This is a genomic window from Pseudomonas sp. 10C3 (assembly GCF_036346185.1).
Taxonomy (GTDB): domain Bacteria; phylum Pseudomonadota; class Gammaproteobacteria; order Pseudomonadales; family Pseudomonadaceae; genus Aquipseudomonas.
Genome location: NZ_JASJVE010000005.1, coordinates 115,343 through 173,013 on the forward strand (window position 1 = coordinate 115,343; position 57,671 = coordinate 173,013).

At 57.4% G+C, this 57,671-nt stretch carries 48 protein-coding genes, 1 tRNA gene and 3 pseudogenes (2 of these 52 running past the window's edge); 33 read left to right on the forward strand and 19 right to left on the reverse strand.

The window, feature by feature from the left end:
- The 7 genes from QN399_RS06460 to QN399_RS06490 all read left to right on the forward strand — a co-directional run.
- A protein-coding gene (locus QN399_RS06460; protein WP_330200722.1) for an aconitase X crosses the window boundary here: on the forward strand, window positions 1–992 show its 3' portion. Its footprint begins 796 nt before the window's first position; only the last 992 of its 1,788 coding nucleotides appear in the window; the start codon falls outside the window, past its left edge; the stop codon is at window positions 990–992.
- A complete protein-coding gene (locus QN399_RS06465) occupies window positions 985–1,650 on the forward strand; it encodes an amino acid ABC transporter permease (RefSeq protein WP_322216079.1) in 666 nt (221 codons plus the stop codon). Before QN399_RS06460 ends, QN399_RS06465 begins: the two co-directional genes overlap by 8 nt.
- 10 nt (window positions 1,651–1,660) lie before the next feature.
- Window positions 1,661–2,311 carry an amino acid ABC transporter permease gene (locus QN399_RS06470; protein ID WP_323568955.1) on the forward strand — a complete coding sequence of 217 codons (651 nt, stop codon included), beginning with the start codon at window positions 1,661–1,663 and terminating at the stop codon, window positions 2,309–2,311.
- Complete coding sequence (locus QN399_RS06475) at window positions 2,304–3,026, forward strand: amino acid ABC transporter ATP-binding protein (RefSeq protein WP_322216076.1); 723 nt, start codon at window positions 2,304–2,306, stop codon at window positions 3,024–3,026. The genes QN399_RS06470 and QN399_RS06475 overlap by 8 nt, the downstream gene beginning before the upstream one ends.
- A gap of 9 nt (window positions 3,027–3,035) precedes the next feature.
- Window positions 3,036–4,064 (forward strand): proline racemase family protein, encoded by a 1,029-nt coding sequence (locus tag QN399_RS06480; protein WP_322216074.1) that lies wholly within the window; start codon window positions 3,036–3,038, stop codon window positions 4,062–4,064.
- 122 nt (window positions 4,065–4,186) lie between these two features.
- A complete protein-coding gene (locus QN399_RS06485; protein ID WP_322216072.1) occupies window positions 4,187–5,104 on the forward strand; it encodes a dihydrodipicolinate synthase family protein in 918 nt (305 codons plus the stop codon).
- A gap of 180 nt (window positions 5,105–5,284) precedes the next feature.
- On the forward strand, window positions 5,285–6,865 hold the full coding sequence (locus QN399_RS06490; RefSeq protein WP_330200723.1) for an aldehyde dehydrogenase (NADP(+)): 1,581 nt from the start codon (window positions 5,285–5,287) through the stop codon (window positions 6,863–6,865).
- A gap of 147 nt (window positions 6,866–7,012) precedes the next feature.
- Here QN399_RS06490 and QN399_RS06495 read toward each other — a convergent pair whose 3' ends face one another.
- From QN399_RS06495 to QN399_RS06525, 7 genes and pseudogenes are all read right to left on the reverse strand, one after another.
- Entirely contained in the window at window positions 7,013–8,071 is a 1,059-nt protein-coding gene (locus tag QN399_RS06495) for an AAA family ATPase (protein WP_330200724.1), read from the reverse strand.
- 3 nt (window positions 8,072–8,074) lie between these two features.
- Window positions 8,075–9,118 carry an aliphatic amidase gene (locus QN399_RS06500; protein WP_330200725.1) on the reverse strand — a complete coding sequence of 348 codons (1,044 nt, stop codon included), beginning with the start codon at window positions 9,116–9,118 and terminating at the stop codon, window positions 8,075–8,077.
- Window positions 9,119–9,132: 14 nt separating this feature from the next.
- A complete protein-coding gene (locus QN399_RS06505) occupies window positions 9,133–9,480 on the reverse strand; it encodes a zinc ribbon domain-containing protein (RefSeq protein WP_322179366.1) in 348 nt (115 codons plus the stop codon).
- A 37-nt stretch (window positions 9,481–9,517) separates the two neighbouring features.
- On the reverse strand, window positions 9,518–10,747 hold the full coding sequence (gene fmdA / locus QN399_RS06510; RefSeq protein ID WP_322179367.1) for a formamidase: 1,230 nt from the start codon (window positions 10,745–10,747) through the stop codon (window positions 9,518–9,520).
- Between the two features lie 185 nt (window positions 10,748–10,932).
- Window positions 10,933–11,622: pseudogene (urtE, locus tag QN399_RS06515) on the reverse strand (urea ABC transporter ATP-binding subunit UrtE).
- A gap of 10 nt (window positions 11,623–11,632) precedes the next feature.
- A complete protein-coding gene (urtD, locus tag QN399_RS06520) occupies window positions 11,633–12,391 on the reverse strand; it encodes an urea ABC transporter ATP-binding protein UrtD (protein ID WP_330200726.1) in 759 nt (252 codons plus the stop codon).
- Window positions 12,388–12,921, reverse strand: a pseudogene (locus QN399_RS06525) (urea ABC transporter permease subunit UrtC); the annotation flags it as partial. The gene urtD and the pseudogene QN399_RS06525, both read right to left, overlap by 4 nt.
- Between QN399_RS06525 and QN399_RS06530 the strand changes: the two are divergent.
- The 7 genes from QN399_RS06530 (at window position 12,893) to QN399_RS06560 (ending at window position 18,920) form a co-directional block, all read left to right on the forward strand.
- Window positions 12,893–13,522: an FAD-dependent oxidoreductase gene (locus QN399_RS06530; protein ID WP_330200727.1), complete on the forward strand. Its 630-nt coding sequence runs from the start codon at window positions 12,893–12,895 to the stop codon at window positions 13,520–13,522. The pseudogene QN399_RS06525 and the gene QN399_RS06530 sit on opposite strands and share 29 nt — an antisense overlap.
- Window positions 13,523–13,526: 4 nt before the next feature.
- Window positions 13,527–13,886 (forward strand): RidA family protein, encoded by a 360-nt coding sequence (locus QN399_RS06535; RefSeq protein ID WP_322216057.1) that lies wholly within the window; start codon window positions 13,527–13,529, stop codon window positions 13,884–13,886.
- A gap of 464 nt (window positions 13,887–14,350) precedes the next feature.
- Window positions 14,351–15,316, forward strand: coding sequence for an amino acid ABC transporter permease (locus QN399_RS06540; RefSeq protein WP_322179372.1), 966 nt, complete (start codon window positions 14,351–14,353; stop codon window positions 15,314–15,316).
- 15 nt (window positions 15,317–15,331) lie between these two features.
- Complete coding sequence (locus QN399_RS06545) at window positions 15,332–16,102, forward strand: amino acid ABC transporter ATP-binding protein (protein ID WP_322179373.1); 771 nt, start codon at window positions 15,332–15,334, stop codon at window positions 16,100–16,102.
- Between the two features lie 102 nt (window positions 16,103–16,204).
- On the forward strand, window positions 16,205–17,044 hold the full coding sequence (locus QN399_RS06550; protein ID WP_322179374.1) for a transporter substrate-binding domain-containing protein: 840 nt from the start codon (window positions 16,205–16,207) through the stop codon (window positions 17,042–17,044).
- Between the two features lie 74 nt (window positions 17,045–17,118).
- Complete coding sequence (locus QN399_RS06555; protein WP_322216054.1) at window positions 17,119–18,423, forward strand: FAD-binding oxidoreductase; 1,305 nt, start codon at window positions 17,119–17,121, stop codon at window positions 18,421–18,423.
- 26 nt (window positions 18,424–18,449) lie between these two features.
- On the forward strand, window positions 18,450–18,920 hold the full coding sequence (locus QN399_RS06560) for an Lrp/AsnC family transcriptional regulator (protein WP_322179376.1): 471 nt from the start codon (window positions 18,450–18,452) through the stop codon (window positions 18,918–18,920).
- A 1,044-nt stretch (window positions 18,921–19,964) separates the two neighbouring features.
- Here QN399_RS06560 and QN399_RS06565 read toward each other — a convergent pair.
- The 5 genes from QN399_RS06565 to QN399_RS06585 all read right to left on the reverse strand — a co-directional run bounded on the left by QN399_RS06565 (window position 19,965) and on the right by QN399_RS06585 (window position 23,712).
- A tRNA-Gly gene (locus QN399_RS06565) sits at window positions 19,965–20,040 on the reverse strand.
- A 63-nt stretch (window positions 20,041–20,103) separates the two neighbouring features.
- Window positions 20,104–20,664: a CDP-diacylglycerol--glycerol-3-phosphate 3-phosphatidyltransferase gene (gene pgsA / locus QN399_RS06570; protein WP_322179377.1), complete on the reverse strand. Its 561-nt coding sequence runs from the start codon at window positions 20,662–20,664 to the stop codon at window positions 20,104–20,106.
- 32 nt (window positions 20,665–20,696) lie between these two features.
- Complete coding sequence (gene uvrC, locus QN399_RS06575) at window positions 20,697–22,520, reverse strand: excinuclease ABC subunit UvrC (RefSeq protein WP_330200752.1); 1,824 nt, start codon at window positions 22,518–22,520, stop codon at window positions 20,697–20,699.
- A 1-nt stretch (window position 22,521) separates the two neighbouring features.
- Window positions 22,522–23,166, reverse strand: a complete 645-nt coding sequence (gene uvrY / locus QN399_RS06580; RefSeq protein ID WP_322179378.1) for a UvrY/SirA/GacA family response regulator transcription factor — start codon at window positions 23,164–23,166, stop codon at window positions 22,522–22,524.
- A 180-nt stretch (window positions 23,167–23,346) separates the two neighbouring features.
- The gene (locus QN399_RS06585) at window positions 23,347–23,712 is read right to left on the reverse strand and encodes a helix-turn-helix domain-containing protein (protein WP_322179379.1); all 366 of its coding nucleotides are present in this window, start codon (window positions 23,710–23,712) and stop codon (window positions 23,347–23,349) included.
- An 81-nt stretch (window positions 23,713–23,793) separates the two neighbouring features.
- Between QN399_RS06585 and QN399_RS06590 the strand changes: the two genes are divergently transcribed.
- Entirely contained in the window at window positions 23,794–24,027 is a 234-nt protein-coding gene (locus QN399_RS06590) for a DNA-binding protein (RefSeq protein ID WP_322179380.1), read from the forward strand.
- Between the two features lie 78 nt (window positions 24,028–24,105).
- On the opposite strand, the gene QN399_RS06595 is transcribed toward QN399_RS06590, so the two are convergent.
- Window positions 24,106–24,552 (reverse strand): GNAT family N-acetyltransferase, encoded by a 447-nt coding sequence (locus QN399_RS06595; RefSeq protein WP_322179381.1) that lies wholly within the window; start codon window positions 24,550–24,552, stop codon window positions 24,106–24,108.
- A gap of 699 nt (window positions 24,553–25,251) precedes the next feature.
- On the opposite strand from QN399_RS06595, the gene QN399_RS06600 reads away from it, so the two are divergent.
- The 11 genes from QN399_RS06600 (at window position 25,252) to QN399_RS06650 (ending at window position 39,612) form a co-directional block, all read left to right on the forward strand.
- Window positions 25,252–26,352, forward strand: a complete 1,101-nt coding sequence (locus QN399_RS06600) for a 3-deoxy-7-phosphoheptulonate synthase (RefSeq protein WP_330200728.1) — start codon at window positions 25,252–25,254, stop codon at window positions 26,350–26,352.
- Window positions 26,353–26,650: 298 nt separating this feature from the next.
- Complete coding sequence (locus QN399_RS06605; protein WP_322216050.1) at window positions 26,651–27,532, forward strand: triacylglycerol lipase; 882 nt, start codon at window positions 26,651–26,653, stop codon at window positions 27,530–27,532.
- A gap of 107 nt (window positions 27,533–27,639) precedes the next feature.
- Window positions 27,640–27,921 carry a peptidylprolyl isomerase gene (locus QN399_RS06610; protein WP_322179384.1) on the forward strand — a complete coding sequence of 94 codons (282 nt, stop codon included), beginning with the start codon at window positions 27,640–27,642 and terminating at the stop codon, window positions 27,919–27,921.
- Window positions 27,922–28,211: 290 nt separating this feature from the next.
- Complete coding sequence (locus tag QN399_RS06615) at window positions 28,212–30,080, forward strand: extracellular solute-binding protein (protein ID WP_330200729.1); 1,869 nt, start codon at window positions 28,212–28,214, stop codon at window positions 30,078–30,080.
- Window positions 30,081–31,154, forward strand: coding sequence for a microcin C ABC transporter permease YejB (locus QN399_RS06620; protein ID WP_330200730.1), 1,074 nt, complete (start codon window positions 30,081–30,083; stop codon window positions 31,152–31,154).
- Entirely contained in the window at window positions 31,154–32,176 is a 1,023-nt protein-coding gene (locus QN399_RS06625; RefSeq protein ID WP_322179387.1) for an ABC transporter permease, read from the forward strand. Before QN399_RS06620 ends, QN399_RS06625 begins: the two co-directional genes overlap by 1 nt.
- Complete coding sequence (locus QN399_RS06630; RefSeq protein ID WP_322179388.1) at window positions 32,154–33,782, forward strand: ABC transporter ATP-binding protein; 1,629 nt, start codon at window positions 32,154–32,156, stop codon at window positions 33,780–33,782. Before QN399_RS06625 ends, QN399_RS06630 begins: the two co-directional genes overlap by 23 nt.
- Before the next feature lie 2 nt (window positions 33,783–33,784).
- Window positions 33,785–35,200, forward strand: a complete 1,416-nt coding sequence (locus QN399_RS06635; protein ID WP_330200731.1) for a sigma 54-interacting transcriptional regulator — start codon at window positions 33,785–33,787, stop codon at window positions 35,198–35,200.
- Between the two features lie 271 nt (window positions 35,201–35,471).
- Window positions 35,472–36,863 carry a GntP family permease gene (locus tag QN399_RS06640; protein ID WP_322179390.1) on the forward strand — a complete coding sequence of 464 codons (1,392 nt, stop codon included), beginning with the start codon at window positions 35,472–35,474 and terminating at the stop codon, window positions 36,861–36,863.
- Window positions 36,864–36,873: 10 nt separating this feature from the next.
- Window positions 36,874–37,644: a 3-hydroxybutyrate dehydrogenase gene (locus QN399_RS06645; protein ID WP_322179391.1), complete on the forward strand. Its 771-nt coding sequence runs from the start codon at window positions 36,874–36,876 to the stop codon at window positions 37,642–37,644.
- Between the two features lie 12 nt (window positions 37,645–37,656).
- Window positions 37,657–39,612 carry an acetoacetate--CoA ligase gene (locus QN399_RS06650; RefSeq protein WP_330200732.1) on the forward strand — a complete coding sequence of 652 codons (1,956 nt, stop codon included), beginning with the start codon at window positions 37,657–37,659 and terminating at the stop codon, window positions 39,610–39,612.
- A 12-nt stretch (window positions 39,613–39,624) separates the two neighbouring features.
- Here QN399_RS06650 and QN399_RS06655 read toward each other — a convergent pair whose 3' ends face one another.
- On the reverse strand, window positions 39,625–40,803 hold the full coding sequence (locus QN399_RS06655) for a PilT/PilU family type 4a pilus ATPase (protein ID WP_322179393.1): 1,179 nt from the start codon (window positions 40,801–40,803) through the stop codon (window positions 39,625–39,627).
- Window positions 40,804–41,010: 207 nt separating this feature from the next.
- Between QN399_RS06655 and QN399_RS06660 the strand changes: the two genes are divergently transcribed.
- Together QN399_RS06660 and QN399_RS26795 are read left to right on the forward strand one after the other, a co-directional pair.
- Entirely contained in the window at window positions 41,011–41,286 is a 276-nt protein-coding gene (locus tag QN399_RS06660; RefSeq protein ID WP_322179394.1) for a peptidylprolyl isomerase, read from the forward strand.
- A gap of 137 nt (window positions 41,287–41,423) precedes the next feature.
- The gene (locus tag QN399_RS26795) at window positions 41,424–41,573 is read left to right on the forward strand and encodes a hypothetical protein (protein ID WP_369124882.1); all 150 of its coding nucleotides are present in this window, start codon (window positions 41,424–41,426) and stop codon (window positions 41,571–41,573) included.
- A gap of 79 nt (window positions 41,574–41,652) precedes the next feature.
- Here the strand turns inward: QN399_RS26795 and lpxO are convergent, their stop codons facing one another.
- Window positions 41,653–42,552: a lipid A hydroxylase LpxO gene (lpxO, locus tag QN399_RS06665; protein WP_322179395.1), complete on the reverse strand. Its 900-nt coding sequence runs from the start codon at window positions 42,550–42,552 to the stop codon at window positions 41,653–41,655.
- 544 nt (window positions 42,553–43,096) lie between these two features.
- Between lpxO and QN399_RS06670 the strand changes: the two are divergent.
- From QN399_RS06670 to QN399_RS06680, 3 genes and pseudogenes are all read left to right on the forward strand, one after another.
- Window positions 43,097–43,462 (forward strand): annotated as a pseudogene (locus QN399_RS06670) (site-specific integrase); the annotation flags it as partial.
- Window positions 43,463–43,482: 20 nt separating this feature from the next.
- On the forward strand, window positions 43,483–45,072 hold the full coding sequence (locus QN399_RS06675; RefSeq protein ID WP_322179396.1) for an ABC-F family ATPase: 1,590 nt from the start codon (window positions 43,483–43,485) through the stop codon (window positions 45,070–45,072).
- Between the two features lie 154 nt (window positions 45,073–45,226).
- Window positions 45,227–46,444, forward strand: a complete 1,218-nt coding sequence (locus QN399_RS06680) for an MFS transporter (protein WP_330200733.1) — start codon at window positions 45,227–45,229, stop codon at window positions 46,442–46,444.
- A gap of 42 nt (window positions 46,445–46,486) precedes the next feature.
- On the opposite strand, the gene glgB is transcribed toward QN399_RS06680, so the two are convergent.
- From glgB to QN399_RS06695, 3 genes are read right to left on the reverse strand one after another with little or no spacing between them, the layout of a single operon-like run.
- Window positions 46,487–48,715: a 1,4-alpha-glucan branching protein GlgB gene (glgB, locus tag QN399_RS06685; RefSeq protein WP_323565768.1), complete on the reverse strand. Its 2,229-nt coding sequence runs from the start codon at window positions 48,713–48,715 to the stop codon at window positions 46,487–46,489.
- The gene (gene treS, locus QN399_RS06690; RefSeq protein ID WP_330200734.1) at window positions 48,715–52,038 is read right to left on the reverse strand and encodes a maltose alpha-D-glucosyltransferase; all 3,324 of its coding nucleotides are present in this window, start codon (window positions 52,036–52,038) and stop codon (window positions 48,715–48,717) included. The genes glgB and treS overlap by 1 nt, the downstream gene beginning before the upstream one ends.
- Before the next feature lie 12 nt (window positions 52,039–52,050).
- The gene (locus QN399_RS06695) at window positions 52,051–54,081 is read right to left on the reverse strand and encodes an alpha-1,4-glucan--maltose-1-phosphate maltosyltransferase (RefSeq protein WP_322179400.1); all 2,031 of its coding nucleotides are present in this window, start codon (window positions 54,079–54,081) and stop codon (window positions 52,051–52,053) included.
- A gap of 484 nt (window positions 54,082–54,565) precedes the next feature.
- On the opposite strand from QN399_RS06695, the gene ccoG reads away from it, so the two are divergent.
- Both ccoG and mapR read left to right on the forward strand, forming a co-directional pair.
- Window positions 54,566–55,978, forward strand: a complete 1,413-nt coding sequence (gene ccoG / locus QN399_RS06700; RefSeq protein WP_322179401.1) for a cytochrome c oxidase accessory protein CcoG — start codon at window positions 54,566–54,568, stop codon at window positions 55,976–55,978.
- Between the two features lie 58 nt (window positions 55,979–56,036).
- Complete coding sequence (gene mapR, locus QN399_RS06705) at window positions 56,037–57,446, forward strand: GntR family transcriptional regulator MpaR (RefSeq protein ID WP_322179402.1); 1,410 nt, start codon at window positions 56,037–56,039, stop codon at window positions 57,444–57,446.
- 26 nt (window positions 57,447–57,472) lie between these two features.
- On the opposite strand, the gene QN399_RS06710 is transcribed toward mapR, so the two are convergent.
- Window positions 57,473–57,671 carry the 3' portion of an SDR family oxidoreductase gene (locus QN399_RS06710; protein ID WP_219060158.1) on the reverse strand. The gene runs 548 nt beyond the window's last position, so the window shows 199 of its 747 coding nt (coding positions 549–747); the start codon falls outside the window, past its right edge — the gene reads right to left on this strand; it ends in the stop codon at window positions 57,473–57,475.

Here is a 57,671-nt window from a genome sequence, read left to right on the forward strand (position 1 = left end):
CTTTGGGCGATGCCTACATGGCAATGGGCGCTCAAATGAGTTTCACCTGTGCCCCTTACCTGCTCGACAGCGCCCCCAAGGTCGGCGAGCAAATCGTCTGGGCAGAATCCAACGCGGTGGTCTACGCCAACAGCGTGCTCGGCGCACGCACCCTTAAATACCCGGACTACTTGGACATCTGCATTGCCCTAACCGGTCGTGCGCCCTTGATCGGCTGTCACCTGGACGCCCAACGCAAGGCGCAACTGCTCATCAAACTGCCCGACCTGGACGAGTTGGACGATGCTTTTTATCCCTTGCTCGGTTACCACATCGGCGCGCTGGCCGGCCGTCGGATCCCCCTGGTGTTGGGGTTGGCTCAGGCCAAGCCGACGCTGGATGATCTGAAAGCCTTCGGCGCGGCCTTTGCCACCACCTCTGCGGCGCCCCTGTTCCATATCGCAGGCGTCACACCAGAAGCCCTCGACCCAGCCCTGGTGCTGGAGCCGGGCAATCCGATACCGGGGATAAACATCAGGCTCAAAGACCTGTTGCTCAGTTGGCGCGAGCTCAACAGTGCCCGCGACAACCAGGTGGATGTGGTGTCGCTGGGTAACCCGCACTTCTCCCTCAGCGAGTTCGCTCATTTGGCACGTTTGTGTGCGGGCAGGCACAAGCACCCGGACGTGGTTGTGGCGATCACCTGCGGCCGCGCCGTACTGGAACAAGCGCGCAACGCCGGACACATCGCCGTTCTAGAAGCCTTTGGTGTGACTCTGGTCACCGACACTTGCTGGTGCATGCTCGGTGAACCGGTGATCCCGCCCGCAGCCCGGACATTGATGACCAACTCGGGCAAATACGCCCACTACGCGCCAGGTTTGGTCGGCCGGCCAGTGCATTTCGCAAGTCTTAGTGAGTGTGTCGAGTCCGCCTGTAGCGCTAAGGCCAGTGGTCGTTTACCCACATGGTTGCAACCCGCTGCCACTCTGGAGAGCCCCGCGCATGTTTGACTACACCTTCCAATGGCGCTCAGTACTGCGCGCCCTGCCGGACATGCTCGCAGGTGCCTGGGTAACCTTCGAAACCGCCGCGCTGTCGATGATTTTCGGAGTGCTGATCGCGCTGGCCCTGACCGTGATACGTGAAGCACGTTACCCGCTGTTGCGCGGCATCGGCAACGGCTGGGTTTCGATTGCGCGCAACACCCCGTCGCTGTTCCAGATATACGTCCTGTACTTCGGTCTGGGCTCCCTCGGACTGCATGTCAGCTCATGGTTCGCCTTGCTGGCCGGGATCACCTTTAACAACGCCGGTTACCTGGCGGAAAACTTCCGGGGAGGCCTCAAGGCTGTACCCAGCACGCAGATGCGCGCCGCGCGGTCCTTGGGCATGAGTGCGTTCCAGGCCTACCGGATGATCATCGTTCCGCAATTGCTGCGCATCGTGTTCTATCCGTTGAGCAACCAGATGGTCTGGGCTGTGCTGATGACGTCGCTGGGGGTGATCGTCGGGCTTAACAACGACCTCACTGGCGTGACTCAAGACTACAACGTCAAAACGTTCCGTACCTTTGAATACTTCGCCCTTGCCGCGGCGCTGTATTACCTGATTGCCAAGTTGATCGTAGCGGTAGCCCGGCTGATGGCCTGGCGGCTGTTCCGTTACTGAGGACGAGCCTATGTTTTCCACCAGTTTCTCCTGGAATGACCTGCTGTTTCTGCTCGACGGTGCATGGGTCACCCTGCAACTGACCTTCTGGGCAATCATGCTCGGCTCCTTCGCCGGACTACTGTTCGGCCTGCTGCGCGCCTTGCTGCCAAGGGCAAGCCTACCGCTGGCCTGGGTACTGGACGTGTTTCGCAGTGTGCCGTTGCTGATCCAGTTCGTGCTGTTCAACTCGCTCAAGAGCATCGTCGGCTTGAACATCAGCGCCTTCAGCGTCGGCTGCATCGTGCTGGGGGTTTACGCCGCGGCGTACTTCACCGAAATAGTGCGCAGTGGCGTGCTCGCCGTGCCGCTTTCCGTCCGGCGCGCCAGCCGGTCCCTGGGCCTGAGTTACCTGCAGGACCTGCGCTGGATCGTACTGCCGATAGCCTCGCGCGTGGCCTTCCCCGGCTGGCTGAATCTGGTGCTCAGCGTGATGAAAGACACCGCGCTGGTGATGTGGATCGGCATCGTCGAACTGCTGCGGGCCTCGCAAACTATCGTGACCCGCATCCAAGAGCCCCTGCTGGTGCTGTGCGTCGCAGGCCTCATCTATTACGTCATGAGCCTGGTGGTCGCACGCCTGGGCGCCCGTCTGGAAAGAAGGTGGCAAGAAAATGATTGAGATCGATAACGTGTACAAATCCTTCGGCGACCTTGACGTGGTCAAGGGTGTCAGCCTGACGGTGAACAAGGGTGAAGTGGTGTCGATCATAGGCGGCTCCGGCTCCGGAAAATCGACCCTGCTGATGTGCATCAACGGCCTGGAGCCAATCCAGAAAGGCAGCATTCGCGTCGACGGGATCGAGGTTCACAGCAAAGCCACCAACCTCAACCGCTTGCGCCAGAAGATCGGCATCGTGTTCCAACAGTGGAACGCCTTTCCCCATTTGACCGTACTGGAAAACGTGATGCTCGCGCCGCGCAAAGTGCTCGGAAAAAGCCGCGAAGAAGCCGAGGCCCTGGCGGTCCGGCAACTAACGCATGTGGGCTTGGGCGACAAGCTCAAGACCTTCCCCGGCAAGCTGTCCGGCGGTCAACAACAACGCATGGCCATCGCCCGCGCCCTGGCAATGTCACCGGACTACATGCTGTTCGACGAAGCCACCTCGGCGCTGGACCCGCAACTGGTGGGCGAAGTGCTGGACACCATGCGCATGCTCGCCGAAGACGGCATGACCATGGTGTTGGTGACCCACGAAATCCGGTTTGCGCGGGACGTGTCCGACCGCGTGGCGTTCTTTCGTAACGGCCTGGTGCACGAGATCGGCTCGCCCGACCAAGTCATCGGTAACCCTATACAGCCGGAAACGGCCGCCTTCCTCAAATCGGTCAAATAGGAGCAGGTAATGCGCTCATCAAAAATCATTCATGTGGTCAGCTGTCATGCCGAAGGGGAAGTCGGCGATGTGATCGTCGGCGGTGTTGCACCGCCACCCGGCGCCACGATCTGGGAACAGTCGCGCTGGATCGCCAAGGATGAAACCCTGCGCAACTTCGTACTCAACGAACCGCGCGGCGGTGTGTTCCGTCACGTTAATTTGCTGGTCCCGGCCAAAGACCCGCGAGCGCAAATGGCCTGGATCATCATGGAACCGGCAGATACCCCGCCAATGTCTGGCTCCAACTCGCTGTGCGTGGCCACGGTGCTGCTCGACAGCGGCATCCTGGCCATGACCGAACCGCAAACCCACTTGGTGCTCGAAGCCCCGGGAGGCTTGATCGAAGCCGTGGCCGATTGCCGCGACGGCAAAGTCGAACGGGTGGAAATCAAGAACGTACCCTCCTTCGCTGACCGTCTCGACGCCTGGATCGAAGTTGAAGGAATAGGCGCGCTGCAAGTCGACACGGCCTATGGCGGCGACAGTTTCGTGATCGCCGATGCACTGCGCCTCGGCTTCTCGATTTGCCCTGACGAGGCGGCAGAGCTAGTGGAGGTCGGACTGAAAATCACCCGCGCAGCCAACGAACAATTGGGCTTTGTCCATCCACTGAACCCTGAGTGGTCACACATTTCCTTCTGCCAGATCGCGGCCCCCATCGTTTATGAAAATGGGATTGCCACCGGCGCCAACGCGGTGGTGATTCGGCCCGGAAAGATCGACCGCTCCCCCACTGGCACCGGTTGCTCAGCGCGCATGGCGGTGATGCAGGCCAAAGGCTTGATGCGCGTGGGCGATCACTTTGTCGGTCGCTCGATCATAGGTTCGGAGTTCCACTGCCGCATCGATTCGCTGACGCAAGTGGCCGGAAGACCCGCTATTTACCCCTGCATTTCTGGCCGGGCGTGGATTACGGGCACCCACCAATTGCTGCTGGACCCGAGCGATCCATGGCCCCAAGGCTACAGACTGTCGGACACCTGGCCTGGCGCCTGATAGCTGACTCGCTGACTTTCAAACACAAATAACACCCGAAAAACAAACTAAAAAAGTATTGGTCTGATCCCAGACTCTAGAATATCGTATACGAAATACAATATAAATAACCGGAGGCAATTATGAGCAAGCGCATAGGCTGGAGTGGCGTCTTCCCAGCAGTGACCACTCAATTCAACGACGATTTCTCCATCAACCTGGAGAAAACTCATCAGGTAATCTCGAACGTAATTCGTGATGGTGTGTCGGGTCTGGTGGTGTGTGGTTCGGTGGGTGAGAACACGTCCCTGACCGCCGAAGAAAAAATCGCCGTGACTGAAGTGGCGGTTGACGCCTCACGCGGCCGGGTGCCAGTGATCTGTGGCGTCGCAGAGTTCACCAGCGTGCAAGCCGCCAAAGTCGCCAACGCCGTGCGCAAGGCCGGTGTCGATGGCGTGATGCTTATGCCAGCTCTGGTGTACGGCTCCAAGCCGTTCGAAACCGCCGAACACTACCGCTACGTAGCCAAGAACGCCGATGTGCCGCTGATGGTTTACAACAACCCGCCGATCTACAAAAACGACGTGACCCCGGACATCCTGATTTCACTGGCCGACTGCGATAACGTGGTGTGTTTCAAGGACTCCTCTGGCGACACCCGTCGCTTCATCGACGTGCGCAATGAAGTGGGCGATCGATTTGTGTTGTTCGCCGGTCTCGATGACGTGGTGCTGGAAAGCATCGCCGTGGGCGCAGAAGGCTGGGTCTCGGGCATGTCCAACGTGTTCCCTAAAGAAGGCGAAACCATCTTCCGCCTGGCTAAGGCCGGCCGCTTTGCCGAAGCCATGCCGATCTACGAATGGCTGATGCCGATCCTGCATCTGGACGCCCGTGCCGACCTGGTGCAGTGCATTAAGCTGTGCGAAGCCATCGCTGGTCGTGGTAGCGCGTTGACCCGTCCGCCACGCCTGGCACTGCCACAAGCTGAACGTGAATACGTCGAGCAGATCATGGCCAAAGCGCTGGCAAACCGTCCGGACCTGCCGGACGTCGGTCTCTGAGTGATTGCCGGGCTGAGCCTTGCGGCCCAGCCCGGCTGCTTCTCTCTGCGTGTTTACAAGAAACGCCAGCATGTCCACTCAAGCCTCGCGCGCAATCACCCTCGGGACTGAAACGGGTCGTGGCCCCGCTCGCCAGGGTGATTCACGGGGCTGAGTCACCCTTCCACACAGGAGTTTTTCATGCCCGAGATCATCGGCCACAACTACATCGGTGGCGCACGCAGCGCTGTGGGCACTATCACTCTGCAAAGCCATGACGCCAGCAGCGGTCAAGCTTTGCCCTATCACTTCGTGCAAGCGACCCCTGAAGAAGTGGACGCCGCCGCCCAAGCTGCCTCCGCAGCCTACCCGGCCTTTCGTACCTTGCCGGCCAGCCGCCGCGCGGAGTTTCTCGAGGCCATCGCTACGCAACTGGATGCCCTGGGTGATGAGTTCGTCGCCTTGGTCACCCGCGAAACCGCACTGCCTACCGGGCGCATCCAAGGTGAACGCGGGCGCACCAGCGGCCAGATGCGCCTGTTTGCCCACGTCCTGCGCCGAGGCGACTTCTACGATGCGCGTATCGACCGTGCCCAGCCTGAACGCCAACCGCTGCCACGGGTAGACCTGCGCCAATACCGAATAGGTGTTGGCCCGGTCGCAGTGTTCGGCGCCAGCAACTTCCCCCTGGCATTCTCCACCGCCGGTGGCGATACCGCTGCCGCGCTGGCAGCCGGTTGCCCGGTGGTGTTCAAGGCCCACAGCGGGCACATGGCGACTGCCGAGCGAGTGGCCAACGCGATCATCCGCGCCGCCGAACAAACCAACATGCCCAAAGGCGTGTTCAACATGATTTACGGTGCGGGTGTCGGCGAGACCCTGGTCAAGCACCCGGCCATTCAGGCGGTCGGCTTTACCGGTTCGCTCAAGGGTGGCCGCGCCCTGTGCGACATGGCTGCCGCACGGCCGCACCCCATTCCTGTGTTCGCGGAAATGAGCAGCATCAACCCGGTGCTGGTGTTACCCGAAGCCCTGCAGCTACGTGGTGAGAAAATCGCCCGTGAACTCGCCGCCTCAGTGGTCCTCGGCTGTGGTCAGTTCTGCACTAAACCCGGATTGGTGATAGGTATTTGCTCCCCTCAACTGAACGTATTCATTGAGCATCTCAGCGCTCTGATGGTCGAACAGCCGGGACAAACCATGCTCAACACCGGCACGCTCGACAGCTACAGCAAGGGCCTACAGGCATTGCACGCGCATCCGCGAATCACTCACCTGGCCGGCTGTGAACAACAGGGCAAGCAGGCCCAGCCCCAGTTGTTCAAGGCCGACGTGAGCCTGCTGCTCAACGGCGACCCGCTGCTGCAGGACGAGGTCTTCGGTCCGGCCACGGTGTTGATTGAAGTGGCCGACAAGGCCGAACTGCAACGGGCACTGCAGTGCTTGTACGGTCAACTCACCGCCACACTGATTGCCGAAACCGGTGATCTCAAAACCCATGGAGAACTGCTCTCGCTGCTCGAACAGAAGGTCGGTCGGGTGCTGTTCAATGGCTACCCTACAGGTGTCGAAGTCTGCGACGCGATGGTGCATGGCGGGCCCTACCCGGCCACCTCCGATGCCCGCGGCACTTCGGTTGGCAGCGTGGCCATCGAGCGCTTTCTGCGTCCGGTGTGCTACCAGAACTGCCCGGATGCGCTACTGCCCGAACCGCTTAAAGACGCCAATTCACTGGGCATTGCCCGCTTGGTCGACGGCAACAGCACCCGCCAGCCGCTGTGACGGTAACTCGCGAGTGCAGGAGGAATAGTGCTCCATGAGGTGGGGGCTGACTCCGATCAATGATGGGTTGGCCCCTGCAAGGGGCAGAAGAAAAACTTAACGTCGTGTCCGGGATTAGTTGACCACTGCGCAACATCCTATTATGGATTATGGAGTCCGTGAAAAACGCTTGGAAAGAACCACTAACGTGTTTGATTCGACCGTAGCAGTCATTCCCGTGGTTTGCGGCCAAGACAGCACGCACTCCGCAATCGCTGGCTCCAGTTCGACCCTCACTCTTCTTGTCAGCGCACGTGCACCGAAGCGTGAGTCATGGTTACGACACAGCCATGCACTTGCCGCATCGTCAAGAACCAGATTACGGCGATGCTGATCAAGGCGCTGATTCAGCAGCGCCATTTCGATCTGCAACAGCGCTTTCAGCCATTGGTCTTCAATACGCTCGAAGACCAGTATACGGTCGATACGGTTCAGAAATTCCGGTTCAAAACAGTCATGCAGCGCCCGTTCCAATACACCCTCCTCGCCTTTTGGGGCTACACCGAACCAACGCCTCCAACCGCGCGTGAAACGCTCTCGGTGCCTGCTGGCTTGCTGCGCGCCTATATTACTCGTCATAAAGATCAGGCTGTTTCGAAAGTCCAGCGTTCGACTACCGCCCGCTAGCGTCAGCTGGCCGTTTTCCAGGATACCGAGCAAGCTGCGCACGACTTCCTTGCTGGCTTTTTCCAGCTCGTCGAACAACACGATCCCAGGGCGGCTAAACGTGCCCTGAATCAGCTCGCTATTGAACAGACTGACGCCTTCTTTGCTACCGACATAACCGGGTGGCGCGCCGGTGAGCGCCGCCGAGTAGTGCTCCTGGGCCAGGGTATGCATGTCGATGCGACAAAAAGCATCGGCACGACCGTGTATAGCCATGGCCAGCAGGCGCACGATCTCCGTTTTACCGACACCGGTCGGGCCCATGAACAGGTTTACCGTCAAGGGCCTCTCGCGCTCACCAATATCGGCTTTGACGACCTTAAGCACTGCTTCGATTGTAGCTAAGGCGGCATCCTGGCCGACGATACGGCTACGCAGCAGAGCCATCACCTGAGCAGGATCGAAGACAAAGCGCGACGTCAGCAGGCCGGTCGAAGGCGGTGTGGCAGGCTGGTTCGGCTGCTGGTGATTGTGCTCAACACGATCATTGGCGAAAGGCATGTTCTAGCCTGCGGTTTTTTCTTTGCCACCGTGGGGAAGTTCACCCACAGGGCAATCAGCCACGCCGATAGTGCCGCGGGTGAGTTTTTCCACATTCTCCTGAGCTTTCTGCGCGTCCAGAACCCAGGTCCGGTAAAAATCAAACGGACAGTCGGCCACGCCCTTGTCGCCGTCGCCGGAGTTATAGACCCCGGTGTAACCGCGATGCAGTAGCTTGAACAGATGATTCTGCGACTGGTCGTTGGCACGGGCATCGCGAATTTGCGAGATAGATAACTGGGCATACTGAATACCCATTTCTTCTTCGCCGCATTCGCCCAAGGTCCGACCGTCGAAACCAATAATCGCCGAGTGTCCAAAGTAAGAGTACACACCGTCGAAGCCGGCAGCATTGGCGACCGCTACGTAGCAGTTATTGGCCCAGGCCATACTCTTGGACATCATCACCTGCTGCTCTTTGGCCGGGTACATATAGCCCTGGCACCGAACAATCAACTCGGCCCCTTTCATTGCGCAGTCGCGCCAGATCTCCGGGTAGTTGCCGTCATCGCAGATGATCAGGCTGATCTTCATGCCCTTTGGACCATCGCAAACATAAGTACGGTCTCCTGGATACCAGCCCTCTATGGGGCACCAAGGAATACATTTGCGGTATTTCTGGACGATTTCGCCCTGGTTATCGATTAATACCAACGTGTTGTAGGGAGCCTTGCGTGGATGTTCCTCATGACGTTCACCCGTAAGTGAAAAGACCCCCCACGTGTTGGCCGCACGGCACGCGGCAGAGAAGATCGTAGTCTCCTCCCCCGGAATGCTGGCGGCAGTTGCCATCATCTCGTCGTGGTCATACATGATGCCCATGGTGCTGTATTCGGGGAATACCACCAGGTCCATGCCAGGAAGACCGCGCTTTATGCCCGTGATGATCTCGGCAATTTTGTGGGCGTTTTCGATGACTTCGGCCTTTGTGTGCAGACGCGGCATTTTGTAATTGACGACAGCGACACCAACGGTGTCCGGGCTGCTGGAAATATCACCATGGCGCATGAAATTGACCTCTGTTAATGGCTGATCATCCACGGTCTTGGACCGGTTTTACTCTTAAGGCCCAGTGGATTGGCCTTGCTCGACGTCACCGGTTTGCTCGGTGCGCAACAGCTACAACCACTGGGGTGACGCCGGTTCTGCTGGTATTCGCCGACGGTCTGCGGCGCGTTTGCACTGCGCTCATTGGTCGTGATCGCCATACGCTGATTGCTCGACAATGTCGGTAGCGACGGTGCCGAGAGGATCAACCGCCCTCCGTCACCCGCGCAGATCGGGCACTGACACGGTTGATGACGCTGGTCCATGGGCCGCAGCATCGTGAACGAGCCGCAGGTCTGACATTCGTACTCATAGGTCGGCATGCAGCTCTCCTGACAATGAATCGGGCGCCGAGGTGGCTTACAGGTCTGGGGCAATCGGCAGATCAATGCTGCCGTCGAGGTGTTTCGTCGGACCGTTGGCGTTGGGGTTGATGTCGAAATCGAAGATCTCGGTCGGCAACCACAACGTCGCGCACGCGTTGGGAATATCGACCACACCGCTGATATGCCCTTGCACCGGAGCCGAGCCCAGCAGCGCATACCCTTGAGCGGGCGAGTAACCGAACTTGGTCAGGTAATTGATGGCATTCAGGCAGGCCTGGCGGTACGCGATATTGACGTCCAGGTAGTGCTGCTTGCCCTCTTCATCCACAGAGATACCTTCGAAGATCAGGTAGTTCTGGTAGGTCGGAATGATCGGGCTCGGTTTGAATACCGGGTTTTTGATCCCGTATTTGGCCATGCCGCCCTTGATCAGCTCGACTTTCATATGGACCCAGCCGGCCATTTCGATGGCACCACAAAAGGTAATTTCGCCGTCGCCCTGACTGAAGTGCAGATCGCCAACCGACAAGCCAGCTCCCTTGACGTAGACCGGAAAGAAAATCTTCGAACCCCGTGAAAGGTCCTTGATGTCGCAGTTACCGCCATGCTCGCGGGGCGGAACGGTTCGCGCGCCCGTGGCAGCGGCTTCGTCGCGGGCCTGGCCCTTGAGTTTGCCCATGTGTGCAGTTGGGGCCATGGGTGCGTTGGCAAGCGGTGGCACCCGGGTCGGATTGGTATCGATCAGTTCCTGCTCACGCCGGTTCCAGTCCGCGAGCATCACGTGATCCGGCAGGCATCCGATCAGACCGGGATGGATCAAGCCCGCAAAATTCACACCAGGGATGTGCCGCGAGCTGGTGAACATGCCCTTGAAATCCCAAATGGCTTTCTGTGCGCTGGGGAAATGATCGGTCAGGAATCCACCACCGTTTTGCCGTGAAAAGAAACCGTTGAAACCCCACATCGATTCGGCTTTGGCACCGATATCCAGCAAATCGACCACCAGCAGATCACCCGGCTCCGCACCGTGCACCCCTACCGGCCCAGACAAGTAATGCACCGTCGAGAGATCGACATCACGAACATCGGAGGCATCGTCATTGTTCTTGATTGCACCGGCAGTCCAATCATAGGTTTCGAGGATGAAGTCCTCTCCGGGCTTGACCCAGCACGCCATCGGAATATCCGGGTGCCAACGGTTGTGGATCTGTTCGTTCTCGGTAGCGGCCTGATTGAGGTCAACCTTGATCAACGTGTCGGTCATGACGAAGCTCCTGGACTGAATAGGGCGTGAGGCGTTGGAGCCAGTTTCGAATGCTTGAGCCAATCAGAAAATACGTTGGATGACGTATGCCCATAGCCAGCAGGAACGGGGTCTTCAGTCCTTTTCCAGCGCACGCGAAAAAGCCCGCGCCGCGTATGAAAGCGGGCGGGCATAACGCATAAGGATCACACCGACAGGTAGCGGCTGATGGTAGCTTCGTCGACCTTGTCGCGGGTTTCTTCGACCACGAAACGACCTTTTTCAATCACCAGGAAACGGTCGGCGATTTCCAGAGTGAACGACAGCACTTGCTCCGAAACGACGATAGTCAGGTCGCGCAGGTTGCGGATTTCTTTGAGCGTGCGGGCGATGTCCTTGATGATTGACGGCTGAATGCCCTCGGTCGGCTCATCCAGCAACAACACTTTTGGATTAGTCGCCAAAGCGCGGGCGATCGCCAGTTGTTGCTGCTGGCCGCCCGACAAGTTGCCGCCCTTTCGCGAGCGCATTTCGTAAAGCACCGGAAACAATGCATAAAGGTCATCGGGCACCTTACCCTTGGCCGATGCCGGCAATCCGGTCTGGATGTTTTCCAGCACACTCATGCTGGGAAATATCATCCGCCCCTGAGGCACGTAGGCGATACCTCGCTCGACTCGTTCATGGGTTTCCAGCGGCGAGACATCATGGCCATCGACGCTGATGCGTCCGTGCTACTGCGGCAAGATGCCCATCAGACTCTTGAATAACGTTGTCTTGCCCATGCCATTGCGTCCCATCACGGCAACAATCTCACGCTTGGCGACGTTCAGGTCCAGGTCATGCAGGATTTGGCTCTGACCATAGCCGCAGGACAGTTTGTCGATGTTGAACATGTCCGACTCCTCAATGGCCCAGATAGACTTCAATGACTTTGGGATTTTTCTGTATGGATTCCATGCTGCCCTCGGCCAGCACCTTGCCTTGGTGGAGCAACGTGACCTTGTGCGCGATGCTCTTGACGAATTCCATGTCGTGCTCGATCACCAGCACGGAGCGGCCCTTGCTGATTCGCTTTAACAGCTCGGCGGTTTGTGCCCGCTCGTTGACGCTCATGCCGGCGACCGGTTCGTCGAGCATCAACAGGTCCGGGTTCTGCATCAGTAGCATGCCGATTTCTAACCACTGCTTCTGGCCGTGGGACAACAGGTCGGCTTGCTGTTGCAACAGGTCTCCGAGGAAAATCTCATTGGCTACCTCCTCTACCCGGGCAATCACTTCGGCACTGCGCCTGAAGAACAATGCACCGAACACCTTGCGGCCTGTGGGATAAGACATTTCCAGATTTTCAAACACCGTCAGGTTCTCGTAGATCGACGGGTTCTGGAATTTTCGCCCCACTCCAGCGCGGACGATGTTGTACTCATGCATCTTGGTCAGTTCCTTTCCATCGAACTGAATACTGCCGCTGGTAGCGCGGGTCTTACCGCAGATCAGATCAAGCACCGTGGTCTTGCCTGCGCCATTGGGACCAATCACCACGCGCACTTCGTTGCGGTCGATATACAGATTGAGGTTATCAACGGCCTTGAAGCCGTCAAAAGACACGGTCAGTCCCTCGATGGTCAGCACTGGCTTGTTCATTTCAAAACCACTGGCACTCATGGTCGGGTCTCCAGGGAGGTGCTGCTAGCAGGCTGAATCAACTGTGGAGCTACGCTGGCTAATTTGCTCACCACAGACATCGACGCGGGCTTGGCAAGGGGCCGTTGCGAGCGACGAAGCAGTTTTGCCAGGGCCTGCCGACCATGAGTATCCCAAAGACCAGCAAGGCCATTCGGGAAATACATGACCACCACGATGAACAGGCCGCCCATCAGGTACAACCATAATTCCGGGAAGGACTCGGAAAAGTAGGTCTTGCCGTAGTTGACCAGCAACGCGCCGTACACGGCGCCAAGCAGCGACATGCGCCCTCCTACCGCCGCGAATATCACCATCTCGATGGACGGCACGATCCCCACGAACGAGGGCGACATAAAGCCGACCTGCAAGGCGAACATCGCACCGCCAATGGCCGAGAATGCAGCCGCCACACAGAACACGAAAATTTTGAAACTGGCTACGTCATAACCGGAAAACCGCACGCGCTCTTCCTTGTCGCGCATGGCCATCAACAACCGACCAAGCTTGGACAATGGTTTTCAGCGCAAAGGAGATCGAATCTCAGCACTGCAATTTGCGAATGCCGAAGACTTCACTGCTGACGATTACGTGCTCGCTACCGGCAACGCCAGCGATCGACTCGCGGCCCAATTGGGTATCCGCCTGCCGCTCTACCCACTCAAGGGCTATAGCTTAACTTTACCGCTTACCAGCAACGTCGGCGTCCCGGAAACCAGCGTGACCGACTTCGACAACAAGGTGGTGTACGCTCGACTCGGCCAACAGTTTCGCGTCGCCGCCATGGTCGACATTGGCATCAAAAACACCCATCCCGACCCAGAGCGCATTGCGGCTCTGTGTCGCCTGTGCGAAGAAGCCTTCCCTGACGCAGGCGATTATCACCAGGCACGCGGCTGGGCTGGGCTACGCCCTTCTACACCGCAGGGGCCGCCCATTCTGGGACCCAGTCCCTTCAAGAATTTCTGGCTCAACACTGGCCACGGAAGCCTCGGTTTTACACTCGCGAGCGCCTGCGGTCAGATAGTGAGCGACCTTATCGCCGGTAGACCGGCACCGATCCATCTGGAAGGCCTGACGTTAAAAGGCCTGGATTGCCCCCCAAGGAGTTGACACCATGACTATTAAACGAATCGACCCAAACGGGCGCCTCAGTGGTGTTGTCGTCCATGGTTCTCTGGTTTACCTGTCTGGACAGGTCCCCAACGACCGACGCCTGGACTGCGAGGGCCAGACCCTTAATGTATTGGAAAAAATTGATCGACTTCTGGAACGTGCATCCAGCAGCCGCGAACATCTAGTGAGCGCGCATATCTGGTTGAAGGATATCGATCGCGACTTCGCAGTGATGAACCGTATCTGGAGCGAATGGCTGCCAACCGGATGTGCGCCGGCCAGAGCGACAACTCAAGCCACGCTGGCCTCGTCCGACATTTTAGTTGAAATCATGGTGGTTGCAGCGATACCGACGGTTTGAATCACTGCCGCGTTCGAACGCCGATATCGTGCGATGTTCAGGAAAGAGGACACAGCGGGGGATCTCGTACCCATCAGCACGACTGCCCATTGAGCTTCGGCGAGCATACACAGAGGACACCACTGTCAGCTGGTTGTGCTTTCGCGCAACGCGGCATCCCTGGCGCACCATTGGATACTGGGTTTTATCTGGTCCAGTTTTTTAAATGCTCGATCAATACCTGCAAATCAAGCACTGATCGTCGCAATTGGGGCTTCAGGCAGGTGAACGCCGACCTGCCATGTCAGACTTATCACCCGCGTGTTGCCGTACTAATACCGCCATATCTAAAGCTACCTACCCTGTATATGCTCAAAAAAATAGCAAAATAAGTACAGATCGCAAGGTATTCCCCAGCAGTTCGCACACTCATAATGGAAATGAGACAAGTTGGCATTTCTACTCCATGGGGGGGACGAAAGACGATGTACAAAGACAACATCATTAGAAGTCGGGCGACCGACAACATCGCGTTCATGGGGGTGGTCGCTGTTGCTATATTTGCCATCACGCTCTTTGCTGGCGCTGGTGAGGGGGGCTTAGCAAAGCTGATGGGGCCCGTCGTTGCCGACCTCAAGTCACCCCTGCTACGTGATCTCGCGGTGGCGTTCACCTTGACCGTCACGCTGGTCGCCAACCTGTTCATCCTGGGACGATTCCCTTTGCGGGCGCAGATCATCACCGTATGGGTCGAGCTGCTTCTATTGTTCCTGCTATTTTTCGACAGCTTCAATTTGTCTTACAGCTTCATCCTCAGCAAAGTCGGATTCATGATCACCCAAGGGGTGTTCACCACTGTCTACGTGTCCGCTATTTCTATCAGCATCGCCTTCGTCCTGGCGCTGCTGGGAGCGACGGCAAAGTTATCGTCCAACGGCTTTGCTATTGCGATTGCCAACTTTTACACCTCATTCTTTCGCGGTGTGCCGCTGCTGATCCAGATCTATCTCATCTACCTGGGCATTCCCCAACTTGGCTATGTAGTAGGTGCGGTTCCGGCCGGAGTCCTGGCGCTGTCGCTCTGCTACGGCGCCTACATGACAGAGATCTTCCGTGCGGGCATCCGCAGCATCCCGCGCGGCCAGTGGGAGGCCTCCAGAGCTATTGGCTTGACCCCTTTCCAGGTCATGACCCGAGTGATCATGCCGCAGTCCATGCGGCTGATCATTCCGCCTACAGGCAACCAGTTCATTTCAATGCTCAAGGACAGCTCGTTGGTGTCAGTCATTGGAGTCTGGGAGTTGATGTTCCTGGCGCGTACACAAGGGCGTGCCGAGTTCCGGCATCTGGAGATGCTGATCACCGCCGCCGTGCTCTATTGGCTGCTGTCGATCGTTCTGGAGACCGTCCAGTCTCGCCTCGAGAAGCGCTTTGACCGCGCTCACCGCTGAACAAGGATCACCACGATGAATCGCGCCCTCGATCCCCTCAGCCCTACCCTTCAGCCGGCAGTGTCAGTTCGCAAACTGCAAAAATGGTATGGCGATTTTCACGTTCTCAAAGACATCGACCTGGACATTGCTTCCGGGGAAATCCTCGTGATTTGCGGGCCTTCCGGGTCCGGAAAATCGACGCTGATCCGCTGCCTCAATCTGCTGGAGGACTTTCAGAAAGGCGAAGTACTCATCAGCGGGACAGCACTGACCCGCAGCGCGGAGAGTGTGGCGGCGGTTCGGCGGCACGTCGGCATGGTCTTCCAGCAATTCAATTTATTCCCGCATTTGACCGTGCTGGAAAACCTGATGCTGGGGCCGCGCCTGGTGAGCAAGCTCAGCGAAGCGGAGGCCCGCCAACTAGCGCACGAATACCTCACGCGTGTGCGGATTGATAACCAGGCCGACAAGTACCCCGGCCAGCTCTCGGGCGGGCAGCAGCAACGGGTCGCCATCGCCCGCGCCCTCTGTATGCGACCACGGATCATGCTGTTCGACGAGCCGACTTCGGCGCTTGACCCTGAGATGGTCAAGGAGGTGCTCGACGTGATGGGCGAACTGGCACAGGACGGCATCACCATGCTGTGTGTGACCCACGAGATGGGCTTCGCTCGGCGGGTGGCTGACCGGATCATCTTCATGGACCAAGGGCGAATCATTGAGCAGGGCGAACCACAGGCTTTCTTCGATAACCCGCAACACGAACGGGCCAAAGAATTCCTTTCGCAAATCCTCAGCCATTGACGGCCGGAGGGGCGGCAGGACGCAGTCGGCACTATCGCCGTGCACTCATCAGCGGATAAGCCTGACCATCCGCGTCAACCTGCAACATCTGGAGACTTACCGATGACCTCAGTCACTCGCTTCTTCGCTGCCGCAGCTGTCGCCAGCGCCGTATTCGTCACCACAGGCGCTGCCTGGGCTGGCGCAACGCTCGACCGCATCCATGAAAGCAAGGTCATGAAAGTAGCGACTGCCGCTAACTGGCCACCTCAGTCGTTCCTGGGTGACGACAATGCGCTAAAAGGCTTTGATATTGATGTGGCCACCGAGATCGGCCATCGACTGGGCGCCAAGGTGACGTTCGTCACGCCGGAGTGGGGCATCATCACCGCAGGGCGCTGGTCAGGCCGTTGGGACATATCGGTCGGCTCCATGACCCCCACCACCGAGCGCGCACGCGTCCTCGATTTCCCCGCCATCTATTACTACACCCCTTATGTGTTTGCGGTGCACAAGGATGCCGCCGGGACCAAGGTCGCTGATCTTAACGGCAAGGTGATCGGCGTCGAGGCAGGCACCACTTCCGAGGACTATATCAATCGCCGACTAAAGATCGACGCGGTGGGTGTGCCACCTTTCAGCTATGAGGTCGAGCCAGGCGAAGTGCGGACCTACGGTGACAGCATGGGGCCTCTGGATGACTTGCGTCTGGGCAATGGCACTCGCCTCAACGCCACGCTGTCCGCACTGCCGACGATCAAGGGCGCAGTGGAACATGGCTACCCCATCGTTCAGGTGGAGGGCAAACCCGCGTATTACGAGCCTCTGGCGTTAGCTGTCGACAAGGGTGACGAGGCGTTTTCGGCCGAGCTGAAGAAGATCGTCGAAGACATGAAGTCCGACGGCACGCTGAAGAAATTTTCCGAGAAGTGGTACGGCAACGACCTCACCACCGTGCAATGACCGACACGACTGTACGCCCGTCATGACGGCGGGCGTGCGGCATGTCTTTGCTCCTGCCAAAGGATGACCGATTCATGTCCCATTACAGTAACAGTTATTACACCGCTACGATGCGGTACGCATCGCCGCGCCCGACACTCATTGGCAATGTTCAGGCCGATGTCTGTGTGATCGGTGGCGGTCTGGCAGGTTTGAGTACGGCGTTGGAGCTGGTTTCCCGGGGACGCTCGGTAGTATTGCTGGAGGCCGCGCGGGTTGCATGGGGGGCTTCCGGACGCAACGGTGGCTTCGTACTGCAGGGCTGGTCCGAAGGGCTGTCATCAATTGAGCGCCGGTGTGGCACCGAGACGGCACGCGCGCTGTTCAAGCTTTCTCTAGAGGGCGTGGACATCGTTCGCGAGACGATCGATCAGCATCAGTTGGAGGGCTGCGCGCCCACCAGCGGCAAGTTGAGCGTGTTGCGCTACGACGATGGCGATAATCTCCAACGCCTACGTGATCGGATGGCCAAGGAGTTCAATTTCGAAATGGAGTACCTGGATACCCACGCGATCCGGGCACGGTTGAACACTGAGCGCTATTTTCACGGGTTGCGCGATAGCCATGGGTTTCACTTCCATCCACTGAACTATTGCCTGGGCGTGGCCGAGTTGATTGAGGCCAAGGGTGGCATTCTCTATGAAAACTCGCCCATGATTCGGGTAGAAAGCCAAGGCGACCGCCATCACGTGGTGACGCAGCAAGGGGTGATTGACTGTGGCAACGTGGTGCACTGCTGTGGCGGCTATGGCGGCCCTGAGTTCGGCCGATTGCGGCGCGCTTTTTTGCCGATCGCGACGTATGTGGTGCTCACCGAACACTTGGGCGACCGTCTGCGGGATACGATACGCACCACCGATGCCGTTGGTGACAATCGCCGCGCCTCGGACTACTACCGGGTGGTCGACGGTGATCGCCTGCTCTGGGGTGGGCACATCACCACTCGAAATGTACAGGATGAAAAGCGTTTGGCGCACATGCTGACCGACGATATTCTCAATGTCTTCCCACAATTGCGCGGCCTGCAAATCGAAAAAGCCTGGTCCGGCCTGATGGGCTACGCTCGCCACAAAATGCCGCACATCGGTACGCTGGGTCCGGGCCTTTGGGCTTGTACATCATTTGGTGGCCATGGTATGAACACCGCGCCTATCGGTGCACGGGTTGTTGCCGAGGCGATTTGTGGCGAGTCTGATCGTTACCGTCTATTCGATGCCTATGGCCTGGAATGGAATGGTGGGCCTTTCGGGCCTGCAGCAGCGCAGACGGTCTATGCCGGATTAAAGCTGATGGATATGTTCCAGGAAGCGCGCTCGACACGCCGGGCAGCTAGACACTGAACCCTATCAAGAGTACGAACCTATCCATGGATGAGCAGCGCCCCACTTCGTTGTTTCGTTTGACCGAGAAAGACAAGCAACTGCTTGCGCTTTTGCAGCTTAACGCCCGCGAGCCAACGGCCTCTCTGGCACGCAAGCTTGGGGTCTCGCGCTCCGCGGTACAGGAGCGGATCAATCGCCTGGAAAAGGCTGGGGTTATCACCGGCTACAGCGTGCGAATCGACCAGGACAAGCTGCAACAAACAGTCAACTGCTTCACCATGACGTCCTGCACCAACAAAAGTTATACCGATGTCATGACCGCACTGCGCAAGATGGATTCGGTCCAGGCAGTCTATGCCGTCTCCGGCGAATCGGATTTCATCATTCACGTCGCCACCCATACGTTGGGCGAACTCAACGGCGAACTCACGCAGATCAACTTGATCAAGGGCGTGGCCCATACGTCGTCCTACATCGTCATGGAAACGAAATTCAACCGGCGCCTGATGTTGTAGCCCCAAACACGGATGCAAAAAAACCGATCCCGATCAGTAGTGATCGACTTTCCAGGGCGATGAAAAATCGGAGACTCAAGCGCATTGACAGATACACCGCGTTGGCGTCTTTGATCATTATTGTTTGACGCATAGGGATCTGGAAGACGTGTTGCCCAGGCTTACATGGACGCCCTGCTTGCCAAGCTTTCATCTAGTCAGTCCGGTTGGCAGCTTGGTCATCAGCCCTCACCAACTGACGACCTCCCGCAGCCGCGTCCCAGGCATGGCTAAGATTACAGGCCATGGCCACCAGTCTGGCAGTGGTCAACGGCTCGATCTCCACCCAAGTGCGGATCGCCAAACAGTGATTTGCTCGGGGTAAAGGCCTTTGCGGCGGCAATAATGGCCTTAGGTCGATCTCGGACAACCCGGCAGCTTCAAGGATGACAGCAAACTTGGTTTCGGCTGGCCAGTTCTGAGTCGATTACTTGTTTTCGGATCAGCGTTTTTCAAGGTAGTTGTCGCGTCAACCGTCTGACTATGCCGCTATTTTCTCGACCTGTTGCTCTCGATCCGGGTTCTCCAGCACGGTGCCGATCGGCTCCCAGTTACGTATTTAACCTGACCACTGTTCCGGCTTTTTCTCTTTGCGATGCGTCGTCGGCAGTACCTTCAAAACTGAGCTGCCGGACAACGTCACCTAGGGCATCGGCTTTATCCGCGACATCAAGTCATTCCAGCAGCCGGCGTTCAGTGAGGCTGAAGTCGGTGCCCTCATGCACACCCTGCGCCTGGACCGCCCGGCAAGCGATGTACGGAGACTCTATTGAAGATTCTCAAGATAGGCGAGAGGGTGTTCTGACGGCCTTCCTTTACACACAGCCTGCGGAACTCGACCCACTGATTGGATACCACTTCGACGTTATGCCTGCTGTTTACGGTGCGTCTCTGAATACTGGAGAGCACTGGACTGAAGTGTTTTTCGGCACAACGAAAAAAGCGACCCTAAGGTCGCTTTTTTCTACAACTCATGAACCTCAATGAAGTTCACAAGCCAAATTTTGGAGCGGGAAACGAGACTCGAACTCGCGACCCCGACCTTGGCAAGGTCGTGCTCTACCAACTGAGCTATTCCCGCATCTTGGTGAAGGCCGCTATTCTATAGATTCAAATTGTCCCGTCAACCCCTTGATTCAAAAACTTATTTTTTTTCTGCCGAGGTTTTGAGGTGCGGCCAGGCCGCACGCAAGTATTGCAACATCGACCACAACGTCAGCCCGGCAGCTATCAGTAGTAACGCGTAACCGACGACCACCCAAAAAGTGAAAGCCGGCGGGTTGGCCAACAGGATGACCAATGCAAGCATCTGTGCGGCAGTCTTCCATTTACCCAGGCTGGAAACGGCGACATGTGCCCGAGCACCTATCTCGGCCATCCACTCACGCAATGCGGAAATCACGATCTCGCGGCCAATGATGACCGCTGCTGGCAATGTCAGCCACAGGTTGGCGTGCGCTTGAACCAGCAACACCAACGCCACGGCCACCATCAGCTTGTCGGCCACCGGATCGAGAAAGGCACCAAAGGGCGTGCTTTGCTCAAGGCGACGCGCCAGATAGCCATCTAGCCAATCCGTAGCCGCCGCGATCGCGAAGACCGTACTGGCTGCCATGTAGCTCCATGAATAAGGCAGATAAAACAGCAGAATGAAGATCGGAATCAGCAGGACACGTAATACGGTGATCAGATTAGGGATATTCATCGGCACAACTGGCTACGAGGTGAGCGAGCATTCTACTCGCTGTGCAGGTTTGCATAAATCGACTCTGCGAGCTTTTTACTGATTCCGGGCGCTTTAGCAATTTCTTCGACACTGGCGCGGGACAATTCTTGCAATCCACCGAAGTGTTTGAGCAGATCACGGCGCCGTGTCGGGCCGACACCAGCCACGCCTTCAAGAGTCGAGGTACGCCGTGTCTTCCCGCGTCGCGCGCGATGTCCGGTGATGGCGAAGCGGTGAGCTTCGTCGCGGATCTGCTGGATCAGGTGCAATGCCGGAGAATCGCCAGGCAAGGTGAACTCATGCGCAGCATCGTTGAGGTAAAGCGTCTCGAATCCGGCCTTGCGTGTGGCACCTTTGGCAACGCCCAACAGAATCAAGTCTGGCACCGCCAGTTCGTTCAGTACATCGCGGGCCATGGATAACTGCCCCTTGCCGCCATCCACCAACAGGATATCGGGCAACTTGCCCTCCCCCTCTTTGAGCTTGCTGAAGCGACGAGTCAGGGCCTGGTGCATGGCTGCATAATCGTCGCCAGCCGTCACACCTTCGATGTTGTAACGCCGGTAATCCGACTTTATTGGCCCTTCTGGACCGAAGACCACACAGGAGGCGACCGTCGCCTCACCGCTGGAGTGACTGATGTCGTAACACTCAAGGCGTTGTGGCGATTCCTCGAGATTCAATACCTTGGCCAGCGCATCAAAACGAGCCGTCACATGCTGACGGTTGGCCAGGAGTGCCGACAATGCCTGCTCGGCATTGGTCACCGCCAATTGCTGCCAGCGCGCCCGCGTACCCCGGACCCGATGACTGATGGTCATTTCATGCCCTCGCAACGCTTCAATCGCGTCGATCAAGGTCGGGAAGTCTTCATGGACCACATTGACAATAACTTCGCTCGGCAGCTCTCGGTCATGCCCCCCCAGGAAATACTGAGCGAGGAATGCCGCCATGACTTCACCCACCTCCTCCTCGATACCGACCTGAGGAAAAAAGCTCTTGCTGCCCAACACGCGTCCGCCGCGCACGCTGATCAAGTGAACACAGGCGCCACCCGGGTTGACGAACGCAGCGACCACATCCACATCGCCGGTTCCTCCGTCCATACTTTGTTGATCCTGGACACGGCGCAAAAGTGATATCTGATCACGCAGTTCGGCGGCACGTTCAAAATCCAGGGTCATGGCGGCTTTTTCCATGGCGGCATTAAGCTCGTCAGTCAGCGCGTTGCTGCGTCCCTCAAGGAACATGATCGAGTGCCGCACGTCCTGGGCATATACCTCAGGCTCGACCAGGCCGACACAGGGCCCCTTGCAACGCTTGATCTGGTACTGCAAACACGGACGGGTGCGATTCTTGAAATAGCTGTCTTCGCATTGGCGAACCAAAAAAGTTTTTTGCAGCAGACTCAGACTTTCCCGAATGGCACCGGCGCTTGGATACGGACCGAAGTATCGACCTTTGGGCTTCTTCGCGCCGCGATGGATACTCAGCCGAGGGTAATCACTGTCCGATAGATAGACGTAAGGATAAGACTTATCGTCGCGCAGCAGGATGTTGTAAGGCGGCCGCCACTCTTTAATGAGTGTCTGCTCCAACAGCAGGGCTTCGGTCTCATTGGCAGTGATGGTGGTTTCAATCTGTGCGATTCGGGCGACCAGCGCACCGGTTTTGGGCGCGTGCCCTGTCTTGCGGAAATAGCTGGCAAGCCGCTTTTTGAGATTTTTGGCTTTGCCGACATACAGCAGACGCGCCTCGGCATCGAACATGCGATACACGCCGGGACGGCCACTGCAGGTTGAAAGAAATGCGCTTGGATCGAACGGTTGGGTCATTTCAGAGACTGGCATCGACCATGCCGTGACGGACTGCCAACAAGGCCAGCTCGACATCGCTGCTGATCGAGAGCTTTTCAAAGATACGGTAACGGTAGGTGTTCACGGTTTTGGGTGACAGACACAGTTTATCGGAGATGGCCTGGACTTTCTGACAACCAACGATCATCAGGGCAATCTGAATTTCGCGCTCCGACAACAGATCGAACGGCGAATTACTACTTTGCGGCTGAAAAGACTTGAGTGCGAGTTGCTGAGCGATCTGCGGGCTGATGTAGCGCTGCCCGGCAAACACAAGCCGGATGGCCTGAACCATTTCAGCAAGGCCTGCACCCTTGGTCATGTAACCCGCAGCGCCCGCTTGCAACAGCCGGGTCGGGAACGGGTCATCTTCACACACAGTCACAGCCACAACTTTAATGTCGGGATGACTACGCAGTAACTTCCGGGTTGCTTCCAGACCGCCTATGCCAGGCATCTTGACGTCCATCAACACCACATCGGGCTTTAACTCGCGCGCTTGCTTCAGGGACTCTTCACCTGAATCGGCCTCCCCGACTACCTGTAAGCCCTCGATATCGGCCAACATCCGTGTAATGCCTGTTCGAACGAGATCATGGTCATCGACTACTAGCACCCTAATCAAGCAGACACCTCACAAAACGGTCATAACAAAGGCTAGTGACCTTAGCAAAAACGGCGAGCAAGACCTAGCTCAAAGCTCGATATTGGTGCAAGGTCGACACATGGCAGCGTGTTACACACGCTACCAATAACGTATTCATATATTTGATATATTTCTGAAGACCTAAAAAGACAACCCGGTCTATCCCTCCTCTGACGTTGACTTATTGTTGGTTGCGTATGACGTCGACAGCTCAGCCATGGTCGTGGTCAGTCGCCTGATGGCGTCCTGGTCTTCTTTATGCAAGGTTCTAAAACTTCCCAGTATTTTTTCTTCCGTCTGGCTCAGGTTGTCGACAGGCGTCGGGGTATAGGTGCCGGTGAGTACGAACAAAACGTCCACACCTCTGGCAGCAACAGCTGCCAGATAATCAGCCTTTGGGGCGCGGTCGCCACTTTCATACTTTCCCTGAGCATTTGCTTCTACACCACCTATTTCACCAAAAGCTCGTTGAGACAGCCCAAGGCGCTCTCTTTCTTTTCGTAGCCTGGAACCTATTCCACTCATTTGAATGCATAATCCTGTTGACCCCATCCTTACGAATGGTAGAATCGAGCTAAGTTAAACTAATTTGAACGGTTTTGAACTATGCCCGGAATACGCACCGCTGCACAAGCCAAGGCCTGGCTTGAACAACAAGGTAAATCTGTTCAGGAGTTCGCTCGGGAAAACAGCATTGACCCGGCCACTACCTATCAAGTACTTGCAGGCCGCAAAAAAGGTCGGCGCGGAGAAGCTCACAAAGTGGCGGTTTTGCTGGGCATGAAAATCGGCAGCATACCCACCGACAAAGTGCTGGGTACCGCGCTGGGGGTCGACTAACGCCCGCAAACGATGCATCGCCTCACAGTACCTTGGTTGATTTACCTGTTGAAAACAGTCTAGACCAAGCGCGGTCGATTACTCTCGGCAAACGGCTGAGCTCTCCAATATACGCTCCATCCAGAACAAAGCCTTCTCTTGCCCGACAACCTCGTAGCCCTGTCGTCGATACAATTGCATCGCTGGATTACTTTTAAACACTTTCAGCCGGACGCTCCTGGCCCCTAGCTCGCACGCCATCGACGCTATCTGCCCCATCACCCACCCCCCTATGCCCTCGCCTCGGTAGGGTTCGCACAACTGCACATCGCGCAGATACAAATAGTGCGGCTCCATGCTGAAACTGAGAAAGCCGACAGGCTTGTCTGCCTTGTTGATGATGAAGCTCTGGCGTGCCTCCCACTCATCATCAAACGACTGCCCCTGCCAAACCCGAGCGTATTCGGCGTAATACTCACGCATATTCACCCTCGTCAGCTCACGAGCAAAACTCAGGTCGGCAGCGGTGGCCTTGCGAAGCTTCACAGTCAATCCATACCCCCTAGTGCTTCAAGCAACCACAGGCACAGCCCTGGCTGATCAGCCTTGCAAATCCCGATTGGCTATCCGGGGCAAGTCTCCACCAGCACTGGCAGCACGCAAAAGGCGTAGTGTTTTGAGATCCGATGGAAATGTCCCATTGAACCCAAAGCCTTATCTACAGTAAGCTCACTGTACCTACTGGAGAGCCGCCATGTCGCACATCCAATCGCCGAATTGCAATTTTACCAGCGTCCAACGCCAGGTAACGGCAGTGGCTGCGTGGAATGTACAAAGCGCAGTTTCCCAGCAGCTCAACTCTTATTTTGGGTATTGGTTTAGCCACTGGCGCGCCTGATACCCATACGGCGCCCACACTAAAAGGGCCGCCAACCAGAGAATCCTCTACCCCCGGCCGGCTACCCGACCGGGGGTTTTGTTTTTTCGGGCCACCAGAAACATCCGCTTGTACTGAATTGCAACCGAATTGAATTGAGGAACACGACATGAACTACACCACTTATTACCGCAACGACATCAGCTTCACCTGGCGATTTAGCAACCTCCGCTCGGGACAGCCTGCCGCCTCCGACCGGTCACTTTCAGGTGGCAAAACAGCACTAAAGGCCAGTACGGCCAATTGTCGAACACCCCAATAGGGCGTCGAGCGCGGAAATACCCCGCGCCCGCCCAGGAAGCCAGAGCATGAACTCATCCGTCGCCGTAAACCCCCTCTCTGACCTGCTGCCCCAAAGCGTGACCCTGATCGACAGCGTCCCTGCCCCGCAGCGTCTACCCAGCACCCTGCAACTCAAACACCAGTTGCCCCTCGACGTTGCCCTTAGCCATCAGGTTGCAACCCATCGCCAAGCGGCCCGTGCGATTCTCGACGGTGAAGACTCCCGGCTGCTAGTCATCGTCGGCCCGTGCTCGATCCACGATCCACACTCTGCCCTCGAATATGCCGAACGGCTGGCGAAGCTGTCCGCTGAGGTGAGCGATCAACTGATGCTGGTAATGCGTGCCTACGTCGAAAAACCACGCACCACGGTCGGCTGGAAAGGATTGGCCTACGATCCGCAACTTGATGGCAGTGACGACATGGCTGGCGGCTTGGCACTGTCCCGAGAACTGATGCGCGACATGCTGCGTATGGGCCTGCCCATCGCCACCGAAATTCTGCAGCCCATGGCGGCCGGCTACTTCGACGATATGCTCAGTTGGGTGGCCATCGGCGCAAGGACCACCGAATCGCAGATCCATCGGGAAATGGCCAGTGGTTTGGCGATGCCTGTCGGCTTCAAGAACGGCACTGATGGCGGGGTCGCGATTGCCACGGACGCCATGCGCTCAGCGGCGCATGCACATCGGCATTTCGGCATTGATCGACACGGTCATCCAGCGGTCATTGACACTCAGGGCAACCCGGACACGCACATGGTCTTGCGCGGCGGTCATCGCGGGACTAACTACGACAGTCAAAGCATTGCGAGCGTACGCACCAGTCTGGAAAAGGTCGGCATCCCGACGCGAATCATGGTCGATTGCAGCCACGCCAACAGTGGCAAAGACCCGCTGCGTCAGCCTGAAGTATTCAACGATGTGCTTGAGCAGCGGTTGCATGGCGATCGGTCGTTGATCGGCATGATGCTGGAAAGCCATCTGTTTGAAGGGTGCCAACCATTGAGCAAAGCCTTGCGTTACGGTGTTTCGGTCACCGACGGGTGCCTGGGTTGGGAGAGTACCGAGCAGCTATTGCGCGGGGCGGCGACCGCGTTGCGGCGTCAAGCAGCGGGCACACGCTGACCTGCGCGGGAAATCGGCTGACAGCCTGTAGCCGACCCGCTTTTTTCAGTCATAAAAAGCATCTGGGTCGCGCGACCATCCCGCACAGGTTGTGGGGAATCCTCCCGGACGTTCTCCGAAACAAGAGCCGGTGGAGCTGTATGGCGCTGCACGCCACGCAGCCTGCCGGCCCCGGCCATCAACCACCGAATCAAGCGTCCATGTCTCCGCCGCTACCGGGGCAAAATCCAGGGCCATTGCAACGGCTCATCTGCAGCTAATGTGGTTTGCACATTCCAGGCAAACACACAGGTCAACGATGAACACTCACGCGGCAACAAAATTCCCCATATTGCTGGTCCACGGCCTGTTCGGCTTCGAACGGATCGGCAACATCACCATTTTTCATGGTATCAAGGAAGCGCTGGAAAATGCCGGCGCCCGGGTGTACGTACCCTCCCTGTCCGGTGCCCACAGCAACGAAGTCCGTGGTGAGCAACTGCTCGTACAGATCGCCCACATCCTAGAACAAACCGGCTCACAGAAAGTCAATCTGATCGCCCACAGCCAAGGCCCGCTGGCGGCGCGTTATGCCGCCGCGACCCATCCAGAACACATCGCATCCGTAACATCTGTCAGCGGCGCCAATCATGGCTCGGAGCTGGCGGACCAGCTGCGTAAGGCATTTACGCCCGGGACACTACCGGAAAAAGTTGCTGATACCCTGATCGCTGGGTTTGCGCACTTTTTGGCCTTGCTCAGCGGCAATCCCCAACTGCCGCAAGACACCCTGCAAGCGCTTGATGCACTAACAACGGAAGGCGTTGCATCGTTCAACCGAAAATACCCGCAAGGCCTGCCCGCAGCCTGGGGCGGTGAAGGCGCGGAGCAGGTGGACGGTGTGTTTTATTACTCCTGGAGCGGCATCATCAAAGGAACGCTATTCGAAGAAGGGCATAACATAGTGGACCCGCTGCACTTGGCGTGTCGCAGCTATGCACAACTATTCCAGAACGAGAAAGAGCAAAATGACGGCTTTGTTGGCCGTTACAGCTCGCACCTGGGCAAGGTAATCCGCTCGGACTATGCGATGGATCACCTGGACACAGTGAATCAAACTGCAGGCGCGGTGCGAAAAGGTGCCGACCCGATCAAACTCTATGTGGAACACGCCGCGCTGCTTAAAAGCAAAGGTTTATAAAACATCCAAAGGCGAAGCTGACCGCTGGGACGCTGGAAGGAACTTTCGCGAGAAATGCCTTCCTTAATCCGGTAGGCTCTTCCTTTTTTTGACAGGAGTACGTTCCCATGGCTAAAGCCACTGCCCGCCACATCCTTGTTGCCAGCGAAGAAAAGTGCAACGAGCTGAAAACCCAAATCGAAGGCGGCGCTGATTTCGCCGAAGTCGCCAAAGCCAACTCGAGCTGCCCGTCCAGCCGTCAAGGCGGCGATCTGGGCTCGTTCGGTCCAGGCCAGATGGTCAAGGAATTCGACACTGTCGTGTTCAGCGCGCCAGTCAACGTCGTACAAGGCCCAGTGAAAACCCAGTTCGGTTATCACTTGCTGGAAGTGACCAGCCGCCAGGACTGATAGTCCGCCGCTGATCGCCTCAAACGGCCCGTCTACCTGACGGGCCGTTTTTATGTGTGCTCCCTTCCTCTCCAGCACTCCCCAATGGCATGGGTCATTCAAGCCATTCATGCCACCGGGCAAAAAAACAGATTGTGCAACTTCATATGTCAGTGACATCGTTACCGCGCGACTACTCACTCTCTGCATCCAGGCACAATGCAGCCTATGATCCAGCAGGTCTCTTCAAGGCCTTGTTTTTTTACCCTTAACCCTGACATTCCCTTGCGGACGTCAGTCAGGATCGAGCAATGCGTTTTGTTTTTTCATCACTGATTTTCGCAACGCTAGCCTTGATTTCAGGCTTTCAATACGTGTCCGCAACCCCCCAGCATGCCCTGACCGTCTATGGCGAGCAGCCCAAATACCCGGCCACATTCACCCACTTCGACTACGTCAACCCTGATGCCCCCAAAGGTGGCAGCATGCGTCGTTCGGCGCAGGAAATTGGCCAGTTCGACCACTTGCTGCCCTATATCGACAAGGGCACCGGCGTCTCGCAACTCAGCGGCCTGCTCTACTCCCCCCTCGCAGTGCGCTCGCTGGACGAGCCCTACACGGTGTACGGTTTGGTCGCGCAGCAGATGGAGCGCAGTGAAGATGGCTTGTCCCTGCGTTTCTTCCTCAATCCCAATGCGCGCTTCGCTGATGACACGCCGATAACCGCTGAAGATGTGCGTTACACCTTCAATCTGCTGATGACCCAGGGCAGCCTGCAATACCGCACCCAATTCGAAGAAGTGAAGAATGTCGAGGTCGAGTCGCCGACACAGATCCGCTTCGACTTCAAAAACAATGAGAACCGCACCCTGCCTTTGGATCTGGCCTCACTGCCGGTTTTCCCCGAGCATTGGTGGAAAACCCGCGACTTCGCGAACGGTGGCGGTTTTGAAATTCCGTTGGGCAGCGGCCCCTATAAGGTCAGCAAAGTCGATGCCGGACGTAGCATCACTTTCGAACGCGACCCGAACTGGTGGGGCAAGGACCTGCCGGTCAACCGCGGCTTCTATAACTTCGATCAGTTCAGCGTCGAATACTTTGGCGACATCGACGTTGCCCGCCAAGTGCTGCGCGGCGGCGCCTACGACTACAACCGAGAGTACTCGGCAACCAGCTACTCCATCGGTTATGACAGCCCAGCCCTGAGCGATGGTCGCCTGCAAAAGGCGCAGTTGGCCAAAGGCGCCATACAGAGCTCGCAGGGGTTTGTTTTCAACCTGCAACGGCCCATGTTTCAAGACCGCCGGGTACGCGAAGCGTTGTCCATGCTCTGGGATTTCGAGTGGAGCAACCGGCAGATGATGCACAACGTGTATGTGCGTCAGAGCAGTTACTTCTCCAATGGACCGCTGGCTGCTGATCATGCCGCCAGTGCTGAAGAGTTGAAGATTCTCGAGCCATTGCGCGGCCAGGTTCCCGACGAGGTGTTCACCCAGGTATTCCAGGCGTCGAAAACCGATGGCACAGGGTTCATCCGCGACAAACAGTTAAAGGCTCTCGGTCTGCTGGAAGAAGCGGGCTGGATGCCCAAGGGCGACAAGTTGGTCAACGCTGCTGGCGAACCACTGAGTTTCACTTTCCTCAATGGCCAGGCCGGGTTCGAGCGACTGCTGCTGCCTTACAAGCGCAATCTGGCGCAAATTGGTGTCACGTTCGACATCCGCCGCATCGACGCTGCGCAGTACCTCAATCGAGTCATGGCCCGGGATTACGACATGATCGTCAGTGGCTATCCAGTGTCGTCCTCGCCCGGAGCGGAGTTATATAACTGCTTCGGCTCCAAGGGCGCCAAGGACCCAGGCTCTAGCAACTACATGGTGTTACAGGACCCTGCTGTCGACAGCCTGATCAATAATCTGGTCAAGGCCGATAAAAAATCGACCATGGTCAACTACGCCCACGCCCTGGATCGGGTGTTGCAATGGGGTTACTACTGGATCCCCAACTATTACCCGCCCGGCTCGGCCACCGTCTGGTGGAACCGCTTTGGCATTCCGGCCGTGCAAGCAAGCAACGGCGAAGCCATTGAGACCTGGTGGGAAATCAGTCCGACTTCGCTGACAAACGAGCAATTCGCGGCCAAGCGCGGTGCTTCGGCCAACCCTGCGGAGGTGAATTGAATGCTCGGTTATCTGCTGCGACGGTTGCTACTGATCATCCCCACACTGTTGTGCATCCTGCTGGTCAATTTTTTCATCGTTCAGGCTGCGCCAGGCGGTCCGGTAGAACAGGCGATTGCCCGACTGCAAGGCATCGGCGGCGCCAGCACTGCAGTCGGTGGCGCGGCGGCAGAGTCGGTCGGCGGCAGCAATCCTTCACGCGCCAGTCGCGGCCTTGATCCCAAGCTGATCAAGGAAATCGAACGCCAGTATGGCTTTGACAAACCACTCCACGAACGTCTGTGGCTGATGCTCAAGAATTACGCTCAACTGGATTTTGGCAACAGCTTCTTTCGCGGCGCCAAAGTGACAGACCTGATCCTGCAGAAGATGCCCGTCTCGATATCGCTCGGGCTGTGGGCGACGCTGATCACCTACCTGATCTCGATTCCGCTGGGCATCCGCAAAGCCGTCAAACATGGCAGCCACTTCGATATCTGGAGCAGCACCGCCATCATCATCGGCTATGCCATGCCGGCCTTTCTGTTTGCCATGTTGCTGGTGGTCGTATTCGCCGGAGGAACCTCATTGAACTGGTTCCCTGTGCGCGGTCTGGTGTCAGAAAACTTTCAGCAGTTGTCGACCGTGGGCAAGATCGCCGATTACTTCTGGCACCTGGTACTGCCGGTGGCCTCCCTGGTGATCGGCGGTTTTGCCACGCTGACCATCCTGACCAAAAACTCGTTTCTCAATGAAGTCACGCGCCAATACGTGGTCACGGCGCGAGCCAAGGGGTTAAGCGAGCATCGCGTGCTGTACGGCCATGTGTTCCGCAACGCCATGTTGCTGGTGGTAGCGGGCATCCCTCAGGCATTCATCAGCGTGTTTTTCGCCGGTTCGCTGTTAATCGAAGTGATCTTCTCCCTCGATGGCCTGGGCCGCATGAGCTACGAAGCTGCTGTGTCGCGGGACTATCCGGTGGTATTCGGCTCGCTGTTCATCTTTACCCTGTTCGGCCTCGTGATAAAACTGATCGGCGATGTCTGCTACACGCTGGTCGACCCTCGAATCGATTTCAGTGCGAGGAACGCCTGATGTTCAGACTTTCCCCGCTAGGCCGTCGCCGCTTCGATCGCTTTCGCCATAACCGTCGAGGCTGGTGGGCGCTATGGCTATTCGTCGGGCTGTTCCTGCTGACCCTGGGCGGCGAATTGATCGCCAACGACAAACCGCTGGTACTCAGTTACCAGCATTCGTTGTATTTCCCGGCATTCAAACGCTACACCGAGCAGGAATTCGGCGGACAACTGCCCTTCCAGCCGGATTACCGAAGCGACTACGTGCGCAAGTTGATTGCCCAGGAGGGTGGCTGGATGCTGTTCCCGCCCATTCCTTTTAGCGACGACACACCCAACTATGAACTGACCCGGCCAGCACCCAGCCCACCGACCACCACCAACTGGCTGGGCACCGACGACCAGTCGCGCGACGTGCTGGCACGGGTGATTTTCGGGGCGCGAGTGTCGATCCTGTTTGCCTTGGCCCTGACCTTGATCAGCACGCTGATCGGCATTGCGGCTGGCGCCCTGCAAGGCTATTACGGGGGCTGGGTTGATTTGATCGGCCAGCGCTTGCTGGAAGTCTGGTCCGGCCTGCCGGTGCTTTATCTGCTGATCATTCTGTCGGGGTTTGTCGAACCGAATTTCTGGTGGCTCTTGGGGATCATGGCGCTCTTCTCCTGGCTGACTCTGGTGGACGTGGTGCGCGCCGAATTTCTGCGCGGGCGCAATCTGGAATACGTCAAGGCAGCCCGAGCGCTGGGCCTGGATGACAGCAAGGTGATCATGCGCCATATCCTGCCCAACGCCATGAACGCCACCTTGAGCTACCTGCCGTTTATTTTGACCGGGGCAATCTCGACCCTGACCGCGCTGGATTTTCTCGGGTTCGGCATGCCGGCGGGCAGTGCCTCTTTGGGCGAACTGATCGGCCAGGGCAAACAGAACCTGCAAGCACCCTGGCTCGGCCTGACGGCGTTCTTCACCCTGGCGCTCATCCTGTCCCTACTGGTTTTTATTGGCGAAGCGCTGCGCGATGCCTTCGACCCGAGGTCTTGAAATGTCAGACACTCTGTCTGCAACGTCCGACAACCTGATTGAAATTCGCGACCTGACTGTCGCCTTCAACGGGCAGACAGTGGTCAACAAACTGAGCCTGGATATCCCAGTCGGTGAGTGCCTGGCGCTGGTGGGTGAATCAGGCTCGGGCAAGTCGGTGACCGCCCACTCGATCCTGCAACTGCTGCCCAAAAGCGGCACGCAGACCACGGGGAGTATTTGTTATCGCGGCCAGCAGTTGATCGGTGCCGATGACAAAGCCCTGCGCGAACTCCGCGGTAACCGCATTGCCATGATTTTCCAAGAGCCGATGACCTCGCTCAACCCCTTGCACACGGTGTCCAAACAGATCGGCGAAACGTTGTTGCTGCACAAGGGCCTGAGCGGCAAGGCAGCCCAATGGCGAATTCTCGAACTGCTCGAACTGGTGGGCATCCAGCATCCGCAGAAACGCCTCAAGGCCTACCCGCATCAACTGTCCGGCGGCCAACGGCAGCGGGTGATGATCGCCATGGCGCTGGCCTGCGAGCCTGAACTGCTGATTGCCGACGAGCCAACCACGGCCCTTGATGTGACGGTGCAGCGCAAGATTCTGCTGCTGCTCAAGGAGCTGCAACAACGTCTGAACATGTCGCTGTTGCTGATCAGCCATGACCTCAATCTGGTGCACAGCATCGCCCAGCGCGTGTGCGTGATGCGCGCGGGTGAGATCGTCGAGCAGTCCAACTGCCATCTGCTGTTCAAACATCCACAGCACCCTTACAGCCGACTGCTGCTCGATGCTGAACCTGCCGGCGAACCTCTGCCACGGGATAGCCGTGAGAAAGTCCTGCAGGTCGACAACTTGAGCGTGTGGTTTTCCATGGCCGGCGGCATTTTTGGTCGCCATAAGGAATACCTCAAGGCCGTCGACGACATCAGCCTCAGCATCCAGCGCGGCAAGACCCTGGGTATCGTCGGGGAGTCGGGCTCGGGCAAGTCCACGTTGGGCCAGGCGATCCTGCGGCTGGTCGAGTCGCGCGGCAGCATTCGCTTTCAGGGGCACGCGCTGGACGGCTTGAACCACAAGCAGATGCGGCCATGGCGCAAGCAGATGCAAGTGGTATTCCAGGACCCCTACGGCAGCCTGAGCCCACGAATGTCAGTTGAGCAGATCATCAGCGAAGGCCTCGAGGTTCACAGCGAGCTCAGTCCAGCGCAGTGCGAAGCTGAAGTGATTCGGGTACTTGAGGAGGTCGGCCTTGACCCGCAAAGCCGTCATCGCTACCCGCATGAATTTTCCGGCGGGCAGCGCCAGCGCATCGCCATCGCCCGCGCGCTGGTGCTCAAGCCCGCTCTGATTCTGCTCGACGAGCCGACCTCGGCCCTTGATCGCACCGTGCAGAAACAGGTCGTCGCCCTGCTGCGCCAGCTCCAGGAAAAGCACGGCCTGACCTACCTGTTCATCAGCCACGACCTGGCGGTGGTCAAGGCCCTTGCCCACGACCTGATCGTGATCAAGGACGGCAAAGTGGTTGAGCGCGGTGCCAGCCATGATGTATTCGACTCACCCCAGCATCCTTACACCAAGGAATTACTGGCGGCGGCGCATCCGGAGTTCGCCTGATCATGAAAGACAGTGACAGCCTCAAGGATTACCAACGTGTGCGACGGTTGGCGATTCGTTCATTGTTCGAGATTATCGAGCAGTCCAGTGAAGGTACGGTGATCGTCGATAAAGACGCACGCATCGTCTGGATCAACGAGCGTTATGCCCGACGCTTTGGGCTGCAAGATGCAGGTCTGGCGGTCGGCCAACCCTGTGAAAGCGTCATCCCCGGTAGCCTGCTGCGCGAGGTAGTCAACACCGGCCGACCCGTTCTGTTGGATATGATGGACACGGCCAAGGACCCATTAGTGGTTATGCGCCTACCGATCCATGACGATGCCGGTGCGGTGATTGGCGCCATTGGTTTTGCCCTGTTTGACGAACTGCACGCCCTATCGCCCCTGCTCAAACGCTACCTGAGCATGCAAGAAGAGCTAGCCTCCACCCGCTCCTTGCTGCAGGCACGTCAAGCCAAATACAGCTTCGCGCACTTTATCGGCACCAGCACAGCCAGCCTGGAAGTCAAACGCCGGGCCCGACGTAGCGCGAGTGCCGAGTCACCGGTTTTGTTGCTGGGCGAAACCGGCACCGGCAAAGAGCTGCTCGCACACGCCATCCACAGTGCTTCACCCAGGGCACACAAAGCCTTCGTCAGCATCAACAGCGCAGCCATTCCGGAAACCCTGCTGGAAGCCGAGTTCTTCGGCACCGCTCCCGGCGCGTTTACGGGTGCTGACCGCAAAGGTCGGCCCGGCAAGCTGAAGATCGCCCAAGGTGGCACGCTGTTTCTCGATGAAATCGGTGACATGCCATTGCCCCTGCAAAGCAAACTGCTACGGGTACTGCAAGAAAAGGAATACGAACCGGTGGGTTCCAATGAGGTGATTCAGAGCGATATCCGACTGATCGCGGCGACCTCTACCGACCTTGAAGCGGCAATCAAGCGTGGCGAGTTTCGCGCCGACCTGTATTACCGCCTGAGCGTCCTGCCCATCAAGGTTCCACCGTTGCGAGATCGCCTGGACGATCTGCCTGCGCTCAGCGAAGCCATTCTGGAGGAACTGCGCAGCCAGCACGAGCTGGACCATGAGGCCCTCGCCCTGCTCAGCCAGCATGCCTGGCCAGGCAATATTCGCGAGCTGCAAAACGTCCTGGAGCGCGCCGCCTTACTAAGCGACGACCTGATCCTCGATGCCAACGAGATCCGGGCTGCCATTGGCACCCTTGTTCCAGTGAGCACACCTGCGATACCTCAACCAGGCCCTGCTGAATTAGAAACGTTCAGTGCTGCCCGTGAGCGATTTGATCGGCAATTGATTGAATCGACACTGTCGCGCTGTAAGGGAAATGTCATTGAAGCGGCCAAGCAGCTTGGACTGGGACGTTCTACGCTATACAAAAAAATGACAGCGTTGGGGATTGCAGAGTCTCACTAAAGAGACTTTAGTCTCTTTAGTGAGATGCACGTTGCATGAATGGTCTTCATCGCGCGTAAGTGCGCTCTTACATAAAAAAACGATCAATTGTAGGAGTGGGCTTGCCCGCGATGTCTCTGTTTTGAGATACAAAAGATCGCCTTCATTTTCATGCTAGATAAAAATCCAATAAATTCATGCACTTAGAAACATGGCACGAAACTCGCTACACCTATTGCCAGCGCGGGCTTGCCCGCAGCTCAAAAAAAACAATAACAACAGGAGACACTCAATGAGTGTAATCATCGCCTTAGCGGCCCTCGGGCTGTTGATGCTCGCTGCATACCGTGGCTATAGCGTTATCCTCTTCGCCCCCATTGCCGCCCTCGGCGCGGTGTTGTTGACCGATCCTTCGGCCGTAGCCCCTGCGTTTAGCGGGGTGTTCATGGAAAAAATGGTCGGCTTCGTCAAACTCTACTTCCCCGTCTTTCTGCTCGGTGCCGTGTTCGGCAAATTGATCGAGCTGTCGGGATTCTCCCGCTCTATTGTCGCCGCTGCCATTCGGTTGCTGGGCACACGACAGGCCATGTTGGTGATCGTACTGGTCTGCGCCCTGCTCACCTACGGCGGTGTTTCCCTGTTCGTGGTGGTGTTCGCGGTGTATCCGTTTGCTGCCGAGATGTTCCGCCAGAGCGATATTCCCAAACGCTTGATTCCAGCCACCATCGCCCTGGGTGCGTTTTCCTTCACCATGGACGCCCTGCCCGGCACCCCGCAGATCCAGAACATCATCCCCACGACCTTCTTCAACACCACCGCCTGGGCTGCACCGTGGCTGGGGTTGGTCGGCACGCTGTTCGTGTTCTGCACCGGCATGCTGTATTTGCAGCGCCAACGCAACAAGGCTCAGCGCGCTGGCGAAGGCTACGGCACCGAATTGCGCAACGAGCCGGAAACCGCCGAGAACATCAAGCTGCCCAACCCATGGATCGCGCTGTCGCCGCTATTGCTGGTGGGCATCATGAACCTGCTATTCACCCGTTGGATTCCACAGTGGTATGGCAAGACCCACACCCTCAGCCTGCCAGGCATGGCGACACCGGTGCAAACCGAAATCGCCAAACTGACCGCGATCTGGGCGGTTGAAGCGGCCCTGCTGATCGGCATTCTGGCGGTGTTGGCGTTCGGCTTTAACGCCATTCGCGGCAAGCTGGCCGAAGGCAGCAGAAGCGCAGTCGGCGGCGCACTGCTCGCGGCGATGAACACGGCGTCGGAATACGGCTTTGGTGCGGTGATTGCGTCCCTGCCGGGGTTCCTGGTACTCGCCGATTGGCTGAAAAGCATTCCCAACCCGCTGGTCAATGAAGCCATCACCGTGACGCTACTGGCAGGCATCACCGGTTCGGCCTCGGGCGGCATGAGCATCGCACTGGCGGCCATGTCCGACAGCTTTATCGCGGCGGCCCACGCGGCAAACATCCCTCTGGAAGTGCTGCACCGCGTGGCCTCCATGGCCAGCGGCGGCATGGACACCCTGCCACACAACGGCGCAGTGATTACCTTGCTGGCGGTTACCGGCTTGACTCACCGCGAGGCCTACCGGGACATATTCAGCATCACGATTATCAAAACATTGGCGGTCTTCGTTGTGATCGGCACTTTCTACGCCACCGGCATCGTTTGAGGAATTGCACATGAGTCTTCAAGGAAAAACCGCACTGGTCACCGGCTCCACCAGCGGCATCGGCCTGGGCATTGCTCTGAGCCTGGCCAAAGCGGGCGCCAACCTGATACTCAACGGCTTCGGCGATGCCTCTACCGTACTGGCCGAGGTCAGACAGTTTGGCGGCAAGGTCGGCCACCATCCGGCGGATGTCAGCGACCCCGCACAGATCGCCGACATGATCGCCTACGCCGAGCGCGAGTTCGGTGGCGTCGATATTCTGATCAACAACGCGGGTATCCAGTATGTGGCCCCGGTGGAAGAGTTCCCGGTGGAGCGCTGGGACTCGATCATCGCGATCAACCTGTCATCCGTATTCCACAGCACCCGCCTGTGCCTGCCGGGAATGCGCACCAAGGGATGGGGGCGCATCGTCAACATCGCGTCAGTGCATGGTCTGGTGGGCTCAACCGGCAAGGCCGCCTATGTCGCCGCCAAGCATGGGGTGATCGGCTTGACCAAAGTGGTCGGGCTGGAAACCGCTGCCAGCAATGTTACTTGCAACGCGATTTGCCCCGGCTGGGTGCTGACGCCGTTGGTGCAGCAACAAATCGACGCCCGCGGCGCCGTTGATGGCGACCTGGAAAAAGCCAAGCATGATTTGCTGGCGGAGAAGCAACCTTCGCTGGAGTTCGTCACGCCGCCGCAACTGGGCGAGCTGGTGCTGTTCCTCTGCAGTGAAGCCGGGAACCAGGTGCGTGGTGCTGCGTGGAACATCGATGGCGGCTGGTTGGCGCAGTAAACGGAGCGGACCATGACTGAAGCACTCTGGACCCCAAGCGCGCAGCGAATTGGTGCCACGCGCATGGACGCCTTTCGGCGTTTCATCAATCAGCGCCACGGCCTTGAGTTGCGTGATTACCCGGCACTCCATCAGTGGAGTATCGACCAGCGAGAACACTTTTGGCAGGCGATTGTCGATGTCTTCGGCATCGAATTCCACACGCGGCCCAGCGCCGTACTTATCGAAGGTGCGCAGATGCCTAGCGCCCAGTGGTTCCCAGGCGCAACGCTGAATTTCGCCGAACACCTGCTGCGCCGTCGCGATGATTACCCGGCGGTGATTTCCGTGAGTGAAGATGGCCAGCGGATGCAGTTGACCTACGCCGAACTCGCCGCGCATGTCGCTGGCTTGCAACAAAGCTTGCGGGCTGTGGGTGTTGGCGTGGGCGACCGCGTGGCGGCCTGTCTGCCCAACACCTGGCAGACATTGGTCGCCATGCTTGCCACCACCAGCCTGGGGGCGATCTGGTCCTGCTCATCCCCGGACTTCGGCACCCAGGGCGTAATCGATCGCTTTGGTCAGATTGAACCGAAAGTCCTGCTCACTTGTGCGGGCTATCACTATGCTGGCAAATCCATTGACCAGACTGCCAAGATCAATGAAATCCTCGAACGACTGCCCTCTCTGCAGCAGCTGATCATCGTGCCCTACGCTCGCCCGGAAGCCCGAGTGGAGGATTTCCAGACACCGGCCAACGTGGCGCTATGGGATGACTTCTACTCCGTCGGTGGCGAACCCTACTTCGTTGCGGTGCCTTTTGCCCACCCGCTGTATATCCTTTATTCGAGCGGCACCACCGGCGTGCCCAAATGCATCATCCACAGCGCGGGCGGCGTGCTGTTGCAGCACGTCAAAGAACAGGGCCTGCACGCCGATATGGGACGTGACGATTGCCTGTTCTACTACACCACTTGCGGCTGGATGATGTGGAACTGGCTGGTCTCGGGCCTGGCGTTGGGGGCGACGGTCGTCCTTTACGACGGTTCACCGTTTTACCCTGGACCGCAACGGCTGATGGACTTGATCGACGATGAAAACATCAGCGTATTCGGCACCAGTGCCAAATACCTCGCGGAACTGGAAAGGCACGCGATCCAGCCGCGTTTAACCCATCGCCTGACGCGACTAAAGACCCTGCTGTCCACGGGCTCACCGTTGGCGGCGAGCAGTTACGATTACGTTTACCGCGAAATAAAGGAAGGCCTGTGCCTGTCGTCGATTTCCGGCGGCACCGACATCGTGTCCTGCTTCGTCATCGGTAACCCGGTATTGCCCGTGTATCGTGGCGAAATGCAGTGCAAAAGCCTGGGCATGGCGGTAGAGGTCTGGAATGACGATGGGCAGCGAGTGATCGGCGAGAAAGGTGAACTGGTCTGCACCCGGCACTTTCCAGCGATCCCCATCGGCTTCTGGAACGACCCACAGCAAGAAAAACTCCTGGCGACCTATTTCACCCAGTTCCCCGGCGTCTGGGCGCATGGCGACTATGCCGAAGAAACCGAGCGCGGAAGCATGATCATTCACGGGCGCTCGGACGCCGTGCTCAACCCCGGCGGCGTGCGCATAGGCACCGCAGAAATTTACCGCCAGGTAGAAAAAGTCGAGCAGGTGCTGGAGAGCATCGCTATTGGCCAGCGCTGGAAAGACGATGTGCGTGTGGTGCTGTTCGTCCGCCTGCAGGACGGGCTGCACTTGACGCCAGAGCTGGAGCAGATGATCCGTCAGGTGATCCGCGCCAACACTACCCCACGCCATGTACCCACCAAAATTGTCGCTGTCACTGACATCCCCCGTACCATCAGCGGCAAGATCGTCGAGTTGGCGGTACGTAATGTGGTACATGGCCAGCCGGTGAAGAATACCGATGCGCTGGCCAATCCACACGCGCTGGAGCAGTTTCGGAATCGAGACGAGCTGAACAGCTAACTCGCCAGTCGATCAGCCGCGACGCGGGCCACCGTCGTCCCTTTCATCCACCAGCCCCCAGTTTGCAACATCCACTTCGGCGGCCGGTTCGGGCGCCGCCGGGGCTGATGTTATTTGTGTCGCAGGGCCATTTTCGCGGTGCAGTTTGAGGCGCAGACGCACGTTATTCATGGAGTCGGCATTCGTCAGGGCTTCCTCTTCACTGATGACGCCCTCGATCACCAGATCGAACAACGCGCTGTCGAACGTTTGCATGCCGAGGTTGACCGACTTCTCCATGATGCCTTTGAGCTCGCCCAGCTCATTGCGTTGAATGAGGTCGCGAATGGTCGGCGTGCCCAGCATCACTTCGACAGCGGCCCGTCGTTTGCCATCCAGGGTCTTGACCAGCCGCTGAGAAACGAATGCTTTGAGGTTGTTACCCAAATCATGCAACAGCTGCTGGCGCCGCTCTTCCGGGAAGAAGTTGATGATCCGGTCCAGCGCCTGGTTGGCGTTGTTGGCGTGCAAAGTCGAAATCGCCAAGTGACCGGTATCGGCAAAGGCCAGGGCATGCTCCATGGTCTCCCGGTCACGAATTTCACCGATCAGAATCACATCCGGCGCTTGGCGCAAAGTGTTCTTCAAGGCGGCGTGAAAGCTCCGGGTGTCCACACCCACTTCGCGTTGATTGATGATCGATTTTTTGTGCCGATGGATATATTCCACCGGGTCTTCGATGGTGATGATATGGCCGCTGCTATTGCGATTACGGTAGTCGATCAAGGCCGCCAACGACGTGGACTTACCCGAACCCGTGGCACCGACGAACAGGACCAGGCCGTGTTTTTCCATCACGACATCGAGGAGGATCGGCGGCAGGTGCAAGTCTTCGAAGCGAGGAATGTCCAGCTTGATGTTGCGCGCCACGATCGAGACTTCGTTGCGTTGCTTGAAAATGTTGATCCGAAAACGACCGATGCCGGCCAGCGACACCGCCAGGTTCATTTCCAGCTCACGCTCGAACTCAAGCTTTTGCTCCGAGTCCATGATGCTGGCGGCGACTGTCGCTACCTCTCCGCCCTTCAGGGCTTCGGTGCTCAGGGGCCTGAGCACGCCATTGAATTTGGCGCAGGGAGGTGCGCCGGTCGACAGGTAGAGGTCCGATCCGTCCTGGCTGGCCAGAATTTTCAACAGCGCCGGGAAATCCATGAGCAGCATCCGCACGAAATAGGGTAAATGAACGCTTGCCAGGAGTTAAGGCAGCTTGGGTACCTGTCTGATGGCCCCTAGCTTGAATTGATAACGCTTCCGGCGCAAATCGATATGAGTGTTCTGACGGACAAGTCTGAGGAAATGATCAATTGGCGCCAAGGACAGGCATAATAGCCACCGATTTTTCCAGGACTGCCCCGCGACATGAAAGCTCTCGCCCGCCATATTCTGGTGAAAACCGCCGAAGATGCCGAACAACTCAAGCAGCGTATTGCCAAAGGCGAAGCGTTCGACGTGTTGGCCAAAAAATACTCAACCTGCCCTTCTGGCAAGCGCGGCGGAGACCTGGGTGAAGTTCGCCCAGGACAAATGGTCGGCATCATCGATCAGATCATCTTCAAAAAGCCGCTGCGCGTCGTGCATGGGCCGGTCAAGAGTAAGTTTGGTTATCACTTGGTCCAAGTATTTTATCGGGATTGAGAAGGGCTGCGCCAGAGCTGACGCCTTCGCTCTCTCAAGATGAACTGCGCCCCAAAAGTTGGACATCCATCCAATCTCTGGGGTGTTTTTTCATGGGCAAATATTCAAAGCAGTTCAAGCTATCGGTTCTTCAGCCCATGTGGCGTGAGAAGCTGTCGTTTCGGCAGACGGCTGTGGTTTTCAATCTGGGCAATTCAACCCAGGTGGGCAGATGGCAGCAGCGATATTACAGTGGCGGTCCAGCTCGGGCCGAAGAAAAACTTAACGTCGTGTCCGGGATTAGTTGACCACTACAAGCGCCCAAGGTATTGGGATTGAGCACGGCATCAATCACCGCGCTCAAGGTCCACGTCTACCGCCAAAGACTTAAATCAATAAAAACAAGGTCAGCAACCCACCAAAGATCGCCCATTTTTCCAAGTAGTAGCGCGTACGATTGCGCCTTTTAAGTGCTTTACCACGCTGACGAAGGCTGTAAATTTTGGTAAATGCACGGTTCAGCCCACCCACTCTATCGTCTGCGCCGTTGGGCGAACTGGCAGCAGCCAAAACCGTACGGCTGAACCACCGGTTAAAAGCTGCAGCCCAGCGATACTTCATGGGCCGTTCCACATCACAGAACAGAATGATACGGTTTTGCTGAGTGGCGTTTTCGGCGTAATGAATAAAGGTTTCATCAAACATTACGCCCTCGCCGTCACACCAATGATAGTTCTGGCCATCAACACTGATGTAGCACTTGGGGTCATTAGGTGTTTGCAGCCCCAAGTGGTAGCGCACCGAGCCTGCATAGGGATCACGATGGCGAACCAGCTTCGAGCCGGGCGGAAGCTCTGCAAACATCGCGGCCTTGACCGTGCCGATGCGGTTGAGCAACTCAATGGTGCGAGGGCACAATTCGATAGCCGACGGATGATTATCGCCGTACCACTTAAGGTAAAAACGCTTCCAGCCTGTTTTAAAAAATGAGTTGAAACCCACATCGTTGGGTTGTTCGGAGCGTTTGATTTCTCCAGCGCGCAACAGGTTAAGCGCTTCCTCTCTGATCTCTTCCCAATGGTCCTGCAATGGCTGCAACTCCGGGAAATCGCTCGTTTGCAGGTAGGGTTTGCTGGGCACCTTGGAAAACAAGTAAAGGAAGCAGTTCACCGGCGCCAGGAAGCTGGAATGGTCGCTCAGTTGACGGCCCAGCTTGTGCCGAACGTTGCCGCGCAAGTGTACATAGGCAATCGAAAAAACATAAACAGCAATAATGATAGGTTTCACAGGTGTGGTCACAGATCCAGGGAATACGCTGTCCTGCGTGCACTCAAGTTACCAGCCCGATTAACAAAAAAAGGTCGGGGCGTGTCACATCAGGCGCAGCGGATGCGCAAGATTAAAACACCCTGACGACGACTTTCCACTACTTCAGACTTAAGTCGCAGAGGCCATAGCCTGTTTGTCACAAAGCCATGCTAGGCCTCATTCAATGTTTCAAATGGCAGACGTCATGGCCACCACTTGCAGCTATCACACCGCATACGCTAACGATCAGCCCCCCCGCATACGAAGACTATGGGGCATCATCAGGTACAACGAGAGGTTAAGAGCCCCCGTGCGAGTACGCTCATGCCTGATCGCTGATCGCTTGCAACCTTACAGTGGAAATATCTCGTCAGCCCCACTACGACAGGTGCAAAAATCCGCAATGCCTAGGCAGTAATCAATGAGAAATACATGCTCTCCAATAAATTCAATTCCCCAGAGAACAGAGGTGAGCCTCTTATCTGGATCGTTGCTTAGCGTAGCCTGAAGAACATTGATTTCGTCAGTGCAATACGCCGACCGTCGAAAAAACGGCAAGGGGGAAATCAAGGAGACGCCGTATTTCTTCCCGCCTTCGAAGAACAGCGAGTACGTAAAACAGACCTCTGACGTCCACAAACAATGGAGGCCAACGTTGGCTGAGCTGAAAATCCGCTACCGGCCTCCGTACAACTGCCGTCACACATATGCGACAATATGCTCAATGTCCGGCATGAATCCCGCATTCATCTCTCAGCAGCTTGGCCACAGCGTCCAAATGTTGCTGTCAACCCATGCGCGCTGGATCAACTCAAGCTCTGACTGGAGTGAGCTCGAAAAGCTCAACATTGGTATCAAACCGGTATCAGCGCAAACCAGTCAATCCTAAGCTATTGAAAGGTAAGGTAATTGATCTCCACAGCTAACATCACCATGCAATTCGGCGCAAAACCCTTGTTCGAGAATGTCTCGGTCAAGTTTAGCGGCGGTAACCGTTATGGCCTTATCGGTGCCAACGGTTGCGGCAAGTCTACCTTTATGAAGATCCTCGGCGATGATCTGGAGCCTTCGGGTGGGCAGGTGATGCTGGAGCCGAACGTGCGTCTGGGCAAGTTGCGCCAAGACCAGTTCGCCTACGAAGAATTCACCGTGATCGATACCGTGATCATGGGTCACGAAGAGCTGTGGAAGGTCAAGGCCGAGCGCGACCGCATCTACTCGCTGCCGGAAATGACGGAAGCTGACGGCATGGCCGTGGCTGAGCTGGAAACCGAGTTCGCTGAAATGGACGGCTACACCGCCGAATCCCGCGCTGGCGAGCTGCTGCTGGGCCTGGGTATCGGTATCGAACAACACAACGGTCCGATGAGCGAAGTGTCGCCGGGCTGGAAACTGCGCGTATTGCTGGCGCAGGCATTGTTCTCCAATCCAGAAGTGCTGTTGCTCGACGAACCGACCAACCACTTGGACATCAACACCATCCGCTGGCTGGAAAACATTCTGACCCAGCGCAATAGCCTCATGATCATCATTTCCCACGATAGGCACTTCCTGAACAGTGTCTGCACGCACATGGCCGACCTCGATTACGGCGAACTGCGTCTGTTCCCGGGTAACTATGACGAATACATGACCGTGGCGACCCAGTCCCGCGAGCAATTGCTGTCGGACAACGCCAAGAAGAAAGCGCAGATCAACGAACTGCAATCGTTCGTCAGCCGCTTCTCGGCCAACGCCTCGAAATCCAAGCAGGCCAGCTCCCGCGCCAAGCAGATCGACAAGATCCATCTGGCCGAGGTCAAACCTTCAAGCCGGGTCAGCCCGTTCATTCGTTTCGAACAGAACAAAAAGCTGCACCGTCAGGCGGTCATTGTTGAGCGCATGGCTAAAGGTTTCGATGGCAAGCCTCTGTTCAAGGACTTCAGCTTCACCGTTGAAGCCGGCGAGCGCGTAGCAATCATCGGCCCGAACGGTATCGGTAAAACCACCCTGCTGCGCACGCTGGTCAATGAGCTGTCGCCCGATGCCGGTACGGTCAAGTGGACCGACGCTGCCGAGCTGGGCTACTACGCTCAGGATCACGCGTCTGACTTCGAAGATGAGGCCAATCTATTTGAATGGATGGGCCGCTGGACCCAAGGTGGCGAGCAAGTAGTTCGCGGCACACTGGGCCGCATGCTGTTCTCCGCCGACGATATCCTCAAGTCGGTGAAAGTGATTTCCGGTGGTGAACAAGGTCGTATGTTGTTCGGCAAGCTGATCCTGCAAAAGCCGAACGTACTGATCATGGACGAACCGACCAACCACTTGGACATGGAATCCATCGAGGCGCTGAACCTGGCCCTGGAAAACTACCCTGGCACGCTGATCTTCGTCAGCCATGACCGTGAATTCGTATCGTCGCTGGCCACTCGCATCATCGAGCTGAGCCCAAGCGGTGTTGTCGACTTCAGCGGCACCTACGATGACTACCTGCGTAGTCAAGGCGTCGTGTTCTGATTTAGCGTCAACGCTGTGAGAGAAGCCCTGTCCCTGTGACGGGGCTTTTTCGTTCTGGTGAGCATGAGCATCAGACAATCGTTAGCCTGCTTCCTTTTATCCCCTGCTCAGGCGATGATGGCGTTCTCCACCCGCCTGCCAGCGAACGAGCCCCATGTCTGCCGTACAATCTCCGCACCTCCAGACTCAATCATCCAGCTCCATGTCGATCACTCTGCAGATCGTCTCCATCGTGTTCTATACCTTCATTGCCTTCCTATGCATCGGCCTGCCAATCGCAGTGATACCAGGTTACGTCCACGATCAATTGGGTTTCAGCACGGTCATCGCCGGGGGGACCATCGGCTCACAGTACCTGGCAACGCTGCTCAGTCGGCCCTTGGCTGGGCGTGTTGCAGACAGCATCGGCACCAAACGCGCGATTGTGTATGGTCTGTCGGGCATTGCCGTCAGTGGTCTGCTGACCTTGCTAGCGACACTGCTCGACAGCATGCCCATAGTGAGCCTGACGATACTGATCATCGGCCGTGTGTTTCTTGGCGTGGCACAAGGACTGATCGGCGTGGGCACAATCAGTTGGTGCATCGGCCAAGTCGGTATGGGGCACACTGCGCGGGCGATTTCCTGGAACGGTATTGCGTCGTACGGCGCTATCGCCATCGGCGCGCCGGTCGGTGTGGTGATGGTCGACAGCCTGGGCTTTGCCAGCCTGGGAGTTGCCTTGTCTATTGTCTCGTTGCTGGCCTTGGTGTTGATTCGCAACAAACCGTCAGTACCCGTGATCCATGGTGAACGCCTACCCTTCTGGTCGGTGTTTGGCCGGGTGGCTCCATTCGGCCTGAGCCTGACCCTGGCCTCCATTGGCTACGGCACCCTAACCACGTTTATCACGCTGTTCTACCTAAGCCGAGGCTGGCACGGCGCGGCGTATTGTCTGACGGTCTTCGGCGTTTGTTTTATCCTCTCGCGACTGGTTTTCATCAACGCGATCAACCGATTTGGCGGTTTCAATGCCGCCATGGCCTGTATGTCCATCGAAACCCTCGGCCTGACATTGCTGTGGATCTCACCCACGACCGCAGTCGCTCTGATCGGTGCAGGGCTGACTGGTTTCGGCCTGTCGCTGGTCTACCCGGCGCTGGGTGTCGAGGCAATCAAACAGGTACCGACCGCCAGTCGGGGCGCGGGTTTGAGTGCATATGCAGTGTTCTTCGACCTGGCGCTGGCCATTGCCGGGCCGGTCATGGGCGGCGTTGCCCTGGGACTGGGTTATGCGTGGATTTTCTTCGTTGCAGCAGTGCTGTCGTTGGCAGGCCTGTCACTGACCCTACTGCTGTCTCGCCGCAATGGCATGGTGAAGAACGGAGAGTGAGGATGAGCGCTGCGGCGCGTCAAGCCGCAGCACCCGGCAACATCAATCCAGCTTTGGCCGCAGGATCAACACACCCAAAGGCGGCAGGTTCAGCGCCAATGACACCGGCATTCCATGGCTTTTACTGTCGTCGGTCTGCACGCCGCCACCATTGCCGACGTTAGAACCCGCATAGGTGCTCGCATCGCTGTTTAGCAGCTCGGTCCACAACCCGGCGAACGGAACACCGATGCGATACCTCTCACGGGGCACAGGCGTCAGGTTAGCGACGACCAACACCGGATCGCCCTCCTTGCTCCAGCGCAACCAGGCAAAAACGCTATTGGCCGCGTCATCACCGATGACCCATTGAAACCCCTGAGGCACGCAATCCTGTTCGTGAAGTGCCGGTACTTCACGATAAATTCGGTTGAGATCGCTCACCAGTTTCTTCACGCCGATGTGTTCAGCGTACTGCAACAAATACCAATCCAGTTGCTCGTCGTGGTTCCACTCGCGCCATTGGCCAAACTCACAGCCCATGAACAACAGCTTTTTGCCTGGATGCGTCCACATGAACGCCAGATAAGCACGCAAATTGGCGAACTTCTGCCAACGGTCACCAGGCATTTTATCAATGAGCGAATGCTTGCCGTGCACCACTTCATCGTGGGAAATCGGCAGGATGAACTTCTCGGACCAGGCATAGATCAGGCCGAAACTCAGCTCCCCATGGTGATGGGCGCGGTGGATAGGGTCCTGCTGCATGTAATGCAGGGTGTCGTGCATCCAGCCCATGTTCCATTTATAGGAAAAGCCCAAACCGCCTTGCTGCGTGCTCTGGCTGACGCCAGGCCAGGCAGTGGATTCTTCGGCGATGACCATCGCGCCGGGCACCTCCAGTACTACCACGTCGTTGAGATGGCGCAAGAAATCAATGGCTTCGAGATTTTCTCGACCGCCATGGCGATTGGGCACCCATTCCCCCGCTTTGCGTGAATAGTCGCGGTAAAGCATTGAGGCCACCGCATCCACACGCAGGCCATCAACATGGAAATGCTTGAGCCAATGCAATGCCGACGCGAGCATAAAACCATGCACTTCTGTGCGGCCCAGGTTGTAAATCAGCGTGTCCCAATCTTGGTGGAAACCTTCCTGCGGATTGCCGTACTCATAAAGCGCAGTGCCATCGAATTGCGCCAAACCGTGAGCATCGGTGGGGAAATGCGCGGGCACCCAATCGAGAATCACGCCGATATCGGCCTGGTGGCAAGCGTTGACGAAAGCAGCAAAGTCATCTGGCGAGCCGAAACGAGCCGTCGGGGCAAACTGCGAAAGCGGTTGATAACCCCAAGAGCCGCCAAACGGATGCTCCATGATTGGCATCAGTTCGATATGGGTAAAGCCCAGCTCCTTGATATAGGGAATAAGGCGCTCGCCCAGTTCGTGCCAGTTGTATTGACGAACAACAAATTCATCGCTGTGATCGAGCTGCCAGGACCCCGCATGCAACTCATAGATCGACAATGGCGCGCTCGCCACGTGACGCTCGCCCCGCGATTGCATCCAGCCATTGTCTTGCCAGTCGAATTGCAACGGTGCTGCCACCACCGACGCCGTGTCTGGCGGCAATTGGGTGGCCAAAGCCATAGGGTCGGCCTTGAGTGGCAGAATTCCATTGGCGCCCAGAATTTCATATTTGTACGCTTCGCCGGGCTTGAGCCGGGGAATGAATATTTCCCAAACCCCTGCGGGGTGACGCAAGCGCATTGGATGACGACGACCGTCCCAATTATTGAAACCGCCGACCACCGACACGCGCCGCGCATTGGGTGCCCATACAGAAAAGCGCACACCGTCGATGCCGTCGACATTCTTGACCTGCGCCCCCAAGCAACTGCTCAGGTCCCGGTGATTGCCTTCGGCGAACAAATACAGGTCCATCTCGCCCAACAAAGGGCCGAAGCTGTAAGGGTCTTCGGTGATTTGCTCACCGCCAGCCCAGTTAATTTTCAATAAGTAAGGCTGCGCGCGAGGAAAGTGTCCAGCGAAAAAACCCGGTACCTCGCTCATTTCAAGGGTCCCCAGCTCCTGCTCACCCTCACGCGACAGCACTTTCACACTTAACGCGTCGGGCAGGTACGCACGGATAAACTGCCCGCCCGCACCATCGTCACGGGGGCCAAGCATGGAGAATGGGTCATGATGTTCGGCGCGGATCAACGCATCCATATCGGCGGCCCCGGGCAGCAATCCCGATATGCCCCTGCCGTTTTCCTTAGGTGCATTCATTATAATTCTCCATCAGACAAGGTCAGCAGCCCACGTAAGCCTTGCAAAGGTACGGCCAACCAGCTGGGGCGGTGCTCGGCTTCGTAGACAACTTCATAGGCAGTTTTTTCCAGGGTAAATAATTCCAGCGTGGCGCTTTCGCCCTTCGCATCTTTCCAGCCGTGGGCCAGGTCAGTGGTCGCCCGGCGATAACCGTCGAGAAAGGCCTGACGAGCCTGGGTCAAATAGGTTTGCGCCACGCGTTCTCGAGCGGTCGCGGCTTCAGCCGAGGTGTCCACGCTTCGCGCATTGCGCACCGCCATGGCCGCCGCGTAATCGAATGACCGCAACACACCACTGACATCCTTGAACGGACTGTATTTGGCTCGGCGCTCAGTCAATGAACGCGCGGGTTCGCCCTCAAAGTCAATCAAATAGGCATCACCTTTTACCACCAGTACCTGCCCCAAGTGTAAATCACCGTGCACGCGCAGACGCAGGCCGCCCACAGAACGTTTTGCCAGCGCCTGAATGTAAGCCATCACCTGCTTGCGCTTGCTCAGCAGCTCAGTGACCAGGGCTTGGTCGACCGGTTCAAGACTGACTGCGTGTTGTTCGAGCAACTGCAAGGCACGCTCCAGTTGAGCCACCACGCTGCTACCCAATTGCTGACTGTCTTTGACACCGGTGGGTTCGGCGGCGAAATCCGGATTATCGGTCGGCGCTGCCAGTATTTGGTGCATCTCGCCAAGACGTTGCCCCAACAAGGCAGCGAAATCCGAGAGTTCCAACAAGGCGTTGTAATGCTGTTCCTGCTCAGAACGGCCGTAGGACAACTCATCACGCACCGCCCGCTCAAGGTTGTTCTGGGTCCACTCCCAGGCATCACCCTGATTGCTCAGATAACCCTGAGCAATCATCAGTAAATTGCTTTGCCCTTGTTTATCGATACGCACGACCGAACCCAGCAGCGGTGATATATACCCAAAGCCGGCTGCAGTCAGGTACGCGCCCATTTCCAGTTCCGGGTGAGTGCCCGCACTGACACGACGGATCATTTTCAGGACAAGGCTGCCACCGACCACCACGGAGCTATTCGACTGCTCAGCCGAGAGGTAACGTACTTCGGATTCGTTGTGCAACCCCAAGCTGTCCATTGCTGTGGTGTGCTCAAAGCGCAACTCGCCTTCGCTGCACGGCAGAACCGTCCTGGCCTGCATGCCCTGGATGACCGCGCGAATGAACGTCTCCAGCGTAAAAGCGTCCGTAATCAGGCCGACTTGACGGCCGCGCCGTACGCGAGCCAGCGCTAACTGCTGAGGCAATGCGCTGCTGATGTCATCTTCGGCCAATAGACCGAAAGGCAGTTGGTAGCGACCTTGATGATCGCCCGCAGTGACTTCAATTTCACTCAATAACACCGGATGCTGTGCGTCGCCAAAGCGCACTGCGTAAATAATGCTCACCTGATCGATGGCTTTGTCCTTACCCGCAAACCAACGGCGCTTAGGCAGATAAAGCGTCAACGACGTCTTCTCCATGGTGCTGCGCAACGGCTCGTCCAGTAGTTCTTCGAGGCGTTTTTTCAACACCAGGGTCGGGAAGTCCGGCATGCTTTTCACTGGTTCAACATGCCAGCTCGGCATTTGGTTTTCCGCCGCCAGCAGGAACCAATAAAAGCCATAGGGTGGCAACGTCAGCAGGTACGGAAGCTGGCCGACAGGTGGGAATGCGCTGCCACCGAGCATCTCAACCGGAACCATGCCAGCAAACGGCGACAGCTCAAGTTCCGCCGCCTGAGCCGCGCTGGAGACGTTAGCCACACACAGAATGATTTCGGTCTTGCCGTCCGGCCCTGTGTACTCACGGGTGTAGGCCAGAATTCGCCGATTGGTGGGCGACAGCATTTTCAAGGTGCCCCGGCCGAATGCTTTCTGCTGCTTACGCACCGTCAACATCCGTCGATTCCAATTCAGCAGCGAATGCGGGTCGTTGTTCTGGGTCTCGACATTGACCGATTGATACCCGTACTGCGGGTCCATGATCGGCGGCAGCACCAGGCTTGCCGGGTCAGCACGGGAAAAGCCGCCGTTGCGGTCAATGGACCATTGCATCGGCGTGCGCACGCCATCGCGGTCGCCCAGATAAATGTTATCGCCCATGCCGATTTCGTCACCGTAATACAACGTCGGCGTGCCGGGCATCGACAGCAGCATGCTGTTGAGTAACTCGACGCGACGTCGATCACGCTGTACCAACGGCGCCAGACGCCGACGGATGCCCAGATTGATCCGGGCCCGGCGGTCGGCGGCGTAGTAATTCCACAAGTAATCACGCTCGCGATCAGTGACCATTTCCAGGGTCAGCTCATCGTGATTGCGCAGGAAAATTGCCCACTGACAGTTCGCAGGAATTTCGGGCGTCTGGCGCAGAATATCGGTAATCGGAAAGCGGTCTTCCTGTGCCACGGCCATGTACATACGCGGCATCAGCGGGAAGTGGAATGCCATGTGGCACTCATCGCCGTCATTGCCTTTTGTATCACCGAAGTACAGCTGCGTGTCTTCCGGCCATTGATTGGCTTCGGCCAGCAGCATGCGGTCAGGGTAGTTGGCGTCGATTTCGGCACGGATCCGCTTGAGTAGCTTATGGGTCTCGGGCAGGTTTTCGTTATTAGTCCCGTCGCGCTCGATCAGATACGGGATCGCATCCAGGCGCAGGCCGTCGATGCCCATGTCCAGCCAGTAGCGCATCACTTGCAGTACCGCATCCATCACATGCGGATTGTCGAAGTTGAGGTCTGGCTGGTGGGCATAAAAACGGTGCCAGAAGTATTGGCCGGCAACCGGGTCCCAGGTCCAGTTGGACTTTTCGGTGTCGAGAAAAATGATTCGGGTGCCGTCGTACTTCTGATCACTGTCCGACCACACGTAAAAATCCCGTGCCTTGGAGCCACGCTTGGCCGCACGGGCTTTCTGGAACCATGGGTGCTGGTCCGAGGTGTGATTAATGACCAATTCAGTGATCACCCGCAGACCACGGTCATGGGCCTCAGCGATAAACTTCTTGGCATCGGCCATTGTGCCGTAATCGGCATGTACGCCTCGATAATCGGCAATGTCATAGCCATCATCACGCCGTGGCGAGGGGTAGAATGGCAGCAGCCAGACAGTATTGACCCCAAGCTCGGCGATGTAGTCGAGTTTGGCGATCAGGCCGGGGAAATCGCCGATCCCATCGTTATTTGAATCAAAAAATGACTTTACATGAACCTGATAAATGACCGCGTCCTTGTACCACAGCGGGTCATTGATGAAGGCTGCATGCCTGGGTTTCTTTGCCATCGTTGATTCCTTTTAATCCGTGGTCTGAATACGCCAGATGCCGAAAGGTTGATGCCAAGGCTCGATACGCATCCACTGCGTTTTGCCATACCAGGTCCAGCGATGGCCCGTCATCAGGTCTTCACCCGCAGTTGCCACGTCGTCAGGCAGACCCATTTCCCACAACGGCAATTCAAAATGCGCTTCCTGGGCGTTGACCGGGTCGAGGCTGACAGCCACCAGAACAAAGTTGCTGCCATCGGCGCTGCGTTTGCCGAAATACAAAATATTGTCATTCCAGGCGTTGTAGATTTTCAGGCCCAAGTGCGTTTGCAGCGCAGGGTTCTGTCGACGAATACGATTGAGTTGAGCAATTTCGGCAATGATGTTGCCCGGCGCGTTGTAATCCCGTGGCCGCAGCTGATATTTCTCCGAGTCCAAGTACTCTTCCTTGCCAGGCACCGGCGCTGCCTCGCATAACTCAAACCCGGAATACATGCCCCACAGGCCCGAGCCCATGGCTGCCAGCACCGCACGAATCAAGAAGCCTGCGCGGCCGGACTCATGCAGGAAGAACGGGTTGATATCGGGCGTGTTCACGAAGAAGTTCGGCCGGTAGCAATCTCGCCACGGCAACTGATTCAGCTGGGTGAAATACTCCGCCAACTCGGACTTGGTGTTGCGCCAGGTGAAATACGTATAGCTCTGGGAATACCCGACCTTGCCCAGCCGCGCCATCATCGCTGGCTTGGTGAACGCTTCTGCGAGGAACATCACCTCAGGGTACTGGCTGCGAATATCCGCAATCATCCACTGCCAGAAAGGCAGCGGTTTGGTGTGCGGATTATCGACGCGGAAGATTTTTACGCCCTCCTCGACCCAGCCCAGGACGATGTCACGCAACTCCAGCCACAAACTGGGGATCGCGTCGGGGGCATAGAAGTCGACGTTGACGATGTCCTGGTATTTCTTCGGCGGGTTTTCCGCGTAACGGATGCTGCCGTCCGGGCGCCAGGAGAACCAGCCCGGATGCTCCTTGAGCCACGGATGATCCTGCGAGCACTGGATGGCAAAATCCAGAGCAACCTCAAGCCCATACTCAGCAGCGGTCTTCACCAGATTGCGAAAGTCCTCGCGGCTACCCAGTTCCGAGTGAATCGCGTCATGCCCACCGTCGGCGCTGCCGATGGCGTAAGGGCTACCCGGGTCATCAGGCCCCGCTTGCAGCGAGTTATTCGGCCCCTTGCGATGGGCGCGGCCGATAGGATGGATCGGCGGAAAATACAGCACATCGAAACCCATGTCTCGAATCATCGGTAGACGAAACAGCACGTCATTGAAGGTGCCGTGGCGCGTCGGATCTTCAGTCACCGAACGCGGAAACAACTCATACCAACTGGCGAACTGCGCCCGTTCACGCTCCACATCCAGCGGGAATTCGACGCTACGGCTCAGGTAGGCATGATTCTCGGCCTGGGCCATCAGCGCCGCCGTTTCACTGTGCAGCAGCAACGCGACCTGGGCCGCGGGCTCGCTCTGCCCAAACCGCTCGATCACTGCACTGATTTGCTGTCGCAGTTCGACCTGGCTGCGTTCAGCGGCCTGGACTAAATGAACGCGACCCTCCTCCAACTCCAGATGGATCGGCACCCCAGCGCCATGCTTTTTTCGCAACTCATAGCGATAGCTGGCGAACTGATCGATCCAGGCCTCGAGCCTGAAGACGTAAAGGGCGACTGACGTCGGGGTGAATTCGCCTTCCCAGCTGTCATTGACCAGCTCTTGCATGTGAGTACTGTGCCAGTGCTCTTCATCGGCTGCACGCCAACGAATCAACACCGACAGCTTGTCGTGCCCATCGGCGAATACTTTGCTGGTCACACTCACCGGTTGCCCGATGATTGCCTTTACCGCAAATAACCCCCCCTCAATCACTGGCATCGTGTTTTCGATCACGATCCGCGGTAATTGCAGGGCCTGGGTCAAAGACAGAGGTCGGGTCGGGTGTGGAACGTCACTGGCCAAAGAATCCGGGCCGTAGGGCTGATCAGCGGTCACATTCATCGAGCATCACTCCTCACGCCCATTTAAAGACGCTCTTCAGCAGAATCCGTGCATTTAGGAACTGTATGTTTACACCCAGCATTGAACAAAACAGGTGTTCAGCAGCCGACTGCCAGCGACGGCACACCGGATCGGCCCGCCTAGTTTCCGAGCCCATCCAGGTGGGAAAAGTTCAAAACGGTTTAGCCGCGAGTGACAGCTTAGACCGGGCTTTGGCAATAGCCCGAGTGATTTGCACAGCCCCAAGGTACAACCTGTCAAACGCTGGAACAGTCCGGGAGTAATTGGCATTCGGGACGAGGATCAGTAGCCCCTTCCCTGCGGAAACACCTGACTCCACGAAATACGACACAGCATTGCCCGTGCCAAAGCCTGGGCAAGCCTCCAATCTGATCCGCTTTTTATTCAAATACCTGAGTCTGTTATGCAACCAGATGCTCGGCCATAGTTCAGCCGCCTGATACGGGCTGATGAGCATCCGACCATGAGCGAAAGAATTCCTGTCCAGATCATTGAACGCGTCGAACCTTCCAGAGCAAACGTGAAGGTCAAGTCCAGTGATCATTTGATTCATACCCGCAGTTTTACCGGGCTGTTCCGTAATTTACGTGTCAGTGGCGCGGGGTTTCTATTCCTGCTGTTCTTCGGCACCGTCTGGCTCGATTGGGGCGGACGCCAGGCTGTCCTTTGGGATTTGGCCGACAGTAAATTTCATATCTTCGGCGCGACGTTCTGGCCGCAAGACTTCATTCTGCTGTCGGCATTGCTGATCATTTGTGCCTTTGGCTTGTTCGCCATCACGGTGTTCGCAGGAAGAGTCTGGTGCGGATACACCTGCCCGCAGAGTTCCTGGACCTGGATTTTCATGTGGTGCGAGAAGCTCACCGAGGGTGAGCGTAATCAGCGGATCAAACTTCAGGCCGCGCCCTGGGGCATGAAAAAACTGCTGCGGCGCTCGGCCAAGCACAGTCTGTGGCTGGCGATCAGCGTATTGACCGGTCTGACCTTCGTCGGCTATTTCACCCCGATTCGACCGCTGGCCAATGAGCTGCTGACCTTGCAGTTGAGTGGCGTCAGTCTGTTCTGGGTCCTGTTTTTCGCGGGTGCGACCTATATCAATGCTGGCTGGCTGCGTGAAGCAGTCTGCATGCACATGTGCCCCTATGCGCGCTTTCAAAGCGTGATGTTCGACAAAGACACCCTCACCGTTTCCTACGACGCCGCTCGCGGTGAAAACCGTGGCCCGCGTAAACGTGAGGTCGATCCAGCGTCAGTGGGTCTGGGTGACTGTATCGATTGCCAGATGTGTGTGCAGGTGTGCCCGACCGGTATCGACATCCGTGACGGCTTGCAGATGGAATGCATTGGCTGCGCCGCGTGTATCGATGCGTGTGACTCGATCATGGACAAAATGGGCTATGCCCGTGGTCTGGTGAGTTACACCTCGGAAGCCGTATTGCAAGGCGGTCAAACCCGTCTGCTGCGGCCACGCTTGATCGGCTACTGCGCCGTATTGCTGGTGATGATCGGCGCGCTGGTGCTGGCGCTGGTCGAGCGGCCGATGGTGTCGCTGGATGTCAGCAAGGACCGGGGCCTGTTCCGGGAAAACAGCCAAGGCCAGATCGAAAACATCTACAGCCTGAAAATCATCAACAAAACCCAGCAGCGTCAGCAGTATCATCTGGCGCTTGTCGATGGGGACGACTTCCAGCTGCAGGGTAAAACCGAGGTCAGCCTCGCTGCGGGGGAAATCTTCGATTTTCCAGTGTCCGTGACAATGATCGCCGAACACCCAAGCAGCAGTTCGCAAAGCATCAGTTTTGAAGTGGTGGACAGCGATGATGCGAACGTACGCAGCCTGGCAAAAAGCCGGTTTGTCGCCCCGCTCAATCGCTGATCCCTTTAAAGTGGTGCCTGCCTCACTTCCCCGTCAGACCGCCAGTCAGCGAGAACCGATGAAACGTTATGAAAAGTTTGCAGACGATATCGCTGAACTGATTCGCTCCGGGGTGCTCGGCCCCGGCCAGCGCGTGCCCTCGGTACGTTATGCCAGCCAGACGTATGGGGTCAGCCCCTCGACGGTGTTCCAGGCCTATTACCTGCTGGAGCGACGCGGACTGATCCGGGCGCGGCCGCGCTCCGGTTACTTCGTCAACAATAATGCGCTACGGCAGTTTTCCGAGCCGGTGATCAGCACACAGGCCAGTGAGTCCACTGAGGTGGATGTCAGCGAGTTGGTGTTCTCGGTACTCGACTCGATCAAAGATCCGCAGACCGTGCCGTTTGGCTCGGCATTCCCAAGCCCTACGCTGTTTCCACTGCAACGGCTGGCACGCTCGCTGGCCAGCGCGAGCCGGCAGATGGACCCGCGCATGGTGGTCACCGACATGTCACCGGGCAACCCGCAACTGCGCAGGCAGATAGCGTTACGGTACATGGTCGGCGGCCTGATGCTGCCCATAGAGGAACTGCTGATCACCAACGGCGCGCTGGAAGCCCTGAATCTGTGCCTGCAAGCGGTCACTGAGCCGGGGGATCTGGTCGCGATAGAAGCCCCGGCGTTCTATGCCTGCCTGCAAGTGCTGGAACGCCTGAAGCTCAAAGCCGTGGAAATTCCGGTGCACCCACGCGATGGCATCGATCTGGGCGTGCTCGCACAAACCCTCGAGCGCCACCCGATCAAAGCGTGCTGGTGCATGACCAACTTTCAGAACCCGATGGGCGCCTCCATGCCCGAAGCCAAGAAACGCGAGTTAGTGGAATTGCTGCGCCAGCACCAGGTTCCGTTGATTGAAGATGACGTCTACGCCGAACTGTATTACAGCCCGCAAGCGCCGAAGCCGGCGAAAGCCTTCGACACTGAAGGGCTGGTAATGCATTGCGGCTCGTTTGCTAAAAGCCTGGCGCCGGGTTACCGAATCGGGTGGGTTGCCGCGGGACGTTATGCGCAGAAAATCGAGCGACTGAAACTGATGACATCGCTGTGCGCGTCGATGCCCGCTCAGGCGGCTATCGCCGATTATCTGCAGCATGGTGGCTATGACCGGCATCTGCGCAAACTGCGCTACGCCCTGGAAGAACAACAAAGCGCCATGCTCAGTGCCATCGCCCGCCACTTCCCCGCGCAGACGCGGGTCAGCCAGCCCGCAGGCGGGTATTTCCTGTGGCTGGAGCTACCCGAACACATGGACTCCCTGAAGCTGTTCCAGATGGCCCTGGCCCAAGGCATCAGCATCGCGCCCGGGCCGATATTTTCCCCGACCCAGCGCTTTCGTAACTGCATCCGCCTCAACTACGGTAGCCCGTGGGATGATGCGTCGGAACAGGCCATGGAGACCCTGGGCCGGATTATTCGCTCGTTCTGACAACGCCCGCCAAGCACCACGCGACGCTATCGACCGCCCCCCAGATCAATAAACGTCCCGGTGGCGTAACTGGCTTTTGCCGATAGCAGCCAGATGATCGCCTCGGCCACTTCCTCCGCACAGCCACCGCGCCCCATGGGAATGCCGGGTTCGAGTTTGCTGACCCTATGTGGATCGCCGCTCAAGGCATGGAAATCGGTAAAGATATAGCCCGGTCGCACCGCG

Coding starts and splice junctions, on each gene's coding strand:
- QN399_RS06490 (WP_330200723.1), top strand. CDS start 5,285: ATGCCCGAGATCATCGGCCACAACTACATCGGTGGCGCACGCAGCGCT.
- QN399_RS06470 (WP_323568955.1), top strand. CDS start 1,661: ATGTTTTCCACCAGTTTCTCCTGGAATGACCTGCTGTTTCTGCTCGAC.
- QN399_RS06640 (WP_322179390.1), top strand. CDS start 35,472: ATGAGTGTAATCATCGCCTTAGCGGCCCTCGGGCTGTTGATGCTCGCT.
- treS (WP_330200734.1), bottom strand. CDS start 52,038: ATGGCAAAGAAACCCAGGCATGCAGCCTTCATCAATGACCCGCTGTGG.
- mapR (WP_322179402.1), top strand. CDS start 56,037: ATGAAACGTTATGAAAAGTTTGCAGACGATATCGCTGAACTGATTCGC.
- QN399_RS06645 (WP_322179391.1), top strand. CDS start 36,874: ATGAGTCTTCAAGGAAAAACCGCACTGGTCACCGGCTCCACCAGCGGC.
- QN399_RS06555 (WP_322216054.1), top strand. CDS start 17,119: ATGTCCCATTACAGTAACAGTTATTACACCGCTACGATGCGGTACGCA.
- QN399_RS06650 (WP_330200732.1), top strand. CDS start 37,657: ATGACTGAAGCACTCTGGACCCCAAGCGCGCAGCGAATTGGTGCCACG.
- glgB (WP_323565768.1), bottom strand. CDS start 48,715: ATGAATGCACCTAAGGAAAACGGCAGGGGCATATCGGGATTGCTGCCC.
- QN399_RS06655 (WP_322179393.1), bottom strand. CDS start 40,803: ATGGATTTCCCGGCGCTGTTGAAAATTCTGGCCAGCCAGGACGGATCG.
- urtD (WP_330200726.1), bottom strand. CDS start 12,391: ATGAGTGCCAGTGGTTTTGAAATGAACAAGCCAGTGCTGACCATCGAG.
- QN399_RS06605 (WP_322216050.1), top strand. CDS start 26,651: ATGAACACTCACGCGGCAACAAAATTCCCCATATTGCTGGTCCACGGC.
- QN399_RS06485 (WP_322216072.1), top strand. CDS start 4,187: ATGAGCAAGCGCATAGGCTGGAGTGGCGTCTTCCCAGCAGTGACCACT.
- QN399_RS06635 (WP_330200731.1), top strand. CDS start 33,785: ATGAAAGACAGTGACAGCCTCAAGGATTACCAACGTGTGCGACGGTTG.
- QN399_RS06585 (WP_322179379.1), bottom strand. CDS start 23,712: ATGAGTGGAATAGGTTCCAGGCTACGAAAAGAAAGAGAGCGCCTTGGG.
- QN399_RS06560 (WP_322179376.1), top strand. CDS start 18,450: ATGGATGAGCAGCGCCCCACTTCGTTGTTTCGTTTGACCGAGAAAGAC.
- QN399_RS06505 (WP_322179366.1), bottom strand. CDS start 9,480: ATGCCGACCTATGAGTACGAATGTCAGACCTGCGGCTCGTTCACGATG.
- QN399_RS06630 (WP_322179388.1), top strand. CDS start 32,154: ATGCCTTCGACCCGAGGTCTTGAAATGTCAGACACTCTGTCTGCAACG.
- QN399_RS06620 (WP_330200730.1), top strand. CDS start 30,081: ATGCTCGGTTATCTGCTGCGACGGTTGCTACTGATCATCCCCACACTG.
- QN399_RS06465 (WP_322216079.1), top strand. CDS start 985: ATGTTTGACTACACCTTCCAATGGCGCTCAGTACTGCGCGCCCTGCCG.
- pgsA (WP_322179377.1), bottom strand. CDS start 20,664: ATGAATATCCCTAATCTGATCACCGTATTACGTGTCCTGCTGATTCCG.
- uvrC (WP_330200752.1), bottom strand. CDS start 22,520: ATGACCCAACCGTTCGATCCAAGCGCATTTCTTTCAACCTGCAGTGGC.
- QN399_RS06535 (WP_322216057.1), top strand. CDS start 13,527: ATGACTATTAAACGAATCGACCCAAACGGGCGCCTCAGTGGTGTTGTC.
- QN399_RS06545 (WP_322179373.1), top strand. CDS start 15,332: ATGAATCGCGCCCTCGATCCCCTCAGCCCTACCCTTCAGCCGGCAGTG.
- QN399_RS06495 (WP_330200724.1), bottom strand. CDS start 8,071: ATGCCTTTCGCCAATGATCGTGTTGAGCACAATCACCAGCAGCCGAAC.
- QN399_RS26795 (WP_369124882.1), top strand. CDS start 41,424: ATGTGGCGTGAGAAGCTGTCGTTTCGGCAGACGGCTGTGGTTTTCAAT.
- QN399_RS06530 (WP_330200727.1), top strand. CDS start 12,893: ATGGCCATCAACAACCGACCAAGCTTGGACAATGGTTTTCAGCGCAAA.
- QN399_RS06540 (WP_322179372.1), top strand. CDS start 14,351: ATGTACAAAGACAACATCATTAGAAGTCGGGCGACCGACAACATCGCG.
- QN399_RS06600 (WP_330200728.1), top strand. CDS start 25,252: ATGAACTCATCCGTCGCCGTAAACCCCCTCTCTGACCTGCTGCCCCAA.
- QN399_RS06625 (WP_322179387.1), top strand. CDS start 31,154: ATGTTCAGACTTTCCCCGCTAGGCCGTCGCCGCTTCGATCGCTTTCGC.
- QN399_RS06500 (WP_330200725.1), bottom strand. CDS start 9,118: ATGCGCCATGGTGATATTTCCAGCAGCCCGGACACCGTTGGTGTCGCT.
- QN399_RS06475 (WP_322216076.1), top strand. CDS start 2,304: ATGATTGAGATCGATAACGTGTACAAATCCTTCGGCGACCTTGACGTG.
- QN399_RS06695 (WP_322179400.1), bottom strand. CDS start 54,081: ATGAATGTGACCGCTGATCAGCCCTACGGCCCGGATTCTTTGGCCAGT.
- ccoG (WP_322179401.1), top strand. CDS start 54,566: ATGAGCGAAAGAATTCCTGTCCAGATCATTGAACGCGTCGAACCTTCC.
- QN399_RS06590 (WP_322179380.1), top strand. CDS start 23,794: ATGCCCGGAATACGCACCGCTGCACAAGCCAAGGCCTGGCTTGAACAA.
- QN399_RS06480 (WP_322216074.1), top strand. CDS start 3,036: ATGCGCTCATCAAAAATCATTCATGTGGTCAGCTGTCATGCCGAAGGG.
- QN399_RS06660 (WP_322179394.1), top strand. CDS start 41,011: ATGAAAGCTCTCGCCCGCCATATTCTGGTGAAAACCGCCGAAGATGCC.
- QN399_RS06610 (WP_322179384.1), top strand. CDS start 27,640: ATGGCTAAAGCCACTGCCCGCCACATCCTTGTTGCCAGCGAAGAAAAG.
- QN399_RS06550 (WP_322179374.1), top strand. CDS start 16,205: ATGACCTCAGTCACTCGCTTCTTCGCTGCCGCAGCTGTCGCCAGCGCC.
- fmdA (WP_322179367.1), bottom strand. CDS start 10,747: ATGACCGACACGTTGATCAAGGTTGACCTCAATCAGGCCGCTACCGAG.
- QN399_RS06680 (WP_330200733.1), top strand. CDS start 45,227: ATGTCTGCCGTACAATCTCCGCACCTCCAGACTCAATCATCCAGCTCC.
- QN399_RS06615 (WP_330200729.1), top strand. CDS start 28,212: ATGCGTTTTGTTTTTTCATCACTGATTTTCGCAACGCTAGCCTTGATT.